Source organism: Lacticaseibacillus pantheris DSM 15945 = JCM 12539 = NBRC 106106, from assembly GCF_001311175.1.
Lineage (GTDB): Bacteria > Bacillota > Bacilli > Lactobacillales > Lactobacillaceae > Lacticaseibacillus > Lacticaseibacillus pantheris.
In genome coordinates this window covers 57,672-115,342 of record NZ_BBAI01000001.1, presented here as the reverse complement: position 1 = coordinate 115,342, position 57,671 = coordinate 57,672, and the positions used below count along the sequence as shown (strand labels likewise).

40 protein-coding genes and 17 pseudogenes (1 of these 57 only partly in view) are annotated in these 57,671 nt (G+C 52.4%); 33 read left to right on the top strand and 24 right to left on the bottom strand.

From position 1 onward, the window contains the following. From mnmG to rpmH, 7 genes and pseudogenes are all read right to left on the bottom strand, one after another. Positions 1-866 (bottom strand): annotated as a pseudogene (gene mnmG / locus JCM12539_RS00530) (tRNA uridine-5-carboxymethylaminomethyl(34) synthesis enzyme MnmG) (it extends 1,035 nt beyond the left edge of the window). Positions 867-881: 15 nt separating this feature from the next. Continuing rightward, a pseudogene (mnmE, locus tag JCM12539_RS00525) lies at positions 882-2,270 on the bottom strand (tRNA uridine-5-carboxymethylaminomethyl(34) synthesis GTPase MnmE). Positions 2,271-2,462: 192 nt separating this feature from the next. Further along, the gene (gene jag / locus JCM12539_RS00520; RefSeq protein ID WP_054648411.1) at positions 2,463-3,056 is read right to left on the bottom strand and encodes an RNA-binding cell elongation regulator Jag/EloR; all 594 of its coding nucleotides are present in this window, start codon (positions 3,054-3,056) and stop codon (positions 2,463-2,465) included. Then, positions 3,038-3,250 carry a Jag N-terminal domain-containing protein gene (locus JCM12539_RS00515; RefSeq protein ID WP_054648409.1) on the bottom strand — a complete coding sequence of 71 codons (213 nt, stop codon included), beginning with the start codon at positions 3,248-3,250 and terminating at the stop codon, positions 3,038-3,040. Before JCM12539_RS00515 ends, jag begins: the two co-directional genes overlap by 19 nt. Before the next feature lie 108 nt (positions 3,251-3,358). Next, positions 3,359-4,149 (bottom strand): annotated as a pseudogene (gene yidC / locus JCM12539_RS00510) (membrane protein insertase YidC). Positions 4,150-4,222: 73 nt separating this feature from the next. Then, a complete protein-coding gene (gene rnpA, locus JCM12539_RS00505) occupies positions 4,223-4,606 on the bottom strand; it encodes a ribonuclease P protein component (RefSeq protein WP_054648407.1) in 384 nt (127 codons plus the stop codon). Positions 4,607-4,822: 216 nt separating this feature from the next. After that, entirely contained in the window at positions 4,823-4,963 is a 141-nt protein-coding gene (gene rpmH / locus JCM12539_RS00500) for a 50S ribosomal protein L34 (RefSeq protein ID WP_054648404.1), read from the bottom strand. 740 nt (positions 4,964-5,703) lie between these two features. Between rpmH and dnaA the strand changes: the two are divergent. From dnaA to gyrA, 6 genes and pseudogenes are all read left to right on the top strand, one after another. Beyond that, positions 5,704-7,045, top strand: a pseudogene (gene dnaA, locus JCM12539_RS00490) (chromosomal replication initiator protein DnaA). A gap of 194 nt (positions 7,046-7,239) precedes the next feature. Next, the gene (gene dnaN / locus JCM12539_RS00485) at positions 7,240-8,379 is read left to right on the top strand and encodes a DNA polymerase III subunit beta (protein ID WP_054648400.1); all 1,140 of its coding nucleotides are present in this window, start codon (positions 7,240-7,242) and stop codon (positions 8,377-8,379) included. Positions 8,380-8,813: 434 nt separating this feature from the next. Next, a complete protein-coding gene (yaaA, locus tag JCM12539_RS00480; protein ID WP_054648398.1) occupies positions 8,814-9,029 on the top strand; it encodes a S4 domain-containing protein YaaA in 216 nt (71 codons plus the stop codon). Between the two features lie 2 nt (positions 9,030-9,031). Beyond that, positions 9,032-10,156, top strand: a complete 1,125-nt coding sequence (gene recF / locus JCM12539_RS00475; RefSeq protein ID WP_054648396.1) for a DNA replication/repair protein RecF — start codon at positions 9,032-9,034, stop codon at positions 10,154-10,156. A 57-nt stretch (positions 10,157-10,213) separates the two neighbouring features. After that, a pseudogene (gene gyrB / locus JCM12539_RS00470) lies at positions 10,214-12,171 on the top strand (DNA topoisomerase (ATP-hydrolyzing) subunit B). A gap of 398 nt (positions 12,172-12,569) precedes the next feature. Next, positions 12,570-15,212, top strand: a pseudogene (gene gyrA / locus JCM12539_RS00465) (DNA gyrase subunit A). A 103-nt stretch (positions 15,213-15,315) separates the two neighbouring features. Here the strand turns inward: gyrA and JCM12539_RS00460 are convergent. The 6 genes from JCM12539_RS00460 to JCM12539_RS00435 form a co-directional block, all read right to left on the bottom strand. Continuing rightward, entirely contained in the window at positions 15,316-16,158 is an 843-nt protein-coding gene (locus JCM12539_RS00460) for an ECF transporter S component (protein WP_082405251.1), read from the bottom strand. A 197-nt stretch (positions 16,159-16,355) separates the two neighbouring features. Then, on the bottom strand, positions 16,356-17,813 hold the full coding sequence (locus tag JCM12539_RS00455; RefSeq protein WP_225350142.1) for an ABC transporter ATP-binding protein: 1,458 nt from the start codon (positions 17,811-17,813) through the stop codon (positions 16,356-16,358). Next, positions 17,810-18,814: an energy-coupling factor transporter transmembrane component T gene (locus JCM12539_RS00450; protein WP_054648394.1), complete on the bottom strand. Its 1,005-nt coding sequence runs from the start codon at positions 18,812-18,814 to the stop codon at positions 17,810-17,812. Before JCM12539_RS00450 ends, JCM12539_RS00455 begins: the two co-directional genes overlap by 4 nt. A gap of 154 nt (positions 18,815-18,968) precedes the next feature. After that, a complete protein-coding gene (locus JCM12539_RS00445) occupies positions 18,969-19,217 on the bottom strand; it encodes a DUF4430 domain-containing protein (protein ID WP_162203966.1) in 249 nt (82 codons plus the stop codon). Positions 19,218-19,284: 67 nt separating this feature from the next. Continuing rightward, positions 19,285-20,229, bottom strand: coding sequence for a hypothetical protein (locus JCM12539_RS00440; RefSeq protein ID WP_054648390.1), 945 nt, complete (start codon positions 20,227-20,229; stop codon positions 19,285-19,287). A 337-nt stretch (positions 20,230-20,566) separates the two neighbouring features. Next, complete coding sequence (locus JCM12539_RS00435) at positions 20,567-21,982, bottom strand: prenyltransferase/squalene oxidase repeat-containing protein (protein WP_054648388.1); 1,416 nt, start codon at positions 21,980-21,982, stop codon at positions 20,567-20,569. Positions 21,983-22,334: 352 nt separating this feature from the next. Between JCM12539_RS00435 and JCM12539_RS00430 the strand changes: the two genes are divergently transcribed. From JCM12539_RS00430 to rpsR, 4 genes are all read left to right on the top strand, one after another. Further along, a complete protein-coding gene (locus JCM12539_RS00430; RefSeq protein ID WP_082405249.1) occupies positions 22,335-23,282 on the top strand; it encodes a Gfo/Idh/MocA family protein in 948 nt (315 codons plus the stop codon). A 244-nt stretch (positions 23,283-23,526) separates the two neighbouring features. Beyond that, entirely contained in the window at positions 23,527-23,823 is a 297-nt protein-coding gene (rpsF, locus tag JCM12539_RS00425; protein ID WP_054648386.1) for a 30S ribosomal protein S6, read from the top strand. Positions 23,824-23,858: 35 nt separating this feature from the next. Further along, positions 23,859-24,434: a single-stranded DNA-binding protein gene (ssb, locus tag JCM12539_RS00420; protein WP_054648384.1), complete on the top strand. Its 576-nt coding sequence runs from the start codon at positions 23,859-23,861 to the stop codon at positions 24,432-24,434. Positions 24,435-24,499: 65 nt separating this feature from the next. After that, entirely contained in the window at positions 24,500-24,736 is a 237-nt protein-coding gene (gene rpsR, locus JCM12539_RS00415; RefSeq protein WP_054648382.1) for a 30S ribosomal protein S18, read from the top strand. Positions 24,737-24,785: 49 nt separating this feature from the next. Here rpsR and JCM12539_RS00410 read toward each other — a convergent pair. Further along, a pseudogene (locus JCM12539_RS00410) lies at positions 24,786-25,899 on the bottom strand (acyltransferase family protein). 141 nt (positions 25,900-26,040) lie between these two features. After that, positions 26,041-26,916 carry a LysR family transcriptional regulator gene (locus JCM12539_RS00405; RefSeq protein ID WP_054648380.1) on the bottom strand — a complete coding sequence of 292 codons (876 nt, stop codon included), beginning with the start codon at positions 26,914-26,916 and terminating at the stop codon, positions 26,041-26,043. 122 nt (positions 26,917-27,038) lie between these two features. Between JCM12539_RS00405 and JCM12539_RS00400 the strand changes: the two genes are divergently transcribed. The 15 genes and pseudogenes from JCM12539_RS00400 to JCM12539_RS00330 form a co-directional block, all read left to right on the top strand. Beyond that, a complete protein-coding gene (locus tag JCM12539_RS00400) occupies positions 27,039-27,953 on the top strand; it encodes an acyltransferase domain-containing protein (RefSeq protein WP_054648378.1) in 915 nt (304 codons plus the stop codon). Further along, a pseudogene (gene mdcA / locus JCM12539_RS00395) lies at positions 27,953-29,595 on the top strand (malonate decarboxylase subunit alpha). Before JCM12539_RS00400 ends, mdcA begins: the two are co-directional and overlap by 1 nt. Positions 29,596-29,694: 99 nt before the next feature. Next, a pseudogene (locus tag JCM12539_RS00390) lies at positions 29,695-29,995 on the top strand (malonate decarboxylase subunit delta). Beyond that, positions 29,985-31,663: pseudogene (gene mdcD, locus JCM12539_RS00385) on the top strand (biotin-independent malonate decarboxylase subunit beta). Before JCM12539_RS00390 ends, mdcD begins: the two co-directional pseudogenes overlap by 11 nt. A gap of 202 nt (positions 31,664-31,865) precedes the next feature. Further along, positions 31,866-32,291, top strand: a complete 426-nt coding sequence (locus JCM12539_RS13370; protein WP_082405248.1) for a phosphoribosyl-dephospho-CoA transferase MdcG domain-containing protein — start codon at positions 31,866-31,868, stop codon at positions 32,289-32,291. Continuing rightward, positions 32,291-32,770: an alpha/beta fold hydrolase gene (locus JCM12539_RS00370; RefSeq protein WP_054648372.1), complete on the top strand. Its 480-nt coding sequence runs from the start codon at positions 32,291-32,293 to the stop codon at positions 32,768-32,770. The genes JCM12539_RS13370 and JCM12539_RS00370 overlap by 1 nt, the downstream gene beginning before the upstream one ends. Next, the gene (locus tag JCM12539_RS13635; RefSeq protein ID WP_225350140.1) at positions 32,755-33,069 is read left to right on the top strand and encodes an alpha/beta fold hydrolase; all 315 of its coding nucleotides are present in this window, start codon (positions 32,755-32,757) and stop codon (positions 33,067-33,069) included. Before JCM12539_RS00370 ends, JCM12539_RS13635 begins: the two co-directional genes overlap by 16 nt. A gap of 13 nt (positions 33,070-33,082) precedes the next feature. After that, positions 33,083-33,929: pseudogene (locus JCM12539_RS00360) on the top strand (triphosphoribosyl-dephospho-CoA synthase). A gap of 736 nt (positions 33,930-34,665) precedes the next feature. After that, positions 34,666-35,550: a MurR/RpiR family transcriptional regulator gene (locus JCM12539_RS00355; protein ID WP_054648370.1), complete on the top strand. Its 885-nt coding sequence runs from the start codon at positions 34,666-34,668 to the stop codon at positions 35,548-35,550. A gap of 39 nt (positions 35,551-35,589) precedes the next feature. Further along, positions 35,590-35,715 carry a hypothetical protein gene (locus JCM12539_RS14425; RefSeq protein WP_263849706.1) on the top strand — a complete coding sequence of 42 codons (126 nt, stop codon included), beginning with the start codon at positions 35,590-35,592 and terminating at the stop codon, positions 35,713-35,715. A gap of 106 nt (positions 35,716-35,821) precedes the next feature. After that, positions 35,822-37,435, top strand: a complete 1,614-nt coding sequence (locus JCM12539_RS00350; RefSeq protein WP_162203964.1) for a GGDEF domain-containing protein — start codon at positions 35,822-35,824, stop codon at positions 37,433-37,435. A gap of 97 nt (positions 37,436-37,532) precedes the next feature. Further along, on the top strand, positions 37,533-37,769 hold the full coding sequence (locus tag JCM12539_RS00345; RefSeq protein ID WP_054648366.1) for a cytochrome b5 domain-containing protein: 237 nt from the start codon (positions 37,533-37,535) through the stop codon (positions 37,767-37,769). 81 nt (positions 37,770-37,850) lie between these two features. Further along, a pseudogene (locus JCM12539_RS00340) lies at positions 37,851-38,279 on the top strand (fructosamine kinase family protein); the annotation flags it as partial. Between the two features lie 302 nt (positions 38,280-38,581). Next, positions 38,582-39,756, top strand: a pseudogene (locus JCM12539_RS00335) (RNA-guided endonuclease InsQ/TnpB family protein). Between the two features lie 182 nt (positions 39,757-39,938). Beyond that, positions 39,939-40,214, top strand: a pseudogene (locus tag JCM12539_RS00330) (fructosamine kinase family protein); the annotation flags it as partial. A gap of 86 nt (positions 40,215-40,300) precedes the next feature. Here the strand turns inward: JCM12539_RS00330 and JCM12539_RS00325 are convergent. Next, positions 40,301-40,486: a hypothetical protein gene (locus JCM12539_RS00325; protein WP_054648360.1), complete on the bottom strand. Its 186-nt coding sequence runs from the start codon at positions 40,484-40,486 to the stop codon at positions 40,301-40,303. Positions 40,487-40,670: 184 nt separating this feature from the next. Here JCM12539_RS00325 and JCM12539_RS00320 point away from each other — a divergent pair, with 184 nt between their 5' ends. The 5 genes and pseudogenes from JCM12539_RS00320 to JCM12539_RS00300 all read left to right on the top strand — a co-directional run bounded on the left by JCM12539_RS00320 (position 40,671) and on the right by JCM12539_RS00300 (position 47,447). Then, a complete protein-coding gene (locus JCM12539_RS00320) occupies positions 40,671-41,516 on the top strand; it encodes an aldo/keto reductase (RefSeq protein WP_054648359.1) in 846 nt (281 codons plus the stop codon). A 186-nt stretch (positions 41,517-41,702) separates the two neighbouring features. Continuing rightward, entirely contained in the window at positions 41,703-43,754 is a 2,052-nt protein-coding gene (locus JCM12539_RS00315) for a DHH family phosphoesterase (RefSeq protein WP_054648357.1), read from the top strand. A 254-nt stretch (positions 43,755-44,008) separates the two neighbouring features. After that, the gene (gene rplI / locus JCM12539_RS00310; RefSeq protein WP_054648355.1) at positions 44,009-44,464 is read left to right on the top strand and encodes a 50S ribosomal protein L9; all 456 of its coding nucleotides are present in this window, start codon (positions 44,009-44,011) and stop codon (positions 44,462-44,464) included. A gap of 370 nt (positions 44,465-44,834) precedes the next feature. Next, a pseudogene (dnaB, locus tag JCM12539_RS00305) lies at positions 44,835-46,219 on the top strand (replicative DNA helicase). Positions 46,220-46,280: 61 nt separating this feature from the next. Further along, positions 46,281-47,447: a hypothetical protein gene (locus JCM12539_RS00300; RefSeq protein ID WP_054648353.1), complete on the top strand. Its 1,167-nt coding sequence runs from the start codon at positions 46,281-46,283 to the stop codon at positions 47,445-47,447. A 119-nt stretch (positions 47,448-47,566) separates the two neighbouring features. Here JCM12539_RS00300 and JCM12539_RS00295 read toward each other — a convergent pair whose 3' ends face one another. Beyond that, positions 47,567-48,790 (bottom strand): MFS transporter, encoded by a 1,224-nt coding sequence (locus JCM12539_RS00295; RefSeq protein ID WP_054648351.1) that lies wholly within the window; start codon positions 48,788-48,790, stop codon positions 47,567-47,569. Between the two features lie 147 nt (positions 48,791-48,937). Here JCM12539_RS00295 and JCM12539_RS00290 point away from each other — a divergent pair, with 147 nt between their 5' ends. The 3 genes and pseudogenes from JCM12539_RS00290 (at position 48,938) to JCM12539_RS00280 (ending at position 52,440) form a co-directional block, all read left to right on the top strand. Further along, positions 48,938-49,654: an MvdC/MvdD family ATP grasp protein gene (locus JCM12539_RS00290; RefSeq protein ID WP_054648349.1), complete on the top strand. Its 717-nt coding sequence runs from the start codon at positions 48,938-48,940 to the stop codon at positions 49,652-49,654. Between the two features lie 10 nt (positions 49,655-49,664). After that, complete coding sequence (locus JCM12539_RS00285) at positions 49,665-50,057, top strand: ATP-grasp domain-containing protein (protein ID WP_054648347.1); 393 nt, start codon at positions 49,665-49,667, stop codon at positions 50,055-50,057. Positions 50,058-51,146: 1,089 nt separating this feature from the next. Beyond that, positions 51,147-52,440, top strand: a pseudogene (locus tag JCM12539_RS00280) (adenylosuccinate synthase). 244 nt (positions 52,441-52,684) lie between these two features. Here the strand turns inward: JCM12539_RS00280 and JCM12539_RS14420 are convergent. From JCM12539_RS14420 to JCM12539_RS00255, 7 genes and pseudogenes are all read right to left on the bottom strand, one after another. Next, positions 52,685-52,933 carry a phosphorylase family protein gene (locus JCM12539_RS14420; RefSeq protein ID WP_162203951.1) on the bottom strand — a complete coding sequence of 83 codons (249 nt, stop codon included), beginning with the start codon at positions 52,931-52,933 and terminating at the stop codon, positions 52,685-52,687. A 127-nt stretch (positions 52,934-53,060) separates the two neighbouring features. Continuing rightward, positions 53,061-53,345: pseudogene (locus JCM12539_RS14930) on the bottom strand (phosphorylase family protein); the annotation flags it as partial. A gap of 188 nt (positions 53,346-53,533) precedes the next feature. Continuing rightward, positions 53,534-54,370, bottom strand: a complete 837-nt coding sequence (locus JCM12539_RS00265; RefSeq protein ID WP_054648341.1) for a magnesium transporter CorA family protein — start codon at positions 54,368-54,370, stop codon at positions 53,534-53,536. Positions 54,371-55,186: 816 nt separating this feature from the next. Next, entirely contained in the window at positions 55,187-55,384 is a 198-nt protein-coding gene (locus tag JCM12539_RS13625) for a helix-turn-helix domain-containing protein (protein WP_225350154.1), read from the bottom strand. A 261-nt stretch (positions 55,385-55,645) separates the two neighbouring features. Continuing rightward, positions 55,646-56,071, bottom strand: coding sequence for a cytochrome c-type biogenesis protein (locus tag JCM12539_RS00260; RefSeq protein WP_156301948.1), 426 nt, complete (start codon positions 56,069-56,071; stop codon positions 55,646-55,648). Positions 56,072-56,106: 35 nt separating this feature from the next. Then, positions 56,107-56,325: a hypothetical protein gene (locus tag JCM12539_RS12960; protein WP_156301947.1), complete on the bottom strand. Its 219-nt coding sequence runs from the start codon at positions 56,323-56,325 to the stop codon at positions 56,107-56,109. Between the two features lie 17 nt (positions 56,326-56,342). Further along, positions 56,343-57,413, bottom strand: coding sequence for a putative glycosyltransferase family protein (locus JCM12539_RS00255; protein ID WP_054648337.1), 1,071 nt, complete (start codon positions 57,411-57,413; stop codon positions 56,343-56,345). Positions 57,414-57,671 lie beyond the last annotated feature (258 nt).

The window sequence follows — 57,671 nt, the reverse complement described above, 5'->3', positions numbered from 1 at the left end:
AATTGACGGGCAGTAACGGGGGCCCACACCCTCAATCACTCCCGAGAACATCGGGGCCCGATCGAGATTATCGCGAATAATTTGGTGGGTCTGCGCGTTGGTGTAGGTCATCCAGCATGATAACTGGTCCTTGAGGTAAACGGAGTCGGGCGTACTAAAGCTAAAGTGGTGCGGCTCCTTGTCACCGGGCTGCTCCTCCGTCTGGTCGAAGTCGATGGTGTTGCCATCTACGCGGGGTGGTGTACCAGTCTTAAACCGACGCAGCTTGAAGCCTAATTCCTCCAAGTTTTCTGACAGGTGGATGCTAGGCAACGAGTTGTTGGGACCGCTACTGTACATAAGCTCACCAATAATGATCTTGCCCCGGGAACTGGTGCCCGCCGTCAGCACGACGGCCTGCGCGCGGTACCGGGCACCCGTCGAGGTAACGATGCCCTTGCAGACGCCGTCCTCCACGATGAGGCGCTCAGCCAGCCCCTGGCGCAGAGTCAGGTGAGGTGTCTGCTCAATAGTATGCTTCATCGAACGGTGGTAAGCAGCTTTGTCCGCCTGCGCGCGCAAAGCGCGTACGGCTGGGCCCTTACCCGTATTTAGCATGCGCATCTGGATGTAGGTCTTGTCGATGTTGTGCCCCATCTCTCCACCTAACGCGTCAATTTCCCGGACGACTACACCTTGGCAGGGCCCCCAACCGACGGGTTGCACGGCATAAATGCCAGCATGTCCAGATTGAGCGTCACCAGGAGGGTTTCTTGCCCCATCCGTGCTGCGGCTAAAGCCGCTTCACAACCGGCATGGCCGGCGCCCACCACGATTACGTCGTAGGTGGCCGCATCAAATTCTCTTACTGCTTTTGGTTCAGTCAAAATTAAATCCTCCCGCTACTTACCTAAGCAAAACTGGCTAAATAAGGTCGTTATCAGTTCATCTGGTGCAGCATCCCCAGTAATTTCACCGAGGTGGTCCCACGCATCCGTAAGGTCCATCTGCACCATGTCCAGTGGCATGTCGTTGTCCAGCCCGCTGATTACGTCACGCAACGATTGCCGCGCCTGACGCAATAATCCCGCTTGGCGTGCATTGGTGACCATCACGTCCGCCTGCCGGTTGGCGATTCCGCCCATAAACATTGAGCTAATCCGGTCGGCCAGGGCGTCCATGCCCGCCGTCGTCACCACCGAGGTGCCCAATACATCAGCTTCCTCAGTCCACGGAGCCAAAGTTGTGGCGTCAAACGCAGTTGGCAGGTCCTGTTTGTTCAACAGAATAATACGGTGCTGTGCCTGTGTGGTGGTCAGCAATTCACGGTCTTCGTCCGTGAGCGGCTGGCTGGCATCCAGGACTAGGAGTACCAGGTCCGCGGCGGCCAAAGCGGCACGGGAACGCTCCACCCCGATTTTTTTCAACTTTGTCATCCGTTTCGTGGATGCCCGCGGTATCAACCAAACGTAGCGGTACCCCACGTACGTTCACGTACTCCTCAAGCACATCCCGCGTCGTCCCCGCCACGTCGGTCACAATGGCCTTATCTTCGTGTAATAGGTAGTTCAGTAGCTGCTCTTACCAACGTTCGGGCGACCCACAATTGCGGTGGCCAACCCGTCACGCATAATCTGGCCCTCGGTGGCGGTTTGTAGCAACTGGTCGATGTCCTTAATCACCATTTCGGCGCACTGGCGCATGGCGTTGGCCGTCATCTGGTCCGTGTCGTACTCGGGGTAGTCAATATTGACCTCTTCCTGGGCGAGTACGTCCAGCACCTTTTGCCTGGTTGCGCGAATTTCGGTTTCCAGTCCGCCTGCGACCTGATGTTCGGCGACGTCCATCGCCCGGTCGGTTTTGGCGCGAATAATATCCATCACACCCTCGGCCTGGGTTAGGTCAATCCGCCCGTTCAGGAAAGCTCGCTTGGTGAATTCACCGGGTTCGGCCATGCGGGGGCCCGTCCCCACGACCAGTTGCAAAACGCGGTTGGTGGCCAAGATGCCACCGTGCGTGTTAATCTCCACTACGTCTTCACACGTGTAGGTTTTAGGTGCGCGCATCACGCTGACCATTACCTCATCAACCACGGCGTGCGTGTCAGGATCGACGATGTGACCGTAGTTAATGGTGTTCGTCGCCACCTGCGTCAAGTCGTGCCCACGAAACAGGGCGTTGACGGTGGTAACCGCTTCGTTACCCGACACACGGATGATGGCAATTGCGCCCTCGCCAGGTGGCGTGGCAATAGCAGCGATGGTATCAAAGGCAGTAACATTCTGACTCATAATAACCCTCCCAATACTTGTACAGCGTAACGAGAACAAAAAAAAGCGCCCACCACCCCCATGACTTTGGGGGTGACTAAGCACTTTGACTGCCTCGTCACTTGGCGGAGTCCCGACGAGCGCGGCCCCTACCAATACGTTTTATTTTCTGTCGTTAAATATACTCAATTCGGCCGGCGGTGTCAAAAAGGACTACCGACGCGGTGACACAATCACGGAGCGCTCGTCCCCGCGGCCCTCAGAGCGCGTGTCCACGTGCGGGTTATCACCCAGCGCTTGGTGGATCACTTTGCGTTCAAAGGCGGGCATTGGGTCCAGATAAACCGGCCTCCCTGTCGAAACCACCTCCAGCGCCGTCCGTGCCGCCAATCGTTGCAAAGTTGCGCGGCGCCGCTCGCGGTAATCGCCCACATCCAGGGTAATGATCCACTTACCGCGACTTTGCCGATCGTAGACCGTCTGCGCCAAAAACTGGAGGGAGTTAATCGTCCGACCATGGCGCCCAATCAACGCGGCCTCGTGGTCACTGGACAAATGGAAGACCACGCCACCATGCACCTTCGTGGACTGCACGGTAACCTGCATACCCATATCGGTCCCGACCGCCTGTAGCATTGCACTAATCACGTTGACGGCAGCCTGATTGGCGGCCGCGTGCTTACTAACGGGTGCTTCCGTTGCAGTCGCCGCCGCCTCGTTCATCACCAATTCTTGCTCATCGCGATGACTGGTACTGGCCGGCGCATCATCGGTACGCGCCGCCGACTCTACCGCAGCGGTATGCACCAGGCCGCCGTGGGTGCTGGCGTTACCGGATCCACCCGCGTAAGTTCAACGATGGCAGGATGCGCGCCCAGGCCAAAGAAGCCGGCTTTGCCTTCCTGAATTACCCGTACCTGCACTTGCTCGCGTGTGACCCCCATGGTGAGGATACCCGTATCAATGGCGGATGCGATATTTTTGCCTTCAAACTGCGGCATAATGTCCTCCCAAAAGTAACGTTAACCAACACAACTAATCTAATACCAACGGGGCCGGTGACAACATTCGCCCCGGCCCCGACCAATAACTTCAAAATTTACGTGGCGCTACTTGTGACCCAGGGCGCGTTTGCGTGCCTTGCGCAACGCCCGCTGACGTTCCTTTTCCGCATTGGCCTTTGCTTCACGTTCACGGGCCAACTTGAATGGATTCTGAATGATAAACGTTTGTACCAGCGAGAACGCGTTGGTGACCACCCAGTAGATGGACACGGCACTAGGCAGGCTGAGCGCATGATGAAGATAAAGATTGGCATCACGGCCACCATTGCCCAGTTCATACCCGTCCGCACTGGTTGTGCCATCATGGATACCCAACTGGTTAGACCGGTAAAGACGGCTGCCAGAATGGCCATGATGTACAACGGGTCGGGGCTCCCGAGTGACATCCAGAGGAAGCTCCCCACTTTGAGGGCCTGAGTCCGGAAGATTGCCTGGTACAAAGCAAAAAGGAACGGCATTTGGACCAGCATTGGTAGACAACCCATCACGGGGTTCACGCCGGCCTCCGCATACAGCTTCTGGGTTTCATCACGGAGTTTTTCCTGGGTCTCAGGATCCTTCGAGCTGTACTTTTTCTGCAGGGCCTTCATTTGTGGCGCAATTTCGCTCTGCTTGGTCATGTTCTTCGTTGAAATGTAGGACAGTGGGAAAATCAGAATACGAATAATCAACGTAAAGGCGATAATCCCGACACCACTGTTGCCACCGAACAGCTTGGCCAGCCACAGAATGAACTGGGCCGCGTTGTAGATGACGTACCGATCCCAAAAACCGGTACTATGACTCGTTACCGGGCTAGTTGAACAGCCCGCCAGAACTAACACCAAGCCGAGCATGGCCACTACGGCGATGATGCGTTTTGTCTGTTTTCTCACGTGAATTTCCCCCACTATAATATAAGTATTGAAATTATTTGGTGGTGCTATGTGCCGGTGTGTCTAACGCCGTTTGGGGCAACATACCTGCTAATACAAAGGCGTGAATCAAATTACGTTTAGTGCCCGCCATGTCGAGGTGGGCCGCACCCTTGCGCGCAATAATCAGGAAGTCGACCTGATCGGGCAACTGCCCCTTCAGCTCCAGCAAGGTTTGGCGGACGTACCGTTTAATTTGGTTACGCAGGACGGCCCGATGTCCTACCTTCTTACCAACCGAGATACCCACGGTAATGCTTGGCATCAGGCGTTCGATATGATAAATGACAAAGTTGCGGTTGGCCACGGACTGACCATGGTCAAACACATCCTGAAATTCGTCTTCCTTTTTGATGCGGTACGACTTGCGTACACCCATAGGTCCATACCTCCTGTAGCCAATCAACCTGCCAACAGTATACCAGTCACAGCTAGCTTCCAACAATGCTTACCGCAAGTTGACCGACTTTTTTTTAAAGCGCAGTGCCCTGCTCAACCAACTCCGCATACCATATAAAAATAGGGGCCAGGACACTTACGTCCCCGGTCCCTATTATCAGTACTATTCTGCGGAGCAAATGCCCCAACGAAAGCCTTAAGCCGTTAACTTCTTGCGACCCTTAGCACGGCGACGCGCCAAAACATGGCGGCCGTTCTTAGTACTCATACGCTTCATGAAGCCGTGAACGCGTGCACGGTGACGCTTCTTTGGCTGGAATGTACGTTTAGTAGTCATCAGGGCACCTCCTCGCGTGAACTTTTTATGTTCAGTGCAAATTACAAACTCAAACAAGATAGTATTATACGTGTCCGTCATGGTGCCGTCAAGTATTTTGACTTGAAAACTACCACTGACTTGTTAATAGACCAGCACGGGTTTCTGTAAATATCCCCAAGCAACCGGGTCCAACCAGTACCAAACGACTCAAGCACGTGCAACTTATCAACAGGTTTACGGAATTGCTTTGTCCACCAACCGGCGCGTGCATTGGCTGTGGATAATTCAAAGTCGTTGTTCCTGTTGATCAACTTATACCACATTTGTCAACAATTGCCCCGGGAATGCACAGGGTGTTTAAAGATTATCCACCGTTCCGGCATTGCCTGTGGATTAACCCCGCAAGCGCTGATTTACCAGCCTTGGTTTTCCACAGGCCCCTGGTGAATAAGCTGCTGTCTCCGATGAGTTATCCAGTTATCCCCAAGAAACAGAGATGATTATCCACAGCTTGGTGCATATGTGCTTGCTCGTGCCGGTGGATTGTGTGGACGATTTATTTTTGTGCTTCTCATCTGCTACCTGTGGAAAACTCCTTACGAAACTGCTAAAATATACCAGTCAGCACCAATATCCGACCGGCGTCGTGTTCCATTGACCCACTGCCGTTTTTTTACGGCGATACAGTCCCGATATACGGGCAATTACACATAGTATGCCGTAATCAGCATATAAATACATGAAGAGGGGGAGCTGCCGTGGCCGCACTGGATGAATTATGGTCTTATATTGAAGAACAATTCCATAAAACGATGACACCCATGAGCTACACAACGTGGATTGAACAGGCCACTCCACGTAGCCTTGAGAACAACGTTTTTGAAGTTCAGGTTAACGACTCGCTACACAAGGAGTACTGGGACAAAAACCTGGTCACTAAGGTGATTGAGTTTGCGTACGCTTATAACGGTATCGAAATTAATCCGCACATCTCCATCCGCTCCGATCAGGACCAGGACCCAGTCGTTAGCGCCAGCGAGGCCGCGGTTCGTGCAGAAATCCCGCGTGGTGACGACCGTTTGAATAGCCGCTACACCTTTGAAAACTTCATTATTGGTAAGGGCAACCAGATGGCCCATGCCGCTGCACTGGCCGTGTCGGAAGATCCAGGAACCCTGTATAACCCACTGTTTCTCTACGGGGGCGTGGGTTTAGGTAAAACCCACTTGATGCAGGCTATCGGTCACCAGATGCTGGCGACCAACCCGGACATCCTTATTAAGTACGTCACTAGTGAAGATTTCACCAATGACTTCATCAACTCCATTCGTAATAATGACGGCGAACGCTTCCGCAACGAGTACCGCAACGTTGACCTATTAATGGTCGATGACGTGCAATTCTTCGACGCCAAGGTCGGAACGCAGGAAGAGTTCTTCCACACGTTCAACGCCCTCTTTGATAAGAAGAAGCAAATCGTCCTGACGAGCGACCGGCTCCCCAACGAAATTCCCACACTGGAAGAGCGGCTCAGTTCGCGCTTTAAGTGGGGGCTATCGGTCGACATTAACCCGCCTGACCTCGAAACCAGGATTGCCATTCTCCGTAGCAAAGCCGACAACGAAAATATTTCCGCTCCGGATGACGCACTCACGTACATCGCTGGTCAGGTTGATAGCAACGTCCGTGAGCTGGAGGGTGCGTTGCTACGCGTTAAAGCCTTTGCGGCCCTTAAACATGCGGCCATCACTAGCAGTTTAGCCGCCGACGCGTTAAAGAGTCTGACCGTCGCGAAGAAGGACAACGGCCTGTCGATCCGGCAAATTCAGGATTCCGTTGCGCGCTACTACCAGGTGGAGGTATCCGACCTACTCGGCCGTAAGCGCGTTAAACAGATTGTGATGCCCCGTCAAATTGCCATGTACCTCGCGCGTGAAATGACCGACAGTTCGTTACCTAAAATCGGCAAGGAATTTGGCGGTAAGGACCACACAACCGTGATTCACGCGTACGAAAAAAATTGAGACCATGCTGAAGACGGATAAGGACCTCAAGAACGAGGTAGCTGATATTCGCAACCAGCTGAAAAATCGTGGTTAACCACAAGGCTGTGGACAAGGAGCGAGTTTAGGCCGAAGTTATCCACATGTGTATACACAAGCAAATTGCCGGCAATATTAGCACCACCGTCCATTTGCACAGCATTCACAGCACCTACTGCTTTTACTACTTTTTTTACTTAATAATATATATATATACGCTGCACGCTACCCGGGCACTAGGGAGGATTGAACATGAAATTCACCATCAACCGCAACAGCTTCATCCGAACGTTTAATGACGTTAGTCGCGCTATTAGTACCAAAACAACCATTCCCGTTTTGACGGGTCTCAAGTTAGTCGCTGAAAGTAACGCGTTAATTCTCACCGGTTCTGACGCCGATATTTCCATTGAATCAACCATCAGCGCCGATGATGAGGACAACGAACTGGCCGTTACTGAACCAGGAGCCATCATCTTGCCAGCTAAATTCTTTGGCGAAATCATCAAGCGCTTGCCGGAAAGCACCATGACGGTCAGTCAGAGTGGGGATTCACTGCAAACAACCATCACTAGTGGTGCCAGCGAATTTACCATTAACGGTTTGGAAGCAGCGACCTACCCACAACTACCAACGATTACAGCGGCACAATCATTGAACCTGCCAGCAGACATTCTGCACCAAGTGATTGCCCAAACGGTCATTGCCGTATCCACGCAGGAAAGCCGGCCGATTCTGACCGGGGTGCACGTGACCATCAGCAACAACCAGCTACTCGCGGTTGCGACCGATTCGCACCGTCTAGCTCAACGTAAAATTGAGTTGGACGGGGAAGTGAGTGATGCGGACTTCGTCATTCCCGGCCGGAGCTTGAATGAACTGGGGCGGATGTTAGCCGACGACGTGAAGACCGTGGAACTACGGATCGCCGAAAATCAGGTGCTCTTCAGCTTTGACCACACGGCCTTCTTCTCCCGGCTGCTGGACGGCAACTATCCGGACACGTCCCGACTCATCCCAACGAGTGCCAACACCACGGTTGAGTTTGATGCACCGGCACTTTTGTCAGCCATCAACCGGGCCAGCCTGTTGTCACACGAAAGTCGCAACAACGTCGTGCGGCTAGCCCTCAGTGTTGCTGACCAGACGGCCACACTGTTTGGTAACTCACCTGAAGTTGGTAACGTGGAGGAACAGCTATCGTTCACCAACCTGCAGGGGGAGGATATCGAAATTTCCTTTAACCCTGACTACATGAAGGTTGCCCTCCAGGGTGTGGGTCAAAGTACCATTGAGGTTGCGTTTACCGCGCCACTCCGACCGTTCACGTTGGTGCCGAGCGAAGATCATGATCACTATGTACAACTGATTACGCCGGTCCGGACCTTCTAAAACAATTTATCAGCTTAATTATCACACGCGACGGTCGCACTTTTAGTGTTGATCGTCGCGTTTTTGATTGGGGCAAAGGGGATAATAGCCCGTCCCCGTGCCCGTCCGTTTGGTCGGAAAAATACGAATGGGGGGTACTCGGTTACTCGTGAAAATTAGTAGTGAAAATAACGTGGGTTCCAGTAAATAGCCGGTACTGGCGTGACACCCTGAAAAATACGCTGGCAAACGCAAATCGCCCTAAAATTCGTTCTCAGGCGTTTTAGGGGGCTGTCGATACCGTATACCATACAAAGTTAATGCGCGATAGCGGCCGTTATATGCCCGGTTTAAGTTGTATACCGTAATGAAAAACGATATACTATATAAGTAAGAAAAACACGATTGCGGCAACTAAGGGCGCTAATGGCCCGTGCTTAAGGGAGTGAAAATGAATGCAGACAATTACAATCAATACGCCGTACGTTACCTTGGGGCAAATGCTCAAAGAGGCGGGAATTATTAGTACTGGCGGCGCGGCCAAGTGGTTCTTAGCTGAAAACACCGTTCAGGTTAACGGTGAGGACGAGAGTCGTCGTGGCCGTAAATTAACCCCTGGCGACACCGTAACTTTGCCTGATGGCGCCATTTTCACCATTGCACAAGCCTAAAGATGTACTTGCAACACCTCACCCTGCGTGATTATCGCAATTACCAGTCAGTCGACACGGACTTTTCGCCGCAAATCAACGTCCTGATTGGGGCCAACGCCCAGGGTAAAACCAATTTGCTGGAGAGCGTGTACGCCCTGGCACTCGCGCGGAGTCACCGGACCAACAACGACCGGGACCTCATCCGTTTTGGCAGTGAATTTGCCCGCGTCGACGGCACCGTTGTCCGGTCAACCGGACCGGTTAAGCTCGGCCTGGTTGTCAGTAAGCAGGGGAAGCGTGCGCGTATTAACGGCCGCGACGCTCCCCGGTTGTCGCAGTACTTGGGTAAACTCAACGTCATCCTCTTTGCTCCTGAAGACCTGAACCTGGTCAAAGGTAGCCCCGCGCTCCGGCGTCGGTTTATCGATATGGAGTTTGGGCAGATGAGCGCGAAGTACCTATACAACCTCGCCCAGTACAAAGTGACGCTGAAACAGCGTAACGCGTACCTCAAGCAACTGAAGTACGGACAGGCGCGGGATACCGTCTACCTGGACGTGTTGACCGAACAACTAGCGCAGTTCGGTGCGGCGGTGGCCGTGGCTCGCGCCGAACTACTAGCTAACATGGGTCAGTTTGCTGGCGTTATCCACCACGACATTACGCGTGGTGGGGAGGAGTTACAGCTGCGGTACGAGACGCAGATTGACGATCAAGCGTTACAGAGCGAAGAAGCCACCACCAAGGATCTACTGGCGCAGTACCAGCAAGCGCGGTCCCGAGAACTCGATCAGGGCACCACGCTGGTGGGACCGCACCGCGACGATATTGAGTTTATCGTCAATGATCGGAACGTAGCGGTTTATGGTAGTCAGGGGCAGCAGCGTACCGCAGCTTTGGCGGTTAAATTAGCTGAAATTGACCTAATGAAGCAGGAGACTGGTGAGTACCCGGTGCTATTACTGGATGATGTCTTGTCGGAACTAGATGATTCACGGCAAACGCACCTGTTGAAAGCCATTCAGGATAAGGTCCAAACATTTTTAACGACCACGAGTCTGGACGGTATTGCCCGGGAAATAATTCAGGCACCCAACGTTTTACGGGTCCAAGCGGGCACCCTCGAAGCCGCTGGTAACGATTAGATACGCGGCATAATTAATTTAAGGCGCAGCAATGTAACGTACTAGGGAGGAATCATAGTGAGCGACAAGGATATTGAGCAGGAAACCAAGGCCGAGCAGGCAGCGGAATATGACGCAAGCCAAATTCAGGTGCTTGACGGTCTGGAGGCCGTTCGTAAGCGTCCTGGGATGTACATTGGCTCCACGAGCAGCCAGGGTTTACACCATCTGGTCTGGGAAATTATTGATAACGGGATTGATGAAGCACTTGCCGGCTTTGCGACCACGATTGACATTACCGTTGAGCCGGATAACTCGGTCACGGTTGTTGACGATGGCCGTGGTATTCCCGTAGACATCGAGAAGAAGACCGGGAAGCCCGCTCTGGAAACTGTTTATACGGTCCTGCACGCCGGTGGTAAATTCGGCGGCGGCGGGTACAAGGTTTCTGGTGGGCTGCACGGGGTGGGTGCGTCCGTCGTGAACGCCCTGTCGACCCACGTGGAAGTTGAGGTCACCCGTGGCGGTAAGCGCTATGGTATCTCCTTCAAGCGCGGCCGGGTGGATAAGCCAATGTATGTAGTTGGTGATGCGCCCGCGGGTGAGCACGGGACCAAGGTCCACTTTGCTCCGGACCCGGATATCTTCACTGAGACTACCGTTTACGACGACAAAGTATTGGTACGGCGTATTCGCGAACTGGCCTTCCTGAACAAGGGATTGCGGTTAACGTTTACGGATAAGCGTGCGGATACCGCCGAGAAGAAGGAATTCCTGTACGAGGGTGGTATTCGCCACTACGTTGAGTATCTGGATGAGGCCACGAAACGCTGTTGCCCGAGCCAATTTACGTTGAGGGTTCACAGAACGGGATTACGGTTGAAGTGTCGTTGCAGTACACGGATGACTTTAAGACGACGCTCCTCACCTTTGCGAACAACATCCACACCATTGAAGGTGGGACACATGAGTCCGGCTTCAAGGCGGCCCTGACGCGGGTAGTGAACAATTACGCGCGTAAGAGTGGCGTGTTGAAGGAGAGCGATGACGCTCTGGGCGGGGATGATGTCCGCGAAGGGTTGACCGCCGTCGTGTCGATTAAGCACCCGGACCCGCAGTTTGAGGGTCAAACCAAAACTAAGTTGGGTAACTCGGACGCCCGGACGGTCACGGACCGGATGTTCTATGATCACTTCACCAAGTACTTGATGGAGCACCCTACTGAAGCGCGGATGATTGTCGATAAGGCGATGTTAGCCAGCAAGGCCCGGTTAGCGGCAAAGCGGGCGCGGGAAGTTACGCGGCGGAAGAGTGGACTGGAAATTTCGAGCCTACCCGGTAAGTTGGCGGACAACTCCAGCAAGGATCCAGAAATTTCCGAACTGTTTATCGTCGAGGGTGATTCCGCCGGGGGCTCCGCTAAGAGTGGTCGGAGCCGGTTGACGCAGGCCATTTTGCCAATTCGCGGTAAGATTTTGAACGTGGAAAAGGCCAGCATGGAGCGAATTTTAGCGAACGAGGAAATTCGGACGTTATTTACGGCCATGGGGACCGGCTTTGGCGAGGAATTCGACGTGTCCAAGGCGCGGTACCACAAGCTGATTATCATGACGGATGCCGATGTTGACGGGGCGCACATTCGGACGCTGCTATTGACGTTGATTTACCGTTACTTACGGCCGATTTTGGACGCGGGGTACGTGTACATTGCGCAGCCGCCGTTGTACCGGGTACGGCAAGGCAAGATGATGCGGTATATCGATACTGATGAGGAGTTGGATGACGTGTTGGGGCAGTTGCCGCCATCACCGAAGCCAGAGATTCAGCGGTACAAAGGTCTGGGGGAAATGGACGCTTCGCAGTTGTGGGAGACGACGATGGACCCAGAGCGGCGCCGGTTACTGCGGGTATCCGCAGAGGACGCGGCGGATGCAGAAGAGGTTTTTGAAGTGCTGATGGGCGACAAGGTGGAGCCACGGCGGCAGTTTATTGAGGATAATGCGGTTTATGTGGATGCGAAGAATATTGATGCGTAGAGAGAGCGGAGCAGGCCGTTTAGAAGACAGAGCATAAGTAGCTCTAACCGAAAGGCCCGGTTTTGGCCTTTTGGTTAGAGTTGCTTATGCGGCGTCTTCTGGCCTGCGCAGCTCGTTTCCATACGCACGAGTAGCGCGGCGTAGTAGCATTTACCAGTTAACTTAGCGGTAATAGCGGGAAGCCCGCACTTGGCTTCCTGTTCGCAACTGCTTATGCGGCGCTTTCTGGACTGCGCAGCTCGTTTCCATACGCACGAGTAACGCGGGAGCGCAGTAGCGTTTACCAGCTAACGTAGCGGCAACGGCAATGAAGCCCGGGTTGGGCTGCATTCCCCAGCACTCCGCACCACCCAATTCCACGTAACTAACATCAATACCCGGTTGGAGGAAATTAACAAATGGACAATTCAGGCGATCACCGCATTGAGACCGTTAAACTGGTCCCAACGATGCGTAAGTCATTCCTGGAATACGCGATGTCCGTCATCGTGGCGCGGGCGCTGCCCGACGTTCGTGACGGGTTGAAGCCCGTGCAACGGCGGATTCTTTATGGGATGAATGAATTAGGCGTGACGCCGGACAAACCGTACAAGAAGAGTGCGCGTATTGTCGGTGACGTTATGGGTAAGTATCACCCCCACGGTGATTCTTCCATTTACGAGGGGATGGTCCGCATGGCGCAGGACTTTTCCTACCGTTACATGCTGGTCGACGGCCACGGTAACTTTGGCTCGGTCGACGGTGACGGGGCTGCCGCTATGCGTTACACCGAAGCCCGGATGAGCAAAATTACGATGGAAATGCTGCGGGACATCAACAAGGACACCATCGATTGGCAAGATAACTACGATGGGACCGAGAAGGAACCGGTTGTATTGCCGGCTCGCTTCCCGAACTTGCTGGTGAACGGGGCAACGGGGATTGCCGTCGGGATGACGACGAACATTCCGCCTCACAACCTGGCGGAGGTCATCTCCGCTTTGCACGTGCTGATGGATAACCCAGACGCCACCACCGCGGACCTCATGACCGTTTTGCCGGGACCTGATTTCCCTACTGGCGGGATTGTCATGGGTAAGTCGGGAATTCGTAAGGCTTACGAGACTGGTCAGGGTACGATTACCTTGCGGGCCAAAGTTGAAATTGAGACCACGAAGACCGGCCGCGAACGCATTGTCGCCACGGAAATTCCGTACATGGTCAACAAGGCTAAGTTGGTTGAACGGATTGCTGACCTGGCGCGGGATAAAAAGATTGACGGTATCACTGACGTTAACGATGAGTCTGACCGTGAAGGGATGCGCATCGTGGTCGATGTGCGTCGGGACATGAGCGCTAGCGTTATCCTGAACAATTTGTACAAGATGACACCTTTGCAGGTCGGTTTTTCCTTCAACATGGTCGCCATCGTTGATAACGCACCGAAGACCCTGTCGCTCAAGTCCATCCTGGAATATTACCTGCTGCACCAAGAGCAGGTTATCCGCCGGCGGACCGCCTTTGACTTGAAGAAGGCCGAAGCGCGCGAGCACATTTTACAGGGGTTGAAGATTGCCCTTGACCATATTGACGAAATTATTAAAATCATCCGTAGTTCGCAGACGGGTGACATCGCGAAGCAGCAATTAATCAGTCGTTTTGATTTATCCGATAAGCAAAGCCAGGCCATCCTCGATATGCGTCTCGTCCGGTTAACCGGTTTGGAACGGGACAAAGTCGAGAAGGAATTGGCCGACGTGTTGGCTAACATCGCTGATTACAAGGATATTCTGGCCAAACCAGAACGTATCCACCAGATTATCTACGAAGAACTGCTGGAAATTCAGAAGAAGTTCGGGGATAAGCGGCGGACGGAAATCCAGGTGGGCGATATTGCCAGCATCGAGGATGAAGACTCATCGAAGAGGAAAACGTCGTGATTGCGCTGACCCACAATGTACGTGAAGCGCGTGCCTGCCGCTGAGTTTAAGACCCAAAACCGTGGTGGTCGTGGTATTCAGGGGATGGGCGTTCATGATGATGACTTCATGGAACACCTGATTTCGACCTCAACGCACGACATTTTGCTGTTCTTCACGGACGCTGGGAAGGTTTACCGCATGAAGGGGTACGAAATTCCTGAGTACGGACGGACGGCCAAAGGGTTGCCAATCATTAACTTGCTGGGGATCAATGCCGACGAGAAGATTCAGGCGGTCATTACGGTGCCACGTGACCGTGAGGGTGAACACTACCTCTTCTTTGTCACCAAGCAGGGGATCGTCAAGCGCACCGCCGTAGCGGAATTTGGTAACATCCGGCGCAACGGGTTGATTGCGATTAACCTCAAGGATGACGACCAGCTCAACAACGTGATGCTGACGGAAGGTAACGATAACATCCTGATTGGGACGCATAACGGGTACTCCGTCACGTTCAACGAGGGTGCTGTACGTGGCATGGGTCGCTCTGCGGCTGGTGTGCGCGGTATCCGTCTGCGCGACGGTGACTACGTGGTTGGTAGTGACATCATGCGGGCCGGTAGCGATGTCTTTGTTATCTCCGAAAAGGGGTACGGTAAGCGGACCCCCGTCGATGAATACCCAGTCAAGGGTCGCGGCGGTAAGGGGATCAAGACCGCGAACGTCACCACGAAGAACGGGCCGCTGGCAGGTGTCACTACGGTGGACGGTTCCGAGGACATCCTGGTGGTGACGAACGCTGGGGTTATGATTCGCTTCCAGTCCGGCAGCGTTTCGCAAACTGGCCGGGCAACGTTGGGTGTCCGTTTGATTCGGGTTGATGATGATACCAAAGTGGCATCGATGGCTAAGGTATTACCAGATGAGGATGATCCTGAAGGTGCCGATACCACGCCAGTTGCTGGTGACGGTGCCGAGATGGCAACGGACACGGCTGACAACACTGACACCGCGGAAACTACGGTAGCGGACGGAACGGACGAGGACACGAGCGACGTGGACGAACTGGTCCGTCGTGCCGAGGCGGACACGGACGACGATGCAATCAACGGTGATGATACCGACGATAGCGACGAATAATAATTAAAAAAAAGCAGCAGCTCCTGCGCGTTTTGATGCAGGTGGCTGCTGATTTTTGCGTTTCTTCATTGGTGATTGGGGATGTGATGGTGCTGGATGAGCGTTATGCGTCGCGGTTAATGAGACCGTACTTCACCTTCACGCGCTCTAGTCGTGTCAGCATCGGGCGGGCGAGTACCCACAAAAACATGAAGGTGGAAATCGCGTGCACGGCGTCCATGGGTGCCCCCGAGATGTAGACGGCTAGGAGTCCCTTCCAGGTTGGGGTGGTGGTAAACATTAGTAGTGCGGCGGGATTCATGATGAGGCCGTAAATACAGAAAATACTCATGAAGCCAAAGGTACTGAGGGCCACCCGGTGTGTACGGAGCCAACCCCAGCGGTAGAAGAGGCCGGCCGCCAAGCCAATCATGCCAAATGCGAACATCTGCCATGGGGTCCATGGCCCCTGGGTAAAGAAGAGGTTGGAAACCAACGCCGTCATGGAGCCCACCAGAAAACCAGTTTCGGGACCAAAGGAGATGCCGCTAATAATGACGATGGCGGCCACGGGCTTAACTTGCGGGAACATAAACAGCGCCCCCCGGCCCGCCACACCTAAGGCAATCAACACCGCAATCACCATGAGTTCCCGTGTTTGCGGCCGCCGGTCCTCGAACACCATGAAGAATGGGACTAGGGCTAGGACGAGCATTATTAGGCTGACTGCTAGGTACTGGCGGTCACCGATACGCCACCCCCACCAAATAACGAGGGGCATCATGACTAGTACAACGCCGAGTTTGCACCAGGTCCGCCAACTGAGGGGCTGCCCGCCATGGGGTTGGATCCAGCGGTTGGTGGCGAGCGCCGTTGTATTGATCGGGGAGCTCTGCACATGTGCGTCAGCTTTGCCCTCCGTCTGGTCATGGTAAAACGCCGCTAAGAACGTGTTGCGTGCAGCCATGTGCTCACCTCCCTCACGGTAATGGCGTCAGGACACCAGCTATGCACCAGGCGGTTTGCCGCCGTGGTGTAGAAGCTGTTACCCGCAAAGAAGCGGCGGGTAGGCTGTACGGTTGCTAACTGCCCGTCAAAAAAACAGGCCCACCCGGTCAGCGTGTTCAGCGACAAACGTCAGGTCGTGCGTGACCAACACGATGGTCACGCCCTCTTGGTGTAGTTGTGTGAGGATGTCCCTAATTGGCCCTTATTAACCGCGTCCAGGCCCTTAGTGGGTTCGTCGAGTAACAATACCCGTGGACGGAGGAGAAGCACCTTAGCGAGCGCGAGACGCTGTTGCTCGCCACCACTCAGGTCGTATGGGTGGCGGTCCAACAAATCGGTGAGACCAGTTAAGTCCGCCATGCCGGAGACCGCCGCGTCTTTGCTCATCTCCAGGTCGTACGCAGGAGTGGTGCGCTGTCGGTGTCCATCAATGACCTCGTAAAGATCCTCCCGAACGGTTGAACGGACGAATAAACTTTGCGGGTCCTGGGGCAGTACACCTAGGTTGTGGTGGTACAGCTCGGCGTCGGCGTAGCGTGCTAGGCGCTTGCCGGCGAGGTTAATGTGGCCCCGGTAAGGTTGGTAGATGCGCCCCAGCAATGATAGCAACGTACTCTTACCGCTACCGTTACCACCAACAATCGCCAGTGTCTCGCCGCCATAAACGTCTAGGTTGACGCCACGGAGGACGTCGGGCCCGTCCTGATCGTAGCGGAACCACAAGTCACGGGCCCGAATCAGCGGCTTGCCGGCGGGCTCGGCGGGCGGTGCAAAGTGGCTAGCAACGGGTAGGCTTTGGTTAGCGAGCCACTGCTGCCCGGTTTTGATGGTCAAAGGTAGGTTGTCTGCCCGGCGTAAACCGGTGGTGGCTGCGTAAACCCTGGTGGGAGCGGGTAATTCCGCCGTGAGCGCGTGGTGATCAGCATACAATGCTTGGACAACTTTGCTGGCGCTGCCCGCAACGGTAATTTCACCGCGCGTCATGAGGGCGACCTGGTCGGCGAGTGGCAACACGGCGTCGAGTCGGTGTTCGGCAATCAGGATGGTGGTGCCCAGGTCCTGGTTGAGTTTTACCAGCGTATGGATGAAGTCGTCGGCCGCAATAGGGTCCAGCTGGGCGGTGGGTTCATCAAGAATTAGTAACGCGGGCCGTAGCACCATGACGCTGGCTAGGTTCAGTAACTGTTTTTGCCCGCCAGAAAGGGTGCTCACGTCGCGGTGGAACCATTGGTGGATGCCAAAGTAGGCCGCCATTTCGGCCGTCCGGACGCGAATCTCGTCCTGTGGCACGCCCAGGTTTTCCAACCCGAAGGCCAATTCGTGCCAGACTTTGTCCGTCACAATCTGGGTGTCGGGGTGTTGCTGCACAAAGCCGACCTGCAGTTGGTGTGGACGGACCGTCACGTCCGGCGACCACGTAACGGTACCGGTGTGTGTGCCGGTTGGCCGCAGCGCGGGGTCTAGTTGCCGCAGCAGGGTCGTTTTGCCGCTACCGCTTTGGCCAAAGAGTAACGTGATTTGGCTGTGGGGTAACGATAGGTCGACGTGTTTAAGGGTCGCCGGTTGGTCGGGATAGGCAAAGGTGAAATCGGTCACCGTTAATAGGTCGGTCATAGGCGGGCCCCCTCTTGAGTAGTGTGGTACTTTCGCTGGCTGTCAGTGGTGGGAACGCGGAAGTAGTCGGGCAAGGTGGCGTGGGCCGTTCCCGCGTGGCCGACTTTGCGCCAACGCCAAGCAGCGAACAACCTTAGTATGAGTGGTAACCAAACCAGGACGGTTGCGGCCACTAGCCCCAACATGCTCAACGGCGTGAGGTGTGCGCTGGCAAACCCGGTCACCATAATGGTGGGATTATACTGCGCCATGAGTTGGTGCGTACTGATGGACACGACGAGGAGCACAGTTAGTAGCAGAATCAGCCCCACCAGCAGCCATTCACGGGTGCGCATACGGTAAATTGCAAAGCTGGTGCGGTGGTGCTGCCCGTATCCCCGAGCCTTCATGGAATCAGCCGTGGTGATGGCGTTCTCTAGCGCCCACGTCAGCATGATTGACCAGATGGTGACCCAGGCGTGCGGGCGACGCCACAAGCGCACCTGCCGCGGGGCACGGCCGAGACTTTGCTGACCGTGACGGATGGTACGGAATTGCCGTTGAAACAGCGGCACAAAGCGAAACACCATGGCTAGCACCAGCGAACCTACGGGGAGAATCCGCCCAAATAAATAGACGAATTTATCACGGGTCATCACCAGATTGATACTGACAAACCAATTGATGACTACGGCCAAACTGAGGGCGAGTATCACGCCGTAAACAATGGCTTCGACGGTGATGGAATTGCCGTCGTTAAGCACGACGAGCGGGGTCACGCCGTAATGGTTAAACGTGGGGTTCAAAACGGCCACAATCAGCATGCCGGGGATGACAAAGGTGAGGTTGAGGCGTAGCACGTGGCGCCACCCACGGAGACTGGCCGCGTAAGTCATGGCGGCGAGGTAGCTCATGATCAGTATTACGGGATGGAGGCAGAAGGTGGCGATGCCCACCACGGCCACGTAGTAGAGCGCATTAACCAGGGGGTGGCTGTGAGCAAAGGAATCGCGTTGAATCATGTTGTCACCTTCCTAGTCGTGATTAATTATGTATGCATGTACACCAAACCAGTATGATTTGCGTACATGCGGCGGTGATGAACCGGATTATTTCCCGGGAAATAATCCGGTTAGTGGTGCCATGGATGTGAATATTCTGTTTTCGGACAGCCAATTATTGACTGTCACCGACGTCCGCACCCAGGTCACACGTGTAGACCCACTGGATATTGGACCCATTTTTGAGCGTAGTGTATTCCGAGGAACCGTAATTAGGGAACCAGCCGTCAACTTTGTACATCCATCCTGACAGGTTACCAACGTCAAACTCGTACAGATTGCCTATACCCTGAATGTAGTACGCACCGTAAGCCGGCGTGTACTTAGATTCCATCTGAATTCCTCGGGCCTTAGTTACCTGCACTAGCGCGTCATAAACTGAAGCAGTCTTGGAAATAGATACCTGGGTGGGCCTCAGAATCCACCCGCTACTAGGCACCAGGCTTTTTTTTGTTTGTCGCTACTTTGTCCATGTTTTGTAGGATGGTGCTGGTACTAATCGACATAGTGACCGTGATGTGGTTGCTATCGTTGCTTGATGACTTAGTGTCGTTGGCATTACCCGTAGATGATGAACCGTTGCTGGCGGTACCGTTGCCATTGTTATTGGTAGTTGATGTGTCGCTGGAAGCACCGCCAGCAGCGTTGTTGGTGGCTTCTTGCTTGGTCTGACTAGTAGCCGATTTTTGATCATTTTTGCTCTGGTTGTCCGCCGACTTGCCCTGACCAGTTGTGGACGTAGAGGCAGCCTTAGTGCCTGATTTGGCCTTACTTTTAGCGGCTTGAGCCTGTTGCTTGGCCACCGCTTGGTTGTACCCGCCGACCAAATAATAAGTGCCATCGACGCTAGTAATACGTAGCTTGATTGTGGTGCTATTTTGGCGAACGTGTACGGTCGCGTGTGCGTCGTTGAGGGTGCGCAACTGGCCGTGCTGCTTTGCAACCAACTTTAATGTATTGGCGTGCCATTTTTTGGGGATGGTGATGGTGAGTGTGGGGCTCCCGGCAAGGTGAAAGTCCTGTAGCCGGAAACCTAACGCAACGGGTGCATTATTGGCCGCACGTTTGATTGCATTAAGTCCGGTAGTGGTAAAGGTAATCCCAAGTTTTTGGCGGGTAGGATTTTGTATTTGCAGAGCGGAGTACGCCCATTGATATTTGATGTGGTGATTGCTACCAGTGAAGTAGTAGGTACCCGTTTTACCCTTAATCGTGGCCAGTTGGTTTTTGGTAATGGTGCCCGCTGCGGATAATTTGGTGGTGGTACTTAACGGTTTAGTGGCGGTAGTTTGGCCATTGGCGGTATTCGTACCACACGCAGTGAGAATTAACGTTAGGAGTATAATGCAGCGCACGAACCAACGACGTTTATTCATGTTTGTGCCCCCTACCTAAGTGGCGTCGCAGGAATAAACGGCGCTGAACAGGATAATGAGTACGACGAGGGTTGTCCATAGCAGCACGTAATTAGTACCGCCATTTGTCTTAGCTGCTTGAGTGTCCTTTTTGCTGGCCTTTTGGGATGAAGTTGAGCCTTAGGTTTGTAGTTCTTACTGCTAAATGTCCAACCCTTGCTGTGGGACTTTTTCTTGGTGGTTTTACTCTTGGTCGATGGGGCGCTAGTACCAGTTGTGGCCGCTGTAGCAATGGTTCCACCTAAATTAGCGGTAGTGGTGGTAGGCACACTGGTTGATTTGTTAACGGCCCGGCCTGCTAATACTGTTTGCGGATTAACGGGTGCAGCGGAGCTGGTGGTGAAACCCGCGCCTTTAGTTGGTTGGCCGGTCGTAATGCCCTGCCCATTCTTTGACTGGGGGTGCTTGTCCCCGCTGTCTGTGGAAGTACTATTGCCGTCGCTAGTAGTGGTGGTTGCTGATTGCGGGGCGTCTTTTTTTTGTCGTTATCAGTCTGCGTATTTGTTGATGGCTGCTGATTGGTCTCCGTACCCGTGCTACTATCCTGGTTTGAAGGAGTAGTGTCGTCACTTTTGTCGCTACCGGAATCAGTATCGCCCGAGTTGTCGGGGGCGGTTTGGCCGGTTGTAAGGGTAGTATCACTCATATTATACAGACTGGTGGCCCCAGTGAGGTAGCGCCGGTAGGCAATCAGGGCGTAGTAATCCTGCTCCGTCGCCATGCCGTTCACGGTCCCGGTTTTAGCCGTACTGTCCGTAAAGGTATACATAAAACCACTGCCGTTGACGTGGTAACTAAGCAAAGCCGTAACGGGGTTGTTACCGTTATGGTCGAATTCACCGCTGGTTGGGTTAATGCCGAGGGCAGCGAGGGCAGTTACCACCTGCGCGGTACTGTTCGAGTTGACGGTACCCCATGAGGTATACGAACCGTCACTATTTTCCATGCTGGCGAGGACACCCACCCCTTTGTCAATCGCGTTGGTGACCGCGTGATTGGCATCCACGCTGGTGTTCTTAAACGGAGCGAGGGCCTGTAACGCCATGGAGGTGATGTCGGGATCGGACTTTGAGCCGAACAGCGCCCAGCCGCCATCGCTCAACTCCTTACTGATGATGTAATCCACCAATTTCTCCTTGGTGGTGTAGTCCGTAACGCCGGCAGGTTGCGTGAAGTGGTACTGGGGGTTGCTGTTAACCGCAATGAGGGCAAAAATAGCTCCGTTAATACCTTGGTAAATAGTCTTTTGGTAGTCACTCAAGTAATCAAATAGGTCGTAACCCCCAATGCTTTGGGCATTAATCCCCAGTGCGGTGAGCGCAAGCGTGACTCGTGAGTACTCGGTGTAAGCGTTGGAACTTAACTCGCCGTTATTTTCTTTGAGGTAAGATGCAATGCTGTTGTAGTAATTAGTGTATAGTGGCAGCGCGGTTTTGGGATCATCACGAGCTAAATCCATGATCATCCACTCGCTACCGTACAACTGTGTGCTGCTATCGGCGTCAGCAAATCTTCCCTGTACGTAGTTACGCGTTTGGCTTAGCGCCGAGTCAATGGCCGTTAAGCTAGCGTCAACGGTACTTGCGGATGTGGTAGCAGTGGCCCCAGTCTCAGCCGCCTGCACGAGTTGTGGGCCGCCCAAACTGACGACCATTGTGACGATAATGGCCCAAAAGGCGACGACGCGCCGCCAGCGATGTTGTTGTTCCCCCATAAGTATCAACCTCTTTTATGTATTTAGTGGGCACCACGGATGGTAACCACAAGCTACCATTAAGGTTAAATGCACCATATGTAGTTGTCAACGTAAAAAGCACACACTATATCTTGTGGATAACGGTGTGGGTAAGTTGCCCGCATGTTATTTTCAGAGGTATGTAAGCAAGGATGGCACGGGTTCCCGGAGCAACTTTGTACAATTAAATCCTGTGGGTAACCGCAGTAAAAAAAACTACGTCCGGGCATCATTATTGGATTACTAAGCGCAGAAATTGTGCGCCCAAGTTGCACGGAGCGCATTTGGTGGTGGTGGTGGTAAACTAGTAGCAACGAAAAGCGGTCACAATGTGGTCGACAACAAACATGCTCACGGAGGTACATTATGCAAAAAAATTGGGGTTATCGGCTTGGGTAATATTGCGCAAAAGGCGTACTTGCCGTTGATGGCGGGGTTGCAGGATCAGTATGAGTGTCACCTCGCGACACGTAACCAGACCAAAGGTGAGTACCTGGCCGGCCGGTATGGGTTTCAGCACCTCCACCAAACGTTAGACGAACTGATTGCTGAGCAACCCGCCGCGGTTTTTGTGCATACACCGACGAGTACCCACGTGGCCGTAATTGAAAAGTTACTCCAGGCTGATATTAACGTGTATGTTGATAAGCCGGTGGCCGAAGATGTGGACGAGGTCCGTCGTCTGTATGCTTTAGCGGACGAGCGGGGACTGTTACTAACCTGTGGCTTTAACCGCCGCTTTGCTCCCGCACAGCGCCGACTCAAAGATATGCCCGATAAGCAGCTGGTGATGGCCACCAAGGACCGTAATTTTATCGAGCAGGATGCCCGCTTTGCCATCTTTGACCTCATGATTCACAACGTGGATACGGCTGCGTGGCTCCTCGATGAGCCCATCACCGACGCCCGCGCTCGCGTGCTGACTGACGCGGCGGGTAACTTGATGCAGGGGTACCTCGAACTGACTACGGCGCACAGCCAGGGCTTTGTGTCGACCAACATGGATGCAGTTAATAGCGAAGAGGTAACGGTGACGACTCCCGGATTGCGGGCCCGTGTAACCGACCTCGCGCACAGCGAATTGCGCGATGGCAACGGGTCGACCAGCCTGGAGCGACCGGGCTGGGAAACTACGCTACGGACACGGGGCTTCGACGCGCTGGTGCAGGAGTTCCTGGATGCGGTGGCCAATGGTGGGGCCAACCCCGTGAGCCCCGAGTCCAGTATCCGCAGTCACGAACTGTGCGCTTTGCTAGTGGATGCAATCGACGCCCAGTAAGCCCAGTGATAAAAAAAGTTGGGCACGTAGTAGTCGTTACGGGCCCCTTTGCGAAATGACCTTACACAACCGTTAATAAGCGTACGCGACGTCTAGATGTGGTCCGTACCCACCGGATGTATTTGCGACTAAGTGCCAACTATGGTAAACTGCTAGATTGTGAGTAAGTAGCCATCAGGCTACGTTTACTCCTTGCTCGCGGCATCGACCGTGGGCCCAAGACCATAAGGAGGTGAAAAGTCAAATGGCTGAAACTAAGTACGAGATTACCTACATCATTCGTCCAGATATCGACGAAGCTGCAAAGACCGCACTAGTGGAACGTTTTGACAATGTTGTAAAGGATAACGGTGCTACCATCGTTGATTCTAAGGACTGGCAAAAGCGCAAGTTCGCTTACAAGATTGGCAAGTACACTGAAGGTACGTACCACATCATCAACGCTACTGCTGAAGATGACAAGGCTGTCAACGAATTTGATCGTCTTGCTAAGATCAACAGCGACATTCTGCGTCAGATGATCGTTAAGCGCGAAGACTAATCTGGGAATCGACCCAGTCATAGGGGGACGAAGGAATGATTAATTCTGTCGTATTAGTTGGTCGCCTGACCCGAGAGGTAGACTTACGCTACACCCAGAGTGGTGCGGCGGTAGCGAGCTTCTCGGTGGCCGTTGATCGGAACTTTACCAATCAGCAGGGTGAACGGGAAACCGACTTTATCAACTGCGTTATGTGGCGGAAAGCCGCTGAAAACTTCGCAAACTTTACGCGTAAGGGTTCCTTGGTGGGTATCGAGGGCCGGATTCAAACCCGGAACTACGAAAACCAGCAGGGCCAGCGCGTGTACGTGACCGAAGTGGTGGCGGACGACTTTAGTTTGCTGGAAAGCCGGGCCACGACCGAAGCACGGCCGCGTGAAACTGGTGACGCCAACAATAATCGTTCTTTCAATAATCAAGCTGCTCCACAGCAGCAGGGTGGTCAGACGGGCGCCCCGTCCGCAGGCTTTGGCAATGACGGTAGTCACAATACTGCTCAACCAAGTAGTAGTGCTGCCAGCCAAGACCCGTTCTCCAGTCCCGATCCGTTCGCTAACAACAATAATGGTAGCGGCTCGATCGATATCTCGGATGATGACTTACCCTTCTAATAACAGCACCGGGTGGCATTGCGCAGCAGCGTGATGACCCCTGACTATGAGAAGGAGTGATTTCAATGGCACAGCAGCGTCGTGGTGGCCGTCGTCGTCGTAAAGTCGACTTCATCGCCGCAAACCACATCGAATACATCGATTACAAGGATACCGACCTTCTGCGTCGGTTTATCTCCGAACGTGGTAAGATTTTGCCACGTCGGGTAACCGGTACTTCAGCAAAGAACCAGCGTAAGCTTACCGTCGCTATTAAGCGTTCACGGATTATGGGTCTACTGCCATTCGTTGCAGAAGACTAAGCATAGCAAGAAGCGCCCCGCCGAATGGTGGGGCGCTTTTTTTAGGTACTCAAGCAGTGGCTGATTTAATAATCATTGGTTTTATTCGTGACCAGATTGCATGCAGGCCAAACGCAGAGGCAAAAGAAATGCACCAGGTTAAAACGTATAGGAGCAAGATACCGACCCAAGCGTTGGCGCTGGTTAAATTCCTGCCAAATAATAGCCACAAGCATTCTGACCAAAAAAACGTTAGATAGATAGGCTTTATAGGCAAAACCAGCAAACTTATGCACGAAATTGGTAAATGGTAATTGTGCCTTGACTTGGTACAAGCAAAGCGCGGAAAATAGGCCAATCGCTGCTAGGTCGTATAGCGTCATTGATGGCTTGTAATAGGGCGCGTTGCCTAAGTTGATTGGAAACCCGTAGCTGAATAGTTCATGATTGGTCCACCAGAATGTGGCTATGAATATTACGGCGATTGCGGGCCACCACTTCATGATGAAACTGTTGAAGTGTGAGCGATATTGCCAAGCCAGCATTCCAAATACACCGTAAATGAAGAAGCTGATGAATAAGCGATCAAATAAATACCAATCGCGTACGTGCGGGCCGGTAAATACTTGCGTGTCATAAAACCATAGCCATAATGCTGCGATAGCTATCGTTGTGCAGGCTATGATAATTCCGCGCTTAGTGTGTTGACCACACCAGCGACCAATTGCCCAAAACAGTGGCATTAAAATTATGAATTGCAACATCATGGTGTTATACCACAAATGCGGTGCGGCATTCCCGTTAACAAAATGCCAGATAAAGGACCCTAAATTGTGGTATCGATTAACTTGTTGCATCTGCGGCATGACCAACAGGTAGATAAACGTCCACCAAATTGTAGGCACAAACAAAGCATGCCACATGTTTTTAAGATATTGACCATATGTCAGTTCATAATTATTGATGGTTGTGCGTGTGGTTGTGTAAAGAATCCCAAAAATAAAGGCCGGCGCAGTGTATTTGACTAGGTTATACATGACACCAATACCAGTTTGTGCGCCAATGCTAGGATTAGTCGTCAAGGCATAGCTCATAATGGGTTGCGACATCACAGCAGTACAGGCGCCTAGCTTCAGATAGTCGCCAATATCAGCGACCGGTTCAAGCGGTTTAGTCTTACTCATTTAGTTGTCCCACCTTAGTTCAGATTTGTGAGGGCCGATCGGCGGGAGCTGTCGGAATCAGTTTAACTAGTTGAACGAATAGTTGCAAGCTTTTACTTTTGGGATGGAGCCGTGTGTTCGTGGGGATATTATACCAACCGGTTATATCTTCAAAGCTTTTGCTCTGGCTGATACAAACAGCGTGACTAGCGCATTGGCAACTTTGCGCGTACGTACATCTTCAGTAGGCTGTCCCTCTGTGAGGTAAATGGTCCGAAACGGTGGGTCGGGAGTGATTCGTGCTATATGTAGCTGTTTGCCCGCCTCGGCCCAAGTCACAGAGGGAATAAAGCCAATTCCAATTCCAGCAGCCAACATGGCACGAATACTGGCGGGATCATCGGATTCGTACTGGAAGTTCAAGTGTAAATTGAGTTTACTAAAATAATGGTCCAGGGTGTCGCGAAGCGGAGTGTGGTAGCCTAGTGAAACGATAGGCTTGCCAACCAATGAAGACGGTGAAATATAGGCAGAATCCGGCTGTTGAGGGGCTGAACTACCAATGAGAATTTCTTCACTCAATAGGGGAATTGAGCGTTGGCCCCGACGTGGGGGTCGTGTTGAGATGGTAAAGTCGAAGTCGCGGGTTTCGTTAACCGCCGTAATTCGTTGGGTTAATTGAATCGGAGTATCAGGGAATATAGAGTGGATAGTCTTGATGATGTCGGGTATTAATGCTGAAGCGACTTCAACTAGGAGACGAATCGGCTGCTGACTTGTCGAGGGTTTTGAGACGGCGGCAATGCCCTCCTCAATTTGGTCGAGGCCGGATTCCACAAAGCTGAGAAAAACGCGACCCGTATCGTTGATTTGTATACCACGCCCGACACGGTTGAAAAGCGAAACGCCAAGTTCTTTTTCTAATTCTTGAATCATTTTGGTCATTGCTGGCTGACTGATAAATGCTTGCTGAGCTCCCTGGGTGATGCTACCAGCTTGTGCAGTATAAACGAATCCTCGCAGTTGAGCTAAATTCATAGTTGCCCCCAATACATAACCGTAGATTATACATATAAGATAAAATCATTATACAACGCTATCTTTCTGACTTAAAGTTTATGCGTGAGGGCGATCGGATCACAATAGAGAGAGGGTCAATCGTGAATTCATTATGGATATTTCCTGGTCAAGGAGGGCAAAGCGCTGGAATGTTGAAACATGTGGATGCAGATTTGCGTCAGCATGTGGAGAGTTTGTTAGGCGTTAAACTTTACGATTCTGATGAAGCTTACCAGGACTCAGTGCAGTTACAACTTAGCATCGAGTTGTTGCAGGTAGCGCAAATCAATGCTATGCGTGAAGCTGGCCTTAAGCCGCATCTTGTTGCCGGACATAGTTTAGGGGTGTTTGCTGCGGCTTACGCCATTGGGAGTCTTGGCCAGGACGACCTGTTCCGTGTGGTTAAGCGACGCGCTGAGCTAATGCAGGGAGCTTATCCGCAAGGGTATGGGATGGGCGTAGTCGTTGGGCTAAGTCGTTCTGAGGTTGAGGAGCTCGTGTTACGAGTGAATAACTCAGCACATCCGGTTTATGCATCTAACCAGAACGCTGAAGATCAAACGGCACTGTCTGGTGATTTATCTGCAATTGATCAGGTAATTACTTTAGCCAAACAAAGCGGGGCTAGCCTCGCCCGTCGACTTATGGTGCCGGTACCTTCGCACTCACCGTTAATGTCAAAGGTTGGTACTCAATTGGCGACTACGATGAAGGACGTTCCACTGGAAAAGCCGGCCGGTATTTACCTGACGAATTATTCTGGACGTGCGGTCCGGCAAGCCGCGGCGATGCGAGAAGATCTCAGCTATAACCTGGCACATCCTGTATATTTTGAGGCCATGATGGGTGTTGCGCACGATTATGAACCTGATAGTATCGTTAACTTTTCGCCTGGCCGACCTTTTAGAAAGGTTTTGGGTCAAAAGTTTGGTGATCTGCGCCAGGTCAATCTTGATCAGATGAATGTATCGGATGCAGTGTTTTTGTTAACTAAATGGGAAAGAGGTACTTTCTAATGAGTGAAGAACGTGATTGGACAACGCATCGCGAAGCTAAAGCAAACAAGCTATCAGCAATTAGTAATCTTATCGATGGTAAGTTTGCAAGAACCACTGATGCAAAGACCGTTTTAGAGGGGTTAATTGCCCCGGGTGACAAAGTCGTTCTGGAGGGCGATAACCAAAAGCAAGCGACATTCCTGTCGAAGATGCTGGCCTCAGTTGATCCGGCAAAGGTTCATTACTTGCACATGATTATGAGTAGCATTTCCCGACCAGAACATTTGGATATTTTTGAAGATGGTATCGCCTCCAAGATGGATTTCTCCTTTGCTGGCCCGCAAAGCACAAGGGTTTCGCAAATGATTGCTGACGGCACTTTGCAGGTTGGTGATATTCATACCTATCTTGAATTATATGCTCGGCTCTATGTTGATTTAATTCCCAATGTTGTTTTAGTCGCGGCAGACAAAGTTGATCACGAAGGTAATTTGTACACTGGATACAACACCGAGGAGACGCCAGTAATCGTTGAATCCGCCGCCTTTCATGATGGCATTGTGATTGTTCAGGCAAACGAAGTCGTCGATAAGTTGCAAGGGTTGATATTCCTGCTGACTGGGTCGATGTAATCATTCCAGCGGATGAACCTTACCAATTGGAGCCGTTGTTCACCCGTGATCCTCAGAACATCACCGAGTTACAGATACTGATGGCGATGATGGCTATTCGTGGGATTTACGAAAAGCACAATGTTCAATCCGTTAACCATGGGGTCGGGTTCAACACAGCGGCCATTGAACTGTTATTGCCAACATATGGCGAACGGCTTGGTCTGAAGGGAAAGATTGTGCCTAACTGGGAAGTTAACCCGACGCCCACACTGATTCCTGCAATCGAATCAGGTTGGATTCAATCCATTCATTCATTCGGTGGCGAAGTAGGCATGGAAAAATACATTGCGGCTCGTCCTGATGTTTTCTTCGTTGGTAAGGATGGCACAATGCGCTCTAACCGAGCTTTTGGACAGATGGCTGGGCAGTACGCATTAGATATGTTTGTTGGCTCTACGCTGCAAATTGATCAGTACGGGAATTCCTCAACGGTGACTAAGGGACGGTTATCCGGATTCGGTGGTGCCCCTAACATGGGTTCCAATCCAACCGGACGTCGTCACTCTACGCCTGCATGGCAGAGTCTACGACCGGATAACGATCCACTGGGTAAAGGCCAAAAACTGGTTGTACAGATGGTCGAAACTTTTGGTTCCAACAAGCGACCGGTATTTGTTGACTCACTTGATGCTGTTGAAGTGCGCAAGGAAGCCAAACTGCAGAACGTGCCCATTATGATTTATTCCGAGGATACAACGCACATTGTCACCGAAGAAGGGATTGCCTACCTGTATAAAACTGATTCTATGGCCGAACGACAGGCGGCAATTGAGGCTATCGCTGGCGTTACACCAGTTGGTTTGCGATCTGATCCAGCTGTGGTGAAGGATCTGCGGGCCCGTGGTATTGTGGCCTTCCCAGAGGATCTTGGTGTCAATCGCAATGAGGCGACAAGGTCATTACTGGCCGCTCGGAATATGGAGGACCTTGTGAAGTGGTCTAAGGGGTTGTACAACCCACCAGATAAGTTTCGGAGTTGGAGCTAAAGAGTGTGCTGGCAGTATTTAGTGAGTACCAATAACTGCTAGTTGCTAATTTAAGCGTGCTTATGGTTGTATCCAGCCTAACGGGAGAGGAGTTCCATCATGGAAAAATTACATTTTAACTATCAAGCAACGCAGTCAATTGAACATCCAATTCACATTGGCGTTGTTGCTTCCGGAGACCTTGAAGTGATTATGAAGCCAACGGATAAAAAAAGAGTCTGAATTAAATATTGTGACTGGTAGTGATGGGTTTAAGGAAGTTTGGCAGAACGTGCTGAACCGTTTCTTCGCACGGTACCCATTACTAGCTGAAATTGAAATCAATGATTTTGGTGCCACCCCAGGTGTTGTTAATCTGCGACTTACTCAGGCAATGGAGGCGTTGAAAGATGAGCAATAGTTTTGTTGAATTGCACGCTCGCCAGCGCGCAGAAGTGTTACTTGATACGGGTACCGCTCGTGAATTAATTGGTCCTTTTGACAACATGATTTCCCCACATTTGGAGCCCCAAAACATCGTTCCTGAAGCGGATGATGGTATTGTGGTCATGAAAGGGCAGCTGAATAAAAAGAATGCCGTAATCATTGCCATTGAGGGTGCTTTCCAAGGTGGCGGTATTGGTGAGGTTTCGGGTGCGAAGATTGTCTCCGCGTTAGAACATGCCTTAGCCGATAATAAGGCTGGTAAGACAATTTATCCGGTGATTATACTGGATACTGGTGGTGTTCGTCTGCAGGAAGCTAACTACGGGCTACTTTCAATTTCAGAAATTCACAACGTGATTATTGCGTTGAAGCAATACGTTCCGGTTATTGGTCTAGTTCCTGGGCGCGTGGGCTCGTTTGGTGGGATGTCTATCACTAACGCGCTACTTTCATACGTAATTGGCACCGATAAGGCCCGTATCGGTTTGAACGGGCCAGAAGTGATTGAGCAGGAGGCTGGCGTTAAGGAATGGGATTCTTCAGATAAAAACCTGATCTGGAACACGTTGGGCACTAAGCAACGCCAGGCGACCGGTATCATCGATGAAGTTGTCGATGATGACGTGAACGCATTCCGGACAGCTATCATTGCTGCGGTTAATGAAAAAAAGGATTCCTATCGAGATCGACGGGGAGATTTCTACTTGACCCTACTTGATCAACTCGACCCAGAGAAGCCTCTAGATATCACGTCATATAATCATTTATTCAATCAAGTCGTTGCCAAGCCGCATCATTTAGAACCCGCAACGAGTGGTATTCATCCCGGCACTAAATCGCGCGGACGTAACTGGTTTGAATTACTCACTGGCATAAAAAAAACGCACAAAGTGATGTGCCGACGGTCCTGCACGCCCGGGCCGACGGACGTGAACATGTGGCAATCGTGCCAGATGAAAATAACCGTTTTCCAAGGGTTCGGCACGGTGAAGCAGGTCTGGAGGAAGGTTACACCGTGGGTAATGTGGTTAATGATTTAATCGCAGCTGATACGGACAAACCAATTGCTGATAAAACTCCAATCGTAATTGTGGTTGATGTCCCTAGCCAGGCATACGGTTACAAGGAAGAACTGATTGGAATTCATATGGCACTTGCTTCTGCGGCTAGCGCTTACGCACGGGCTCGTCAGGCCGGCCACAAAGTTGTTTCATTTATTCCTGGGGATGCTGTTTCGGGTGGTTTCTTAACCCAAGGACTACAGTCCAACCGGTTGGTCGCACTCGATGATCTAGATATCACAATTCAGGCGATGAGCAAGGCGTCTAGTGCCCGAATTACTCAGCGTACAATTGCTGAGCTGGAAGAAGCAACGAAACACGTGCCCGCAATGGCGTATGACATTGAAAATTATCAAAAATTGGGTTCTTTGTACAAATTGATTAAGGGCATTAAAGGATATGATTCTGACGACAATGCTGTTGCTACAGTCAAAGCAGCGCTTAATGATACCTTCAAGAGTCTAGAAGATGCACCGAGCGACTTGTCCTTCCGTTACACCAATGACATCGCCGTGAATGGTGAAAGTGGTGGGCGTAAGGCTACTAACAAAGTTCGCGCCATGATGGATCAGCAATGGTAACTTTAACACCGCACACACTTGTCCGGCTTAAGGCAATTAATGGTTTAACTAGCACACTGCCGTTGCCTGATTGGGCCACATCAATGTTAAATGAGACGCCGTACGTAATTATAAGGCGGGGTGCCCAGGCCGACCGGATTCCGGTTGGCTTCGTGGCTATCAAAAGTCTCAACGCTTTGCTGCCTTTGTACCTACCACACAATTGGCAGAAGCCATTACCCCACAAGAGGCCTTATCACTTTTACCCCAGTTGGATGCTGCACGTGCCCAACTACCAGCATTTCAAAAGCTCAAATCTGTACGACCACTTCTGGAAGGATACGATTGGGGAGTCGGTGGGAGCTTGCAATTTGAGTTGGTTACGGGCTTAAAAATGGCGCGTGCAGAATCCGATGTGGATGTGATTATGACCCGACCTGACAGGCCAATGTCGGTAGTGAGCGCCCAAGAGTTAATTTGGCAACTACAGGAACTAGCGGGAGCGCACGCAGATATTCAGGTTGTACACGGTCAAAACGGATTTTCACTGGAAGAATACGCACAGCATCGTGACCGGCGAATTATGATAAAAACGGCCAGCGGACCGCAATTAACGGCGGATCCATGGCACTTTGTAGGTGAAAACTAATGCAAAATTCCTTTTCTACGACCAATTTGGCTATATCGGTCGTAGGTGATGGGCGACCAGTCGTCTTTGTTAACGGCTTTGGCAGTTACAAGGAAATCTGGACGGCACAAGTGGCGGCGTTCAGACGTGGTGTTCAAACAGTTTGCTTTGACTATCATGGTCAGGGTGAGTCCGCGGGAGTAATGGCGACTAATTTGGAGCAATTAGCGGCAGACCTCGCCCACGTCATCCGGCAGCAAAAGCTCGTAAGACCGCTGCTGGTTGGGCACTCTATGGGGGCCAGTGTGATATGGGCAATGCGCAGGCAGTATCCGGAGCTAATGGTTAGCGGCATAATGGTTGTCGATCAATCTCCCAAAATGATTAACGATGCCCAGTGGCGGTATGGGTACAGGGGGTTGACTTCTAGGACGCTACTGTTCAGCTACAGCAGCCGCGCCAAGGCCACGAAACATTACGTGGTATGGTGCCGGCAGTAACGGACGCCTTCATTCGTGCGGAGAGCCACCGTCCGTTTGACCGTGAGCAGGGAATGAAGCTGTTGTCAGATCACTTTCAGGCTGATTGGCGGGCTCAAATTGTCGCCGAGAGAGCGCCGGTATTGTTTGTTACGGCAGCGCAGACACCGTATTTCAACAATGGATATGGTCAATGGTTAAGTAGTCGCAACCCACAGGTACACGAAGTAATGATTCAAAATTGTGGTCATGATGTCATGGCCGAAGTCCCCGACTCATTTAATCAAACGTTGCGTCATTTTATGTTGCAAAACAAGTGAAAGGATTTTTTTTATGTCGTCATTCTCCGTTGCCCAACTAGCCAATTTTGCTACCCGTGCTTTGATCTATGAGGTTAGTGTTAACCCCAAACCGGGATTAGTCGACCCGGTCAGCTCCGGTCCGCATCCAGATATGACTGTTTTTACATTTATTGACTCGAGCCTGAGTCTGCAACCCTACTTGCAACTTTGTGCTCAATTGGGGGATTCGTGGACCGCCGAGCTACCTGGATTGTTTAAGGAATTACGTTCAGCAGGGGTCAAGGCTGAGCAAGCGATGTTTTCTGCGACTGGCGGTATTAATACGCATAAGGGTGCTATTTTTTTCGCTAGGAATTTTGACGGCAGCTACGGCTTATCAACAACGGCATCCGGAACTGATGGTGCCACAGGTAGTTAAAACTATGCTGGCAGGATTATCTGATAGTGACTTTTCCGATGTGGCCGCAAAGCCTGCTACTGCGTTAACGGCGGGGGAAAGGCTGTATTTGGATCATGGTATAACCGGCGTGCGGGGTGAGGCCGAGGCAGGCTTTCCCAGTGTCTTCAAAGTGGGTCTGCCGACGCTTCAACGTGCACAAGGGACACTCAACGAGAGGCTACTTGATAGTTTGCTTTCGATTTTGAGTCAGTTCACCGACACTAACCTCATTCATCGTGCTGGAACACTATCTATCTTGCCAGTGGCTCAACGACAGGCTCTAGCCATATTGAGGATTGGTGGTACGCACACAACAACGGGAAAGATGCTGTTGCGGAAGATGAACACTGATTTTATGCAGCAAAATTTGAGTCTTGGTGGTTCGGCTGATATGTTGATTTTGACTATCTTTATGGCGTTTGTTGAGGAAAGTATATAGAAGTAACTGTTTAACCTAGCTGACAAGTTACTACGATTAAGTTCTTATTTGCGCTTTTAATTGTGCAGAGGAATAAGTATAGCAAGAAGCGTCTCATCAAGTGGTGGGGTGCTTTTTTTGGACCGTTCGATTATCGTAATTGTTTCGTGCGAAACAATGCGTAGGTTGGGCCGGTAAGCTGTGGCTTCTACTGTGTTGCACCCCGGTAGTGGTAACCACTCTGGCGTCGAGCGTCTGTAATAACTGGATGGATTAATAATAGAGTAGTACGTTTCCTGCCTTGATTCTGGGGCTATGACATAGTTTAACGCTCTGGCCAAATCTTGAAGTGAGGAGTACCGGCAAAGTGATGGTGGTGTGAAGGCGTCGTGTCCGGAGACGCGGTTGTTACATTAGTGTGAGGCCGCGTTGGTTGAACCGGCGAGCGGAGGCGTGTGGGGTCGGAGTGGTAACCGCTGCCAGGGGGTACCGCCGTAGGAACGCAGTGACGTACGGCGCGACGAATTTCGAGACTGACCGGTGCTTTTCCGGGCAGGCTTGAAATCGCGGCGGAAACACGCCCGGGTTTGGCGGGTTGGAGCCTTCGCCCTAGCTGTGGTTACCGCGTAGTACCCCACGTAAGCCATAGCTCACCGGTTCAACCAACGCTGCCGTCAACCACTAACGTCGCAATCACTAAAATTGCGGGCAACCCGCGCCAGAATGCGGTATGATGGGCATGATAGGGGGCGAAGATATGTCATTGATAGACAACCTCAACCAATTAACCGGCACCACCGCCGCTGAGCAGCGGATTGCCGAATATATTCAGCAAAACCTGACCACCATTCCCACGACGACAACCGAGCAAATGGCCGCCGAGACCTACACCTCACATTCCGCCATTGTGCGGTTTGCGCAGAAGCTGGGTTATAGCGGGTTCGGTGAACTCAAAGCCGCGGCGGCGAGCCTCGCCGAGCAGCAAGCACCCGACTTTGCGACCACCGACGCCGGGTTGCCGTTTCGTGCAACCGACCCACTTGCGGCCATTGCCGATAGCATCGCTAACTACACGTCACGTAGCGTGGCTGATGCCCGGAAGCGGCTTGATTTAGACGGTATCCAACAGGCGGCGCAGGTTCTATTGAATAAGCGGCGCATCTTTATCTTTGCGCAGGGGGATGCGCAGCTGCAAGCGCGCAGCTTTCAACGGGAGCTAGTGAAACTGAACCGTTTTGCCGTCCCGGCGTTGGACTACGCGGATGCTGCTCGCGTTGCCACTAACCTGGATATGCACGACGTGGCGGTGTTGTTCATGGATACCGCGCAGGCCGGTGAGTTTACCCGCGTGTTGCGGTACCTACACGACCGGCAGATTACGACCATCCTGTTGGCTAATCACCCACAAGAAGCCGTGTCGTCGCTGGCCGACGTGACCATCAACACTGATCGTAGTACGCGCGAGCAGCCTCAGGGTGGGACCTTTGCCACCCAGGCGGTGGTGGCCTACACACTCGACACCTTGTTTGCGGCGATGTACGCGTATGAATTCACGGAAAACCTCTTTGCGGATACGCCGACCACGGATGTATCCACACCAAAGATGCCACCAGCAAACGACCTGTTTGGGGACGGGGAGTAGGCGGCAGCTGGTTTAACTAGTATTTTGGGGGCTACGGGAGTGCAAATTTCATCAACTAGCATCAGCGTGCCGATGCTGATTGCCCAGGGGCTCACCATGCTCTTTTTTTGCCCTGGGATTCGTGGGGTATTACTCACGCTTTTGGCGTTGGCTGAGTCAAACTAAAACTGCAAAAAGTGGGATCAATCGCATCCTGCGTCTGACCGCACCAGCTGCGGCCATTGTGATTGCCGTGCTCTTCGACCGTATGGCCAGTGGGCGGCTTTTACCTGTGGGCGGATTGGTGCAACACGGCATGAGCCTCTTTGTGGTCACTTTTATTATCCTGGATGCCGATATCTGGCCGAGCGAGTTATTGTTCCGCGTGGCAGGCATGATGACGGTATGGGGCCTCAGTCACGCTGGGCTCGGCTGGGGACCACTCGGCGTGCTGTCGGCAGTGCTAGCCGTAGCGTGGGCGGTTGCCACCTGGTATCTCGGACCAAAGATTCGTTACCACATCTTGCCCCACTTTGTATGGCTAATGAGCATCGCCGTCCTCTACTGGGTGACGATTCCCAGCGCCACTGCGGGGTTCATCATGACGCCAAAGTTGGTTGTCCAGGCCAACCTGCTCTACGCGTTCGCGGTCATTGCGACCGCCGTTTACCTCACCCAAATGCGGCAGGAGGAACGCCAAAGTGCAACGAACGCACGGCGGGTCACCTATGACGCGTTGACCAACGCCAAAACGTACGCCATCTTTCAGCACGATATTGAGCAACAGTTTATTGATGCGCAAAGGGACGGATATCCACTCACGGTGGTCGCGATTGATGTGGACCATTTTAAGCAGGTGAACGACCACTACGGGCACCTGGCGGGCAACGAAATTTTAATTAGTGTGGCCGCGACCTTGCAGGATGAACTGGATCACCATCCCGGCCGTCACCAGCTCTACCGTACTGGTGGTGAGGAGTTTAGCATTATCTTTGGTCACACCACGGCGCCAGCGGCCACGGCCACCGTGCGCAATTGTTGGGCGGCCGTGAAGCATAGCACGTACCACGCACGGCAGTACGCGCTGCAGGTGACCATTTCGGGTGGGATTACCACGGCGCGCCCGGAGGATACCCACGTGGACGCGTTGTTGCGTCGGGCTGACGACAACCTGTACCAAAGTAAGCAACACGGCCGTGATACCCTCACGGTTGAGGGGACGACGTTGCACGACACCGCGCGGGTGCAGCCGCAGCAGTTGTACGCGTACTGCACGCAGCAGGTGTGTTCCGTGGCGACCGGTCACGACGACATCGCCACGGAGGTGTTGGCGGCGCGGTACCTGGCGGCCAAGGATCAGTGGCAGTTGTCCGACACGGCGCGCCCGTTTGAACAGCAACGCGACTTTGTCGAGCAGGTCGCACAGGATATGGGCAAAGTCGCGTTGACGTTGCACCTGACCATCGGTGACTGCCAGGCGCGGCGGACCCGTGAGCGTCTGGCAGCATTGTTGGCGGCCGGTAAACGGCCAGCGCGGCTCCGCATCGTGTTGGACGCACCCGTTACGCTGACGGAGTTGGCCGCGTTGCGCGCAGATTATCGGCAGCTAGCGGTTGGCTTTGTGCTGGCCTTTCCGGATGACGGGGACGACATGATGGTGGAATCACTGTTGCCATTGCTGGACGGGGTGCGGATACCGTTGGCGCTGTTGCGAGCAGCGGGCCAAAGTGTCCAGACTTCCAAGCGGGTAATGGCATTTCTCCACCAGTGTCAGCAACACCACGTGATTATGGTTGCCGACGGGATTGATAACAGCGTGGACGGTGAGTATGTCCGTCAGACGTGGCCCGTTGACGGTGGTCGGGGCTACTTTATGCACCATACGGACCTGCCGCGGATAGACTAATAATTATGCGGTTACTGCTCGTACTTTTGCTAATTACGGTGTAAAATAACAGGCGTAAGCTATCATGATATTAATTAGCACAACAGGAGGCAATCAAATGGCAGATAAAACATTTACGGCGGCCGAGTTGGCCCAGTTTAACGGCGTGGACGGTGCCCCAGCATACGTTGCGATTGAGGGTACCGTTTACGACGTGACCGCCATTCCCCAGTGGGCGGCCGGCAAGCACCACGGCAACCTCGCTGGTTTGGACCAGACGGAGGCTATTAAGCAGTCGCCGCACGGGCAATCAGTGCTGAGCATGCTCCCCGTGGTGGGCAAGTATGTCGGTTAGTGGAATTAGTTAGGGCAAAGGGGCGGCGTGGCGTAGCTACGCCGCCCCTTTGCCCTAGGATTGGTGACGGAAAGGATTGATTTGATGGATAAAGATTGGCTTCAGGCGTTGCCCGTCCCCACGGTCACGGTCGCCACGCCAGTGAGCGGCGGCGACGTGAACCAAGCGTGGCACTTGCAGACGCAGGACGGGCAGGATTATTTTCTGCTGGTACAGCCCGGTCAGCCGGGGAGCTTTTATGATGGTGAGGTGGCCGGGCTCCGCGCCTTTGCGGATGCGGATGTGCTGGCTCCCCGCGTGGTGGCTCAGGGCACCATTGCGCGCGACGGTTTTCTACTGTTGACCTACCTCACCAGTGGGCGCGGAAGCCAGCGGGATTTGGGTCGGTTGGTGGCGCGGCTCCATGCACACCGGAGCCCAAACGGCAAATTTGGCTTTGATCAGCCCTACGCCGGGACTAGCATCAGCTTTGCTAACCGGTGGGTCGATTCGTGGATCCATCTGTTTGTGGAGGTAATTAACTGTACTTTAAATCATGGAACAAAGCGTAATAATAGGGTGTTATCAAGACGCAATAATTAAGTGGAAGACATCTTGATACCCAGATGTAGTAGTTGCGACTAAATGCAATCATTTGTTGCAATTATTGAACAACCATAGCTTACTCTCCAAATTGTAAACCGCATAGAATAGGCAAAGCCTACTAAACACTATCAAGTCATGCTTGTTGAGTGCCTCACGACCGGCGTAAAATTTAAGGTGTTGAATAGTTGCTGCGGTGCTTTATGTTTAGGTTTGGGGAGTGAGCCAGAATGATTAAAACACACAAGATTAAGTTGTACCCCAATGCCACCATGCAACGCGCATTCCAGCGACTATTTGATTACCGACGTTACTGCTATAACCTGGCGCTCGAAACATGGAACAGTATGTATGATGAGTCATTGTTAATGGACGATAAGTCATTACGGCCCAATGAACGTAAAGTACGTAATGAGCTGGTCAACAACAAGCAAGATTGGCAGTACCGACTCTCAGCTAGGGTCTTGCAGCTGGCAGTACACGATTTAGCTCAAGGGTGGCAGAATTTTTTTTCAATCCGCAAATGCCCAATCACAGGCAACCCCGGTTTAAGTCCAAGAAACGGTCACGCAATACATTCACAACTGACCGGGCGCAGGTGCTTAACAATAGACTGCGCCTAGACCGACCACGGGGGTGTACATCGTGGTATGACATCCGGATGGCTGAATCAGTACGCTGGATTGGCCAGCTAAAAACCGCGACCGTGGTGGAAGAGGCTGATGGCTATTACGTTGCGCTAGCTGTTGAGGTTTACGAGAGTGTCACGATTAAAAACGGGCACGTTGTTACCGGCGTAGATGCCAACATTGCCCGCTTTGACTATCGTGACGCCACGGGCTACCAATCAGTTTCGACCATGACTGCCAAGTTATTGCGGTTGTACGAGCGTATCACCCATTATCAACGGTTGTTAGCGCGTAAACGATTAGCAAATCCATCCCATTTCCGGTCCCATAACTACTGCGCAACGAGAGCCAAGTTGCAGCGGGATTATCAAAAGGTGACCCGAATTCAACTGGATTTACTGCACAAGTTTACGCACCATTTAGTTCAGGCCAATGATGTGGTCGCGATTGAGGATCTCGATAACTTGCACATGCGTATGAATAAACACTTAGCGAAAAACTTGCATCGCTCGTTATTTGGCAGGTTTAAAGAAATCATGCAGTACAAGTGTACATGGAACGGCGTTAAGCTAGTCATGGTTGATCGCTTCTATCCGAGCACCCAGCGCTGTTCGCAGTGTACCTTCGTCAAAACTGGCGCGGACAAGATTGCCTTAGAGGGCAATCGTCTGCATCGTACGGGGCACGACCAATATATGTGTTATCAATGCGGTGCAAACATGCGCCGAGACCAAAACGCGGTGGAAAACTTAATCCAGTACGCCATGGTCAATTAATCATTCTGGGTATGGCTAATACCTTATAGTTCAAGAGTCAGTCAATGTCGTGCGGATGTTTATCCAAGTGGGAATACTGATGATGACGGGACTAAGTGAGATGCAGAATGTCAATCAAGAAAGGAAATATATAAACCTTTATTGGTGTCCAAGAGACATTCTTCCACATTTTATATAGCAGCGGCAACTTCATGTTTACGCAGGATGGGCGCCCGGCACTGATTGATCCGGCCGCGATGTACGGTGACCGCGAGTTTGATATCGGGGTATCGACCGTCTTTGGCGGCTTCACGCAGGACTTTTACGCTGCGTATCAGGAAGCGTTGCCCCTGGCGACGGGGTACGAGCAGCGACTCCCGTTTTACCGGTTGTACTTGCTAATGGTCCACCTCGATAAGTTTGGCCGCACCTACTACGATAGTGTTGCGCGGACCCTGCAGACGATTCTGGCGGGCTAAAGCAAAGTTGTGTAGACAACGCAAAGAGGATGGCATCACCAAAGCTACTGCTCGCCTTGGTGATGCCATCCTCTTTGCCCAGAAAATTAGTGGTGCTGATGGTACGCCATAAAGAACGCCATGCCCGCATCAATCAGCATAATGACGGCCATCAGCTGCATTGCGTGCGCCATGTTGTTCATGTTCATCATGTCGGTACCAAAGACCAACCAGCATAATATTACGTTCAGGATGACCATGACCCAAGCCATCACCTTTGCGCTTACCTTCATAACAACGTCCTCCTCAATATGTTTGCTGACTTACCCTCAGATACAGTGTAGCGCTTGGGTGGCATTGACAAAGAGCAATTTGAGCGTAATTGTGCGAGTAAATGAAAGCGTTCTAATATTGGCGGCACGGCGGCGTGAAGCATAGTACAATAACGGTACATGAAACGAATGGGGGAGATCACAAATGCAGACGATGAAAATTGGCACGGAGACGGTTCCGGTACTGGGTATGGGTACTTGGCACATGGGGGAAATGAGCCCGACACGGACCCAGATGGAAGTGCAGAGTTTGCGCTACGGGTTGGACCACGGGCTGCGTGTGATTGATACTGCCGAGATGTATGGTGACGGTGCGGCCGAGCGCGTTGTGGGGACGGCGATTCAGGGTTACCCGCGCGACCAGGTGTACTTGATCTCGAAGTTCTACCCGTGGAATGGCACGAAAGCAGGGGTCCGTAAAGCGCTGACAGCCAGCCTTAACCGTCTGGGTACGGATTATTTGGACCTGTACTTATTGCACTGGCGGGGCAAGGTACCGTTGGCGGAGACCATTGCGACTTTGCAGGAGCTACGCAAAGAGGGATTGATTCGGCAGTACGGGGTGTCCAACTTTGACGTGATGGACCTGCAGGAGGCGTTGGCCGTCGATGGCGGCCAGGGCGTGGTGGCCAACGAGGTGCTGTACAATATGGCGGCCCGCGGCATTGAGTACGACCTGATTCCGCGGCAGCAGTTGGACAAAGTCGCGTTGATTGGGTATTCGCCATACGGTTCGGGTGCGGGTCTGTCCATTAAGTTGCCACAACCACTGCTTGAACTGGCGGCGGACAAGCATATTACGGGGCACCAGTTAATGTTGGCCTGGGCGCTTCGTTCGGGTCAGGTACTCAGCATTCCCAAAGCGGGTACGCCAGAGCACATGGCGGAAAACGTGGCGGCCGCGGAGGTCACGATTACGGCGACCGACGACGCGCTCATCAGTCAGTACTTCCCGGCGCCCGTGGCCAAGGAGCCGCTGAAGGTTATTTAGGCGGGGCATTGTCTGGGGATATTCTATGGCCCCAGGTAGGTGAGTCTTCTAATTCGAATAAAAGCGTTGCACCCCGCAACCTGAAACCGTTTCCCACGTTTTAAGTGTGTGGGGGTGGCGTTCATGTTAAAATAGGCTCGGGTATATGACCAAATTGGGGGGAAATGCTCAAACGAGCCTCATAATATGAAAAACATTCTAAACCGCATTAAGCTACCCGCGTTCCTTGAGAACACGCAGCTGCGTTACGGCGCGGTGGTGATGGTGGTGCTGGCTTTGGCTGGCGTCATCGCCTCCGCCTTTGTTCGTCCGTGGGTAGCACTCATTATGCTGGTCCTCTTAATTGGGCTAGTGGTCGCCTCGTTCAACATGCTGGCGACGATTACTAGGAACACGAATAAATACATCAATGACCTATCATACCGGGTCAAGCGTGGTGAACAAGAAGCCTTAATCAGGATGCCCATGGGGATCCTGATGTTTGATGATGACCTCAATATCGAATGGCTGAACCCGTTTCTACGGCAATATTTTGGTGAGGACCATATTCTTGGCAAGAATCTCAAAGATGTAGATGAGAACCTCGCCAAGATTATTAGCAATGCTGGGGATGATACCAAAACCCAGACGGTGACTTGGGGTGACCACCGCTTTTCGACCGTTGTGCAGAAAAGCATCGGCGTCATTTACCTCATGGACATCACCAACTACGCCCAAATCGAGGAGCGCGCTAACGCTGAACGGTTGGTTATCGGGCAGATTTTCATTGATAACTATGACGAGGTGACGCAAGGGCTGGAGGACTCCGTGGTTTCTGGTCTGCGTAGTTACGTCACCACTACTTTGAGTGACTGGGCCAACCAGTATGGTATGTTTGTGAAGCGGATCGACAGCGACCACTTCATGATGATTGCTTACGCTCAGTCGCTGCACGAAGTAATTACGCGCGATAAGTTCAAAGTGTTGGACGTGATTCGTGAGGAAACGAGTAAACAGAATGCCCCGTTGACGCTGTCGATGGGGATTGCGTACGGTGATAGTGACATTACCACTTTGGCCACCACGTCCCAGAGTAATTTGGACCTGGCACTCGGCCGTGGTGGGGACCAGGTCGTGGTGAAGAGCCATGACGGTGACGCTAAGTTCTACGGTGGTAAGACCAACCCGATGGAAAAGCGGACCCGTGTGCGGGCGCGGATGATTTCGCAGGCGCTCCAGGAGCTGTTTAAGCAGGCGGACAAAGTTTACGTGGTCGGGCACAGCCAACCGGATATGGACTCAATCGGCTCATCGCTGGGGATTCGCCGGATTGCGCAGATGAACGGGAAGGACTGTTACGTGGTTCTGGACCCCGACCACCTGCACAGCGACGTGGAACGGTTAATGGAAAAGGTCACGAGCGACACCGAACTCGCCAACTGGGTAATTACGCCCGAAGCGGCTTTGTCGGGTGCCACTGACCACAGCTTGCTGGTGATGGTTGATCACAGTAAGCCGTCAATTACGACGGCCCCGGAGTTGTTTGAGCGCATGAGCAACCGGGTGGTCATCATTGATCACCACCGGCGGGGCGAGGAATTCCCCGATAACCCGATGCTGGTTTACATTGAGCCGTACGCTAGCTCGACAAGTGAACTGATTACCGAGATGTTCGAGTACCAGCCACAGAGCGCGGCGCCGCTGAACAAATTGGAAGCGACGGCGATGCTCGCTGGGATTACCGTCGACACGAAAAACTTTTCGCGGAGTACGGGGACCCGCACCTTTGACGCGGCGAGCTATCTGCGCTCCATTGGGGCGGACAGTACCAAAGTATCGTTATTGCTCAAAGAAAATATGCATAACTACCTCCAACGCAACCACCTGATTGAGAGTGTGGACATGATTGGTGAGGGACTTGCTTGTTGTACCGGTGAGGAAAATCGGACGTACGATCCGGTTATTGCGGCCCAGGCTGCGGATACGTTACTCAGTTTGTCAGGAATTACGGCTGGCTTTGTGATTACCAAGCGTCCAGACGGCAACGTGGGTATTTCCGCGCGGAGTTTGGGTGACTATAACGTCCAGGTAATTATGGAGCGACTCGGCGGCGGTGGGCATTTGGGTAATGCGGCCACGCAGCTACACGACACGACGGTGGCGGAGGCCAAGCAGCAGTTGGTTGATGCTATTGCGGCGAATGAGGCAGAAAATGACGCGAGGGCTAGGATTATCATTGGCCTGGTAGGGGACAAGTAGTACAATCGCAGTAGAGAGCGGAGTAGGCCGTTTAGAAAGCAGAGTATAAGTTACTAGCGCCGAAAGGCCCGCACTTGGCCTTTTGGTGCTAGTAGCTTATACGTCGCTTTCTGGCCTGCGCAGCTCGTTTCCAAACCGAGCAGTAACGTGGGAGCGGTGTAGCATTCTCCAGCCATTTCTGTGTTCATCGCGCCTAGAGGTGCAACTCCAAGCGTTACTCAACTCACAGTACAAGAAAGAGAGGACGTAGCAGCATGAAAGTAATTTTTACGCAAGATGTCCGCGGCAAGGGTAAGCGCGGTGAGGTTAAGGAAGTCCCAGATGGCTACGCCCAGAACTTCCTCATCAAGAACGGGAAGGCCAAAGTGGCAACCAAGCAGGCGATGAGTCAGCTTGAGGGTCAGCGGAAGGCTGAGGAACGGCACGAGGAAGAGTTACACGAAGAGGCGCTGGCACTGAAGGCGCAACTCGAGGACGATAAGACGGTGGTGGAACTGACGGCAAAGGCGGGTTCCGACTCGCGGTTGTTCGGTTCCATTCCCAGTAAGCAGATTGCGCAGGCACTACAGAAGCAGTTCCAGCTCAAGATTGACAAGCGCAAAGTTAAGTTGCCAGAACCAATCCGGGCACTAGGCTACACTAACGTGCCGGTTGAACTGGCTCCGGGCGTGGAGGCTAAGATTCGGGTGCACGTCGGGGAGCAACAGTAATCGTACTTAATAACAATTAAGAGTGGCGGTGCCCAATGCTGGGCACCGTTTTTACGTCGGTTGCGTGGTTTAACTTGCAATAGCCGATTAACCTTAAATTACCTAGGCAAGGTTGTTCATGCCAAGTTGGCGATGGGGGTGATGGCAGGTGTCGTGCTTGTGCCTACCATAGTAGATTTAGGCCGCGTCGGTCGGACCGGTGGGCGGAGGCGGGTTGGAGCCTTCGCCCTAGCAGTGGTAACCATGGAGCACCCCACGGAAGCCGCAGCTCACCGGTCCGACCAACGCTGCCGTCGATCACTCAGCCACGACCAATGTACACGCAGGGTGTGCTACAATTTAACCAGCTATTTGAACGGAGGCATACACCATGGATGAACCGACATTAAGTCGTCAGCCACCATACAGCGAGGACGCCGAACAGGCGGTTCTGGGTGGGATTTTGCTGAACCCAGACCGTTTGGCGGACGCGCAGGAGTTGCTCGAGCCGGAGGACTTTTACCGCCGCTCGAACCAACTCATCTTTGCGGCGATGAATTCTCTGAACGACCGCGAAATTAACATCGACGTGGTGAGTGTCAAAGAGGAACTGGAACGCGATAACCACCTCGACGACGTGGGCGGGGTGGCGTATATGGCCGAACTGGCGGACGCCGTGCCGACGTCCACCAACGTGGGTTACTACGCGAAGATTGTCAACGACAAAGCCACCATGCGGCGCGTGATTCAGGCGGCGCAGACCATTGCGGCTAAGGGGTACGACGCGCCGACGAGCCGATTGACCTGCTGTCTGAGGCCGAGGAAACCTTTAGCCGTATCAGCCAGGGCGGTCGAGATACCGGGTTCCGGGCAATCCGCGACGTGCTCCAAAACGCCATGGATGAAATCGACAAAATGGCGACGAACGACGACCAGGTGACGGGGCTCGCAACCGGGTACCACGACCTGGATCAGCTCACCACGGGCTTTCACGACGACGAGTTAATTATTATCGCCGCGCGGCCTGGGATGGGTAAGACCGCCTTTGCCCTCAATATCGCCCAGAACGTCGGGCGCGACACGAACAAAGCCGTGGCGATTTTCAGCCTGGAAATGGGTGCCGAATCGCTGGTTAACCGTATGTTATGTAGTGAGGGAAGCATTGACGCCACCCACCTGCGTACGGGGAACCTGAACCAGGACGAGTGGGAACGCCTCCTGGTGGCCATGGGGAGCCTGTCAAAGATGAACATCTACTTTGACGACACCGCGGGGGTCAAAGTCGGCGAAATTCGGGCCAAGTGCCGGCGCCTCGCCAAGGATCCGGATGTTGACCTGGGGCTCGTCATCATTGACTACCTCCAGCTGATTGAAGGCTCCGGGCGTGAAAATCGCCAGCAGGAAGTGTCCGAAATCTCCCGGCAACTTAAGAAGCTGGCAAAGGAGCTCAGTATTCCGGTTATTGCGATGTCACAACTATCGCGTGGCGTGGAACAGCGTCAGGACAAGCGGCCCGTGCTGTCGGATATTCGTGAATCCGGGTCCATCGAGCAGGATGCCGACATCGTGGCCTTCATCTACCGTGATGATTACTACCGTGATGAGGACGGCGATGACGACGATGGTGGCGGCGACCAGCAAGAGAGCGACGATCAGGACGTGGGTGAGGTCGAAATCATCCTCGAAAAGAACCGTAGCGGGGCCCGGGGAACCGTGAACCTGTTATTTGCTAAGTCTTTGAATAAATTCGTTAATATTTCCAACCGGACAGAGTAGCGGGTTGCGTCGTGCGCCGAACGGTGTAGAATGCAACCTAACAAGGAAAGAAGGTGACGCCATGAATACGCTTATTCAGAATTTGCGTAGCGCCAAACAACAACACCTACTAATTAACATCTACCAACGGGACAGTGAGGACTTTTATACCGGATACGTCCAGATGGTCGGTGATGACGGGGTCGTCGTGGCCACGTACAACGATGCCGGGTTAGCTGACGGGGCGGCACTGATTACCTATGACGCCGTTGACTCGATTGAGATCGGCGGCCCAGACATTGACAGTATGGAATTCCGCATTGCGGCGGCGACCAAAGAGGACTTTAAGGCGCTACCGGCAGAGCCGCTAGCATTGCCACTGAACAACGAATCACCAATTGCCTACCAGGTCGCTGAAAACATGCGTCGCACTGGCCAGGTGGTGATGGTCATCGCCTTTGACATCGAAAATTACCTCGAGGGTCAGATTACCGAAGTGACGACGGAGCACTTCACGATGGACGTCATCAATAAGTTTAATTACACCGACGTGCGGAGTATCCAGGTCGACTTTGCCAACCTGGGCGTACTCGAATACGATGGGTACGACCTGTTTCTCGCCAGCGCGATGGCGGCCAAGCGGGACTCGTTGCGGCACGTAACGACTGTGCGGCACCTCAATACCGGTAACATGGCCGAGGTGCTGTCTGATGCGCGCGATGAAGAGAGCCTGATTGCCATCGTGGGGCGGCAGAGCATGGACCAGTTCTACGTTGGGCGCGTGGTCGCCGTGAACGAGACGTTCGTGGTGCTCTCCCTGGTGGACATGGGCGGCCAGTTCGGCGGGTACACGTTATTGCGGCTGCGGGGGATTCACAGCGTCATTGTGGCGTCGGATTACCTCCAGTCGATGATGATGTACGAGACTTGGGGACAGACGCACAACTTTGTCCAGGTACCCAAGCTGAACCACGAGCGGGTATTTGATGCCTCCGACGACCTGCTCGGGAACCTCATCGGTGAGGGGGAAGTCTTCGGCCGCGTGTTCCGGTTGCGGACGGCGATGACCAAAGAAACGTTGATTGGTACGCCGACAAACGTCACCAGCGACGGCTTTGACTGGCTACCCTTTGGCGATCCGCAGGCCGAGACGCAGCACTTCAAGATGGTCCAGGTGCTCGCGCTGAGCTTTGGGAGTGTATATTCCTACCTCCAAGAGCAGTGGGTACAGGATAATTCAGATGAATAAGATTGGGCCGGTAACCGTTGTGGTTGCCGGCTTTTTTTTATTGGCTAAAATTTTGGAGCGGCTTGCCGTACAAACTAAAAAAACCAGCTCGCCGATATGCTGGCGGGCCGTGTATGTGGTTACGCGGTGACTATTTTTCTGCCAATTTGTAGGTAAACAGTCGCGATGTAAATAATAATGAGAACGCCAGCTATGAGTAAGCCTGCTCCCAGCTGTTGCGCAAGCATGGTGGCAATGATGACACCAAGGGGCATGGCGGTTTGAGAGGCACCGAACATAAACGAGAAAACTTGGCCTTGAATATTGATTGGAATATTAGTTTGCATGTAGGTGCTCATTGGTATTTCCATCAGGGATAGTGAAAATCCATAGATGGTTGCAACCACAATGAATGTTGTGAAGCTAATCGTACTTTGAAGAGACAGCAAGCTGACGGTGCCGAACACCGCAACCATGCTACCTAGTAACACCATTGCTTTGGCGCTAGTGGCGATAGGCTTGGCAAAGTTGTGCGTTTTGGCCAGAACCAGTCCCGCAATAAAGGTGCCGAAGCCGGACGCAGTTTCCACGTAGCCGTATTGTTGGGATGAAAATGATAGTGTGTGCATCATCAAAAGTGGAAGGCCGGTGCTGACTAACGCGACAACCAGGTTGATGGCAACCGATGCAAGCACCGAGTATGCGACCAGGGGACTATGGAGGATGGTGGCCAAGTTTATTTTACCGTCGTTAGTTTCCGGATTGTTAGTATTGGTGCCCTGTTCCCTGGAGAACGATAGCAGCACTAAAAATATAATTACCCCGATTGATAAAATCACGCGAAACGCTAGAACAAAGGTAATACCTGAGACGGCGAATAGCGTTGCGCCAATCGTGGGCGCCAGAATTTGTGCAATCGAATTGCCACTTTGTTCCAGTGAATTTAGGCGTTGGACGTCATGATTGCCGACCATCTGAATAACTGATGCCTGGTAGGTGGTTTGGGTAAAAGTATTGGTAATCGCGTTCAGCAAAATCACCGTCAGTGAGCCGAATAGTATCACACGGTGGGATGCGGAATTGATGAACAGTAATAAGTACAGGCTTGCGATTATGACGTTAGTGGACTGGGAAATAATCAAAATCGGTTTGTGGCGAGTATGGTCAATGAGTGTCCCGATTTTGCGGGAGAACAGTAACGCTATTAGTGGCGGTAGAATTTGGGTTATTGCAAACCACAAGGCTGATTTTGAGGCGGATAGAACGTATAGGCCAATTGCAAAGCTGAGTAACCCACTGCCAAAGGTGGATAGGAACCTGGCAGTCGTTGCGATAAATATTTGTTTTGAAGCGGAACCCTGCATAAAAGGTCATCTTCTTTGTATATACTGTTTCTATTAGTGTACTATTTTCATTGCAAAAAAAGAAAGAAAATAGCACATGAATATTAAAATATTGACATTTTCAAGCAACGGTGCTTTAATGGCCACAATTACGAAAGGGGTGAGCAAATGTCAAATTTTAAGTCTTTGGTACTAAGAAACAATACGGGCATTGATGATTTGCTTCCACGGCAGCAGGATCGTGATTTCTTGCATCGTATTTATAATAGCAAGCCGGCGTTGTTGAAGGGGATAAACACAAAGTCGATTGTTCTTATTTTGACGAGAATTGAGGATCCTGAAGTCGATCGAGTAGCCACTATGCTCATTCAGAGTGGGTATGGCTATCTCCGTATTAACGCTGAACAACTCATTAATGAAGTGACCGTATCTGTTTCGTTTGACGGTGGAAATGTTGATGGTTATGTCGAAAGCATGGGAGAGCGTGTTGAGATTGAGAACATTGCATTTATTTGGCGGCGACACTTTCACAGCGATTCGTTTAGTCTAGAAGGGTATTCACAGGTAGAGAGTTATTATATTCGCGATAACTGGATTTCCTTGGTTAACTCGTTACGTTCGCTCCCTGATGTTCGTTGGTTTAATGACCCGGAGTCAGAGGACTTAGCTACAAAGCCGGTGCAGTTGATGGTCGCCGCTCAGGATAATATTGATGTACCGCAAACTGTTATTACTAATTCTCCTGTTGGTGTAGGTAAGTTTTTGGATCGTAATAGTTTGGCATTTGTTAAGGCTGTTCATCATCACTTTGTGGAATATCCACGTGACGAGCTTAATAATGCATACGGCTTCTTAATAGATAAGCACAAAAAAAATATTAGATAGTGAGATCGCAGTGGTTCCTACCACCTTCCAAAGAAAAATTTCAAACGCGAGTGAGATTAGAGTTTTCTATATTAACGGGATATTCTTTTGTGGTCGGTATCATGATATTCAAAATCCAGACTGGCATTTGGATGGTGTTGGTGACATTGAGGTAGTTCCAACAGACCTGGATACATCAATTAAATCAAAACTGAGTGGGCTTATGGCAAAGCTTGGGCTCAATTATGGAGCAATTGATTTATTGATAACTGACAATAAATGGTATCTGTTAGAGGTAAACCAGTGGGGAGATTGGCTTTGGATGCAGGCGAAGACAGGTCAGAAAATTACGGAGGCAGTAACACAATACATTATTGATACTGGTCTAAAGGCAGATAGCTCCTTGTTGAGTAAAACAAAATGATCAAGTAGCAATATTTTGCTATTAGTCAGGCTATGGTTCTTGTCTAGCCAAACGACGGAAAAGCAGGTGCTCTATGCTTGGCGGTAAATGACGCAAGGAAAATTTGCTTCCATCTAGGAGTTGGTCTTTATTGAAGGAGAATAAACGGATTAGTGGAGATAGCTAAAAGGACTGTTAGTTCGTTTAATTCTGAAAGGAGGTGATTTCTATGACTAAGTTGGAAAAGGAATTAGCCGTTGAGGCTGATCAGTATAGCGCACAGTTGAAGGACAACGAACGCGTTGCTGGAGACAACAAGAAAGATTGTTAGTCCCGTGTAATTCTGAAAGGGGGTGATTTCTATGACTAAGTTTGAAAAGGAATTAGCCGTTGAGGCTGATCAGTATAGTGCACAGCTGAAGGACAACGAACGTATCGCCGGCGATAACAAGAAAGATTGTTAATATATATTTATCGACAACCTTTATTACCTGAGGGGACCGCACTATGCGAGGATTACAAGAAGAAGTGGATTTACAAGTTAACCGATATAAACCATGAATAATGAAGAATAAGTTGCATGCATTAATAAGAAACATTTTTAGTGCGCCCTCCAGTCATCTATTGAAAGGCTTACTATGATATCACTCTATAGACCTCCCCTAGTTTTTTTTGGTGGAGGTCTTCTTATGCTTAGCTAAAGTGTGATTTTGATATGTAGATAAAATAATGATTGTTTTAGTGCAATCATTAAGTGAACAAACATAAGGATACACACTAATCAGCTTCGTCATTTTTAAATGTAAGCAATTTGGCATATATGATTAGCTATACATTTACGTAAAGATGTCAGTTGAATAGGTAAATATTTTTCCTGCCTGTCGAATCTTTTGAAATCAAAAAAAAGTTCGTGAATAATAATGTAATAGCTGCATATTCATCTCTACATAATACTAACAATCAAATTAATCCGAACAATATCCACCCACACCCTTGTGACCGTCCCAGTTAACTGCTATCATGGTTATTGTTTTGGGCGTCGTCGGCGTTCAAAGTTGAGACAGTGGCGGTAGCGACTTTGCTGGTGTCATAATCGAGGAGGAATCATCAATGGGTACAGCAGTAATTGTCGGTATGCAGTGGGGTGACGAAGGTAAGGGGAAGATTACGGATTTCCTAAGCCAGGGGGCGCACATGATTGCGCGGTACCAGGGTGGCGACAATGCCGGTCACACCATCCACGCAAACGGTCAGGTGTACAAACTCCGGTTGGTGCCATCCGGGATTCTCCACCCGCACCAGCTATCCGTTATTGGTAATGGGGTTGTGGTTAACCCGGCTAGCCTGCTGCGGGAGCTCACCGCGTTGCGTGAACAAGGCGTGCCCGGCGAAAACTTGCGCATCAGTGACCGCGCGCAGGTCATTATGCCGTACCACATCCTGCTCGATAAGTTACAGGAAGCAAAGAAGGGTGACGCCAAGATTGGCACGACCAACCGCGGAATCGGCCCGGCCTACGTGGACAAAGCCGCGCGGGTGGGTATCCGGATGGCTGACCTGCTCGACAAGGACACCCTGGCCGCAAAGTTGCGGATTAATGTAGACGAAAAAAAACGAGTTGCTGACCAAGATTTATGGCGCAGAACCCGTTAACTATGACGATATTTTTGGCCAGTACTACGATTTTGGGCAGCAACTGGCTCCCTACATCGTGGACACCAGCGTGATTCTGAACGACGCGCTGGATGAAGGGCGTAACGTCCTCTTTGAAGGTGCCCAAGGAATCATGCTGGACGTTGATCAGGGGACTTACCCCTACGTGACGTCCTCCAACCCTGCTGGTGGCGTCTCCACTGGGACCGGCGTGGGTCCGTCACGGATTGACCGGGTGGTAGGTGTTGTGAAGGCGTACACGTCCCGCGTGGGTGATGGTCCGTTCCCGACGCAGTTGGATGACGCGCAGGGTGACTACATCCGCAATGCGGGTCACGAGTTTGGTACGGTGACTGGACGGCCGCGGCGCGTGGGCTGGTTTGACACTGTGGTGGTGAACCACGCGCGGCGTGTTGCTGGGGTCACCGACCTGTGCCTGAACTCGGTGGACGTGCTGACGGGTCTCGACAAAGTAAAAATCTGTGTGGCATACGAGAAGGCGGACGGTACCCGGATTACGCGGATGCCCGCGACGCTCAAGGAGCTGGGTGAATGCCAGCCAGTTTACGAAGAACTGGACGGCTGGACTGACGACATCAGTGGTGCCCGGAGCCTAGAGGACTTGCCCGCTGCACCACGTCGCTACGTGGAACGGATTCAGGAACTCGTCGGGGTTAACCTGTTAACGTTCGGTGTGGGCCCAGAGCGTAACCAGACGGTGGTTCTGGATAACGTTTGGGCGACGGACTAGATAATGTAATGTGCACACAAAAGAGGCCCGATTATAAGTAGCGGCTTCGGAAAAAAAGACACACATCGACGCTGGGCGGCTTGTGACCGAGCGGAGTTATGGTGAGCAGCCGGCCTACAAACGTGACCCACAATGCAGTTCCCTGTGCCTAACGTAATAATGCCGATATTCCCGAACTGAGGAATATCGGCATTATTACGCTATTGCTCGGGAGCTAACCGCATTGTGGGCCACTCTCTTTTTGCTACATCAGGCACCAACACCCCAGGGTGAGTGCCTGCAGGTGGGAAGCCTTACCAAAGTCGCGGGCAACATACTCGTCCATCGCGGCGAGCGAGTCGCCCGTGAACAATATCTGGCCGAACTGCGCCCCGCGGAAACGTGCGCAGGCTGCGAGGGCCGCACACTCCATTTCGACAACGGTGTAACCAGCAGCGCGGTGCGCGGCGACTTTGCCCCGCGTTTCCCGAAAAAAAAGGCGTCGGTCGTCCACGTTTGGACGGCGTGCACCGGGACTGCGTGTTGCGTGAGTACGGCTTGGATGTGGCTGGCAACATCGGCGTCGAGCGTGATGCTGGGCGCGGGTGGCAGGTAGTGGAACGACGTACCTCGTCACGCAAAGCCGCGGTGACAACCATAAACTGGTTTTCGGGAGCGTCCGTGAGTACACCGCAAGAGCCGACCGTCACGATGCGCTGGGCACCATAGGCAATCAGAAACTCGAGGAGTTGGGTGGCGGCCGATGCGCCCAGCGGAGCCCGGCACAGTCCGACCTGGTGCCCATCGACGTCGAGCTGGTACACGTGAAACTCGTTGGAGACCGTCTCAAAGGTACCGACGATGGTGTGGGGGTACTGCTCCACGAATTTAAGGATGTTGGCGGCCGAGATAAAGGCGAACAACATCCGCTGCGGAAACTGGTAACCCTCGTCACGGAAGGGGTTAATTACGGCGTCGGGGTTGGCGTCGAAGTGCAGCAGTGGCAGTGATGTGGGGTGCATGGCGACACTTCCTTTGCAATCAATCTATTTAATCCGGCGGTATAGTACTACGGCCATCACGACGCTGAGGAGGATGGTAATGATCATGGTGATTACCCACGCGCCGTTGTTTTGGCAAAGGGCAGGTCAACGTTCATACCGTAAAAGCCGGTGACGATGGTGGGTACGGTGAGTAGTAGTGACCAAACCGTCATTAACTTCATGGTGTCGTTCAGTTCGTTGTTCAACACGTTGGTGTACGTGCTGTTCAGTTGGTCCATGATTTGCGAAGTGGTTTGGGTCATCTCGCTAAACTGCTGGGCTTCAATAATGACGTCATTCAGCCGCTCCCGCTCCTTTGCGTTGAGTCCGCGGAATAGTGGTTGGAGCTTAAACTGTTCCAGTACCATCGCGTTTTGCTTCGCAGCCGTGACTAGGTAAACCAGGCCGGTTTCGAGGTCTGATAGCACTAGTAGATTGGCCTTGGTGGCTTTGCGGCGCAGGCGGTCGGCGACGTCCTGGCGTTTTTCGTCCACCTTCTCGATGAGCGGAAAGAACGATTCGGTGAGGATGAAGAGGCCCTCAAAGAGGAATTGGAACGCCGAGATATCGTCGTCGGCTTCAAGCTGGGCGGCGAGCAGGTCGCACACGTAGTCAGCCTTGGCCCCACCAATGGTGAAGATGCGTTCACCGCGAATGATGAAGGTGAGCGGCACGGCGGCAAAGTGGCCGTGAACTTCGTGCTGGTCGGGAACGTTGTAGACCAGCAGGAAGGTATTGCTGACGGCGTCGTACTCCACGTGGGCACGCTCATGGCGGTCCAAAGCGTAGCCCAACATCTCGTCGTCGAGCGCGTAGTCTGCGCGCAGGCGGTCCAGTTCGTCTTTGTTGGCATCGGTCACGTGAATCCACTCGTTTTGACCGTGGCAGAACGTGGTTTGTTTAATCATACTGTCGGCTTCCTTGTCTCTAGGGTAGTTCGTGCGGGGGATGGCTCTACCCCGCCTGGTACAAAAAAAAGACGAGACCGTAGTCACGCCCCATATATGTGTGCGGGGTTACGACCCCGTCAGGTGGCATTCGCTGAGAATACCGAATATGTAACGGTGGGGGCGCAGACCTTCTGAACGCTTGCGCGCCGATCGTTGCTATCCCACCCATGGTTTGGCACCACGCTAATAGCTTATCATGCGTGATTGGCGGTGTCTAGGGTGAATTTTGGAGAGCGGGGCAGGCCGTCCCAATGCGGCTGACGGCAGCGTAGGTCGGCCCGGTGAGCTGCGATTTACGTGGGGTACTCCGCGGTAACCACTGCTAGGGCGAAGGCTACAACCCGCCAAGTGCAGGCGTGTTTCCGCCGCGATTCTGAGCCTGCCCGGAAGCCCGCCGGTCAGTCTCAGAATTCGTCGCGCCGTACGTCGCTCCGCCCTTGGGCTGGCTGCGCCAGTCCTGCGAATTAACTCCCAGTAGGTGCTAAAGCACCAACTGGAAGTAAACCTACGGCGGTGCCCCCTGGCAATGGTTACCACTCCGACCCCACACGCCTCCGCTCACCGGGCCTGCCGTTACTGTAGTAATCACAGCTTTTGACGTCCCCTTCCATAAGCGTTGACAACAATTTTGGTAACGTGGATCACGAGCGCATGCATTAAGTCGCACTGGAAACCGCTGCCGGGGAGACAGCGCGCCTGTCTAATAAGTTTCACAGCCATTGAGGTTATTTCTGGACTACTTCGGTCAATATCAGCACTATTTTTATGCACGAACTATGCCAGCAGTTTATTGATTATTTTGGGGTCCCTATCTAGTAGCTCTAATAATCTACGTGAACTACCATTTGGGGTTGATCGGCCCGCTTCCCACGATTCAACGGTGCGTGGCGATACTGCCAGAACTCTGGCCAGGACACGTTGAGTTGTACCAACTTTGCGCCGAATACTTTTCACATCCTCGGAACCGTACATCGGGGGACTGGATAACTTAACACGTTTAATTATGACCTCGCTGGCATCGCCGTTCGCAAATTTCTCTAGTGAAACGATGCTTTGCCATAACGTTGATTTACTTGGCGTGATTAGTCCTCGCCTTCTCTTAGTAGTCTCAACTAGCGTGGTATCCACGAACCATGGACCGCCCATGCATGATAACGCTACTTTAATTAAATTTCACCATCTATGAAAATTTATTCGGCAGTATACCTGGTTGAAGGGGGCCGACTCAATAAATTAAATATCATCTGCCTGCACTTTGGCGTTCACCCCGCTTTGCCGCCTGCGTAATCGCCGCCAACCGCACCATGCACCCAGCGCCAGCCAGCCGAGCGGCGCTACCCACAGCAACAGTTCCGCCCACCAAGCCGCCCGGAACTGGACGATCATGGTGTTTTTGCCCCGCCGTGATTGCACGATGGGTGCGTTGATGCGGGACCGATAATATTCCTCTTGCATCAGTCGGTGGCCGTTAACCGTCACCTGGCTCTGGTGGTACGTCACGACCGGTACGGATTGCCAACCTGCCGTAGTTTCGTGCCAACTAATCTGCAAGCGGCCTCCAGGCAGGGCCGTGTAAGTGAAGTATGGGTGATAAAACAGAATTTCGCGTTTATAGATGGAGCCGGGACTCAGGTCGCCCGTCCCTTGGTGGCCGTTCACGGGTAGGTAATCGCTACTGTGTTTCTCAGCAGTCGCTAAAATGGCACCCGGTGCTTGCTGTGCAGGGTGGCCCGGAGTTCCCTGGGTGTGCTGTTCAGGAGTAGCATCGCCCCAAAGCTGCGCAGGACGTGGCTACGCTGTACGTCAACACTGCGGATGGTCATCCGCGCTACGTTCGGTACCGCTACCCCCAAGGCTGCTAGTACCACCAGGGTTGACGTTACGCGCCGTACGGATACCCGCGACCACTCCATGTTACTCAGACTCAGCGCTAAACCGCATAAAATGAGTGGAAACGCATGGTGCTCATCCGCACCGGGAACTGCAGCATCTGGGACATCTTTGGTACCAGCCGGCCAATTAGGGCCCACGGCATCACGCGCGAGGCCGCGAGCAGGATGGCCACCCCCATGGCGGTAACGCACCAATTGAGGCGGGACGTGCGGCGCCTTTGTAGCAATAGCAACACTACCTGGCCGGCGATGATGGCGAGCGGAAAGAGGGCGAGTTCATTGCGGCTACCCCGGCCGACGCCGATTTGGAGCACGTTTTGCGCGAGGCTAAAGGCGGCGGGGTAGGCGATCCGATTGGTGCTAAACATCAGCAGCATTGCGCCCCAGACGTTGGCGGTGAGCACCAGGGTGATGCCCACCGCGGCGGCGGTTCTACCCACCATGCGTAGCCGGTGGTTAGCGCGCACCCACGCCACTATCCAGAAGGGAATTAGCGCGAGTACGGCAAAGATGGTGCTGAGAACGTGCGTTTCAATCAGAATGGACATAATGAGCGCTAGACGGACGGGTTGCACCGGCTGCTCTCGGTGGCGCACCATGTGCACGCCACACGCGAGGGCGTAAGGCAGGAGGGCTGCACCCAGCGCGGTCATATTCTGGTTGAGTCCCCACCGCGGTAACCAGCCAATATTCATAAAAATAATGGCGGTAGCAAATGCCGGCCACATGCGGGCACCCGCGCTCCGTGCCAGACGGTACATGCCATAACCACCAATTAAGTAAACCGCAAAGGTGGTAAAAAGCTGGAAGTGGTACCAGCTACGAAATACTACGAGTAGTGCACCCATTAAATATGCAGAGTACGGGCCGTAGACTGCGTTAACGACGCGACCGCTTTGCTGGAAGCCAAAGTTGGTTTGCCAGTAACTCCAGTAACCCGTACTAATCTGCTTGGCCGTGTCGTAAATGCGGTTAAAGTGAAAAATACCGTCGCTGCCAACGATGACGCTACCGGTCAGCAGTTGCGGCACAATCATGATGAAGCTCATGATGGCAATTCCGGCGACGGGCGCCCAACGCGACCGTAACCATATGTTTAATTGACGCATACTGACCACTCCTGACGTAATTAATACGGCCATTGTAGCACTACATTGCTAGAGTTGTGGCGTGTATGTGTGTAACTTAACTAATGTTTACCCTAATAACCATCGCTAAGTCGAACAATATTTATACGTATGTCCGTAATGTTAACGAATAGCGTGATAATTGGTTGACTTAACCGTATAAATAGCCTATATTGTACTCTTGGTGTGAATGATAAAGAAATCATTCACGGATAATGTTCGTGTTTATGGAGGTAACGA

Excerpts from the sequence above, each read along its gene's own strand:
- JCM12539_RS00435 (WP_054648388.1), bottom strand. The coding sequence starts at position 21,982 with ATGGGGGAACAACAACATCGCTGGCGGCGCGTCGTCGCCTTTTGGGCC.
- JCM12539_RS00290 (WP_054648349.1), top strand. The coding sequence starts at position 48,938 with ATGTCAAATTTTAAGTCTTTGGTACTAAGAAACAATACGGGCATTGAT.
- JCM12539_RS00405 (WP_054648380.1), bottom strand. The coding sequence starts at position 26,916 with ATGAATTTAGCTCAACTGCGAGGATTCGTTTATACTGCACAAGCTGGT.
- JCM12539_RS12960 (WP_156301947.1), bottom strand. The coding sequence starts at position 56,325 with ATGGAGTGGTCGCGGGTATCCGTACGGCGCGTAACGTCAACCCTGGTG.
- recF (WP_054648396.1), top strand. The coding sequence starts at position 9,032 with ATGTACTTGCAACACCTCACCCTGCGTGATTATCGCAATTACCAGTCA.
- dnaN (WP_054648400.1), top strand. The coding sequence starts at position 7,240 with ATGAAATTCACCATCAACCGCAACAGCTTCATCCGAACGTTTAATGAC.
- JCM12539_RS00515 (WP_054648409.1), bottom strand. The coding sequence starts at position 3,250 with ATGCCGCAGTTTGAAGGCAAAAATATCGCATCCGCCATTGATACGGGT.
- JCM12539_RS13635 (WP_225350140.1), top strand. The coding sequence starts at position 32,755 with ATGGTGCCGGCAGTAACGGACGCCTTCATTCGTGCGGAGAGCCACCGT.
- JCM12539_RS00315 (WP_054648357.1), top strand. The coding sequence starts at position 41,703 with ATGAAAAACATTCTAAACCGCATTAAGCTACCCGCGTTCCTTGAGAAC.
- JCM12539_RS00345 (WP_054648366.1), top strand. The coding sequence starts at position 37,533 with ATGGCAGATAAAACATTTACGGCGGCCGAGTTGGCCCAGTTTAACGGC.
- ssb (WP_054648384.1), top strand. The coding sequence starts at position 23,859 with ATGATTAATTCTGTCGTATTAGTTGGTCGCCTGACCCGAGAGGTAGAC.
- rplI (WP_054648355.1), top strand. The coding sequence starts at position 44,009 with ATGAAAGTAATTTTTACGCAAGATGTCCGCGGCAAGGGTAAGCGCGGT.
- JCM12539_RS00320 (WP_054648359.1), top strand. The coding sequence starts at position 40,671 with ATGCAGACGATGAAAATTGGCACGGAGACGGTTCCGGTACTGGGTATG.
- JCM12539_RS00325 (WP_054648360.1), bottom strand. The coding sequence starts at position 40,486 with ATGAAGGTAAGCGCAAAGGTGATGGCTTGGGTCATGGTCATCCTGAAC.
- JCM12539_RS00295 (WP_054648351.1), bottom strand. The coding sequence starts at position 48,790 with ATGCAGGGTTCCGCTTCAAAACAAATATTTATCGCAACGACTGCCAGG.
- rpsF (WP_054648386.1), top strand. The coding sequence starts at position 23,527 with ATGGCTGAAACTAAGTACGAGATTACCTACATCATTCGTCCAGATATC.
- rnpA (WP_054648407.1), bottom strand. The coding sequence starts at position 4,606 with ATGGGTGTACGCAAGTCGTACCGCATCAAAAAGGAAGACGAATTTCAG.
- JCM12539_RS00300 (WP_054648353.1), top strand. The coding sequence starts at position 46,281 with ATGAATACGCTTATTCAGAATTTGCGTAGCGCCAAACAACAACACCTA.
- JCM12539_RS00370 (WP_054648372.1), top strand. The coding sequence starts at position 32,291 with ATGCAAAATTCCTTTTCTACGACCAATTTGGCTATATCGGTCGTAGGT.
- JCM12539_RS00265 (WP_054648341.1), bottom strand. The coding sequence starts at position 54,370 with ATGATTAAACAAACCACGTTCTGCCACGGTCAAAACGAGTGGATTCAC.
- rpsR (WP_054648382.1), top strand. The coding sequence starts at position 24,500 with ATGGCACAGCAGCGTCGTGGTGGCCGTCGTCGTCGTAAAGTCGACTTC.
- JCM12539_RS00255 (WP_054648337.1), bottom strand. The coding sequence starts at position 57,413 with ATGCGTCAATTAAACATATGGTTACGGTCGCGTTGGGCGCCCGTCGCC.
- JCM12539_RS00450 (WP_054648394.1), bottom strand. The coding sequence starts at position 18,814 with ATGATTCAACGCGATTCCTTTGCTCACAGCCACCCCCTGGTTAATGCG.
- JCM12539_RS00355 (WP_054648370.1), top strand. The coding sequence starts at position 34,666 with ATGTCATTGATAGACAACCTCAACCAATTAACCGGCACCACCGCCGCT.
- JCM12539_RS13625 (WP_225350154.1), bottom strand. The coding sequence starts at position 55,384 with ATGTACGGTTCCGAGGATGTGAAAAGTATTCGGCGCAAAGTTGGTACA.
- JCM12539_RS00440 (WP_054648390.1), bottom strand. The coding sequence starts at position 20,229 with ATGAATAAACGTCGTTGGTTCGTGCGCTGCATTATACTCCTAACGTTA.
- rpmH (WP_054648404.1), bottom strand. The coding sequence starts at position 4,963 with ATGACTACTAAACGTACATTCCAGCCAAAGAAGCGTCACCGTGCACGC.
- yaaA (WP_054648398.1), top strand. The coding sequence starts at position 8,814 with ATGCAGACAATTACAATCAATACGCCGTACGTTACCTTGGGGCAAATG.
- JCM12539_RS00455 (WP_225350142.1), bottom strand. The coding sequence starts at position 17,813 with ATGACCGACCTATTAACGGTGACCGATTTCACCTTTGCCTATCCCGAC.
- JCM12539_RS00460 (WP_082405251.1), bottom strand. The coding sequence starts at position 16,158 with ATGGCTGCACGCAACACGTTCTTAGCGGCGTTTTACCATGACCAGACG.